General features: G+C 44.5%; 53 protein-coding genes (1 of these 53 cut by a window edge). 35 read left to right on the top strand and 18 right to left on the bottom strand.

Going from position 1 to position 57,671, the window contains the following annotated elements; all coding sequences use genetic code 11:
• From CXF86_RS10305 to rraA, 10 genes are all read right to left on the bottom strand, one after another.
• Positions 1-273, bottom strand: partial view of a TatD family hydrolase gene (locus CXF86_RS10305; RefSeq protein WP_101089795.1) — the 5' portion only. Its footprint begins 522 nt before the window's first position; the window shows 273 of its 795 coding nt (coding positions 1-273); the start codon lies at positions 271-273; its stop codon lies beyond the left edge, outside the window.
• A complete protein-coding gene (locus tag CXF86_RS10300; RefSeq protein ID WP_102038905.1) occupies positions 273-791 on the bottom strand; it encodes a hypothetical protein in 519 nt (172 codons plus the stop codon). The genes CXF86_RS10305 and CXF86_RS10300 overlap by 1 nt, the downstream gene beginning before the upstream one ends.
• A 383-nt stretch (positions 792-1,174) precedes the next feature.
• Entirely contained in the window at positions 1,175-1,939 is a 765-nt protein-coding gene (tatC, locus tag CXF86_RS10295; protein WP_101089797.1) for a twin-arginine translocase subunit TatC, read from the bottom strand.
• A gap of 3 nt (positions 1,940-1,942) precedes the next feature.
• A complete protein-coding gene (tatB, locus tag CXF86_RS10290) occupies positions 1,943-2,338 on the bottom strand; it encodes a Sec-independent protein translocase protein TatB (protein WP_102038904.1) in 396 nt (131 codons plus the stop codon).
• A 6-nt stretch (positions 2,339-2,344) separates the two neighbouring features.
• A complete protein-coding gene (gene tatA, locus CXF86_RS10285; RefSeq protein ID WP_101089799.1) occupies positions 2,345-2,602 on the bottom strand; it encodes a Sec-independent protein translocase subunit TatA in 258 nt (85 codons plus the stop codon).
• Between the two features lie 61 nt (positions 2,603-2,663).
• On the bottom strand, positions 2,664-4,313 hold the full coding sequence (gene ubiB / locus CXF86_RS10280; RefSeq protein WP_101089800.1) for a ubiquinone biosynthesis regulatory protein kinase UbiB: 1,650 nt from the start codon (positions 4,311-4,313) through the stop codon (positions 2,664-2,666).
• A complete protein-coding gene (locus CXF86_RS10275; RefSeq protein ID WP_102038903.1) occupies positions 4,310-4,933 on the bottom strand; it encodes a ubiquinone biosynthesis accessory factor UbiJ in 624 nt (207 codons plus the stop codon). The genes ubiB and CXF86_RS10275 overlap by 4 nt, the downstream gene beginning before the upstream one ends.
• Before the next feature lie 11 nt (positions 4,934-4,944).
• The gene (gene ubiE, locus CXF86_RS10270; RefSeq protein ID WP_101089802.1) at positions 4,945-5,700 is read right to left on the bottom strand and encodes a bifunctional demethylmenaquinone methyltransferase/2-methoxy-6-polyprenyl-1,4-benzoquinol methylase UbiE; all 756 of its coding nucleotides are present in this window, start codon (positions 5,698-5,700) and stop codon (positions 4,945-4,947) included.
• Between the two features lie 374 nt (positions 5,701-6,074).
• Positions 6,075-7,109 (bottom strand): formimidoylglutamase, encoded by a 1,035-nt coding sequence (locus CXF86_RS10265; protein WP_102038902.1) that lies wholly within the window; start codon positions 7,107-7,109, stop codon positions 6,075-6,077.
• Between the two features lie 156 nt (positions 7,110-7,265).
• Positions 7,266-7,751 carry a ribonuclease E activity regulator RraA gene (gene rraA / locus CXF86_RS10260; RefSeq protein WP_101089804.1) on the bottom strand — a complete coding sequence of 162 codons (486 nt, stop codon included), beginning with the start codon at positions 7,749-7,751 and terminating at the stop codon, positions 7,266-7,268.
• A 335-nt stretch (positions 7,752-8,086) separates the two neighbouring features.
• Between rraA and CXF86_RS10255 the strand changes: the two genes are divergently transcribed.
• The 4 genes from CXF86_RS10255 to CXF86_RS10240 all read left to right on the top strand — a co-directional run bounded on the left by CXF86_RS10255 (position 8,087) and on the right by CXF86_RS10240 (position 10,967).
• Positions 8,087-8,338 (top strand): YgjV family protein, encoded by a 252-nt coding sequence (locus CXF86_RS10255; RefSeq protein WP_101089805.1) that lies wholly within the window; start codon positions 8,087-8,089, stop codon positions 8,336-8,338.
• 227 nt (positions 8,339-8,565) lie between these two features.
• The gene (locus tag CXF86_RS10250; protein WP_102038901.1) at positions 8,566-9,078 is read left to right on the top strand and encodes a phosphatase PAP2 family protein; all 513 of its coding nucleotides are present in this window, start codon (positions 8,566-8,568) and stop codon (positions 9,076-9,078) included.
• 9 nt (positions 9,079-9,087) lie between these two features.
• A complete protein-coding gene (locus CXF86_RS10245; RefSeq protein WP_101089807.1) occupies positions 9,088-10,143 on the top strand; it encodes an MJ1255/VC2487 family glycosyltransferase in 1,056 nt (351 codons plus the stop codon).
• 152 nt (positions 10,144-10,295) lie between these two features.
• Complete coding sequence (locus tag CXF86_RS10240) at positions 10,296-10,967, top strand: Crp/Fnr family transcriptional regulator (RefSeq protein WP_101089808.1); 672 nt, start codon at positions 10,296-10,298, stop codon at positions 10,965-10,967.
• 50 nt (positions 10,968-11,017) lie between these two features.
• Here CXF86_RS10240 and tsgA read toward each other — a convergent pair whose 3' ends face one another.
• The 8 genes from tsgA to priA form a co-directional block, all read right to left on the bottom strand.
• On the bottom strand, positions 11,018-12,187 hold the full coding sequence (gene tsgA / locus CXF86_RS10235; RefSeq protein WP_102038900.1) for an MFS transporter TsgA: 1,170 nt from the start codon (positions 12,185-12,187) through the stop codon (positions 11,018-11,020).
• A gap of 78 nt (positions 12,188-12,265) precedes the next feature.
• The gene (deoD, locus tag CXF86_RS10230) at positions 12,266-12,970 is read right to left on the bottom strand and encodes a purine-nucleoside phosphorylase (RefSeq protein ID WP_102038899.1); all 705 of its coding nucleotides are present in this window, start codon (positions 12,968-12,970) and stop codon (positions 12,266-12,268) included.
• Positions 12,971-13,189: 219 nt separating this feature from the next.
• Positions 13,190-13,582 (bottom strand): gamma-butyrobetaine hydroxylase family protein, encoded by a 393-nt coding sequence (locus CXF86_RS10225; protein ID WP_101089811.1) that lies wholly within the window; start codon positions 13,580-13,582, stop codon positions 13,190-13,192.
• 105 nt (positions 13,583-13,687) lie between these two features.
• The gene (gene hslU, locus CXF86_RS10220; protein WP_101089812.1) at positions 13,688-15,013 is read right to left on the bottom strand and encodes an ATP-dependent protease ATPase subunit HslU; all 1,326 of its coding nucleotides are present in this window, start codon (positions 15,011-15,013) and stop codon (positions 13,688-13,690) included.
• A gap of 50 nt (positions 15,014-15,063) precedes the next feature.
• On the bottom strand, positions 15,064-15,588 hold the full coding sequence (hslV, locus tag CXF86_RS10215; RefSeq protein ID WP_101089813.1) for an ATP-dependent protease subunit HslV: 525 nt from the start codon (positions 15,586-15,588) through the stop codon (positions 15,064-15,066).
• Positions 15,589-16,384: 796 nt separating this feature from the next.
• Positions 16,385-16,954 carry an SPOR domain-containing protein gene (locus tag CXF86_RS10210; RefSeq protein WP_102038898.1) on the bottom strand — a complete coding sequence of 190 codons (570 nt, stop codon included), beginning with the start codon at positions 16,952-16,954 and terminating at the stop codon, positions 16,385-16,387.
• 10 nt (positions 16,955-16,964) lie between these two features.
• Entirely contained in the window at positions 16,965-18,710 is a 1,746-nt protein-coding gene (gene argS / locus CXF86_RS10205) for an arginine--tRNA ligase (RefSeq protein ID WP_101089815.1), read from the bottom strand.
• A gap of 124 nt (positions 18,711-18,834) precedes the next feature.
• Positions 18,835-21,030 carry a primosomal protein N' gene (gene priA, locus CXF86_RS10200; RefSeq protein WP_102038897.1) on the bottom strand — a complete coding sequence of 732 codons (2,196 nt, stop codon included), beginning with the start codon at positions 21,028-21,030 and terminating at the stop codon, positions 18,835-18,837.
• 100 nt (positions 21,031-21,130) lie between these two features.
• On the opposite strand from priA, the gene CXF86_RS10195 reads away from it, so the two are divergent.
• From CXF86_RS10195 to tldD, 31 genes are all read left to right on the top strand, one after another.
• Positions 21,131-21,856 (top strand): FimV/HubP family polar landmark protein, encoded by a 726-nt coding sequence (locus CXF86_RS10195; protein WP_102038927.1) that lies wholly within the window; start codon positions 21,131-21,133, stop codon positions 21,854-21,856.
• A 183-nt stretch (positions 21,857-22,039) separates the two neighbouring features.
• Entirely contained in the window at positions 22,040-22,252 is a 213-nt protein-coding gene (gene rpmE, locus CXF86_RS10190) for a 50S ribosomal protein L31 (protein WP_101089817.1), read from the top strand.
• A gap of 117 nt (positions 22,253-22,369) precedes the next feature.
• The gene (locus CXF86_RS10185; RefSeq protein WP_102038896.1) at positions 22,370-23,149 is read left to right on the top strand and encodes a thermonuclease family protein; all 780 of its coding nucleotides are present in this window, start codon (positions 22,370-22,372) and stop codon (positions 23,147-23,149) included.
• Positions 23,150-23,343: 194 nt separating this feature from the next.
• The gene (locus tag CXF86_RS10180) at positions 23,344-24,594 is read left to right on the top strand and encodes a malic enzyme-like NAD(P)-binding protein (protein WP_101089819.1); all 1,251 of its coding nucleotides are present in this window, start codon (positions 23,344-23,346) and stop codon (positions 24,592-24,594) included.
• Between the two features lie 426 nt (positions 24,595-25,020).
• Positions 25,021-26,937, top strand: coding sequence for an RNase E specificity factor CsrD (gene csrD / locus CXF86_RS10175; RefSeq protein WP_101089820.1), 1,917 nt, complete (start codon positions 25,021-25,023; stop codon positions 26,935-26,937).
• A gap of 223 nt (positions 26,938-27,160) precedes the next feature.
• Positions 27,161-28,042 carry a type IV pilus biogenesis protein PilM gene (locus tag CXF86_RS10170; protein ID WP_102038895.1) on the top strand — a complete coding sequence of 294 codons (882 nt, stop codon included), beginning with the start codon at positions 27,161-27,163 and terminating at the stop codon, positions 28,040-28,042.
• Positions 28,039-28,653, top strand: a complete 615-nt coding sequence (locus tag CXF86_RS10165; protein ID WP_102038894.1) for a PilN domain-containing protein — start codon at positions 28,039-28,041, stop codon at positions 28,651-28,653. The genes CXF86_RS10170 and CXF86_RS10165 overlap by 4 nt, the downstream gene beginning before the upstream one ends.
• Positions 28,650-29,306: an MSHA biogenesis protein MshJ gene (locus CXF86_RS10160; protein WP_102038893.1), complete on the top strand. Its 657-nt coding sequence runs from the start codon at positions 28,650-28,652 to the stop codon at positions 29,304-29,306. The genes CXF86_RS10165 and CXF86_RS10160 overlap by 4 nt, the downstream gene beginning before the upstream one ends.
• Positions 29,287-29,622: an MSHA biogenesis protein MshK gene (locus CXF86_RS10155; protein ID WP_308303180.1), complete on the top strand. Its 336-nt coding sequence runs from the start codon at positions 29,287-29,289 to the stop codon at positions 29,620-29,622. Before CXF86_RS10160 ends, CXF86_RS10155 begins: the two co-directional genes overlap by 20 nt.
• Before the next feature lie 4 nt (positions 29,623-29,626).
• Positions 29,627-31,303 carry a pilus (MSHA type) biogenesis protein MshL gene (mshL, locus tag CXF86_RS10150; RefSeq protein ID WP_101089824.1) on the top strand — a complete coding sequence of 559 codons (1,677 nt, stop codon included), beginning with the start codon at positions 29,627-29,629 and terminating at the stop codon, positions 31,301-31,303.
• Positions 31,304-31,305: 2 nt separating this feature from the next.
• Entirely contained in the window at positions 31,306-32,214 is a 909-nt protein-coding gene (locus CXF86_RS10145) for an ExeA family protein (RefSeq protein WP_102038892.1), read from the top strand.
• The gene (locus CXF86_RS10140) at positions 32,211-33,419 is read left to right on the top strand and encodes a tetratricopeptide repeat protein (RefSeq protein WP_102038891.1); all 1,209 of its coding nucleotides are present in this window, start codon (positions 32,211-32,213) and stop codon (positions 33,417-33,419) included. Before CXF86_RS10145 ends, CXF86_RS10140 begins: the two co-directional genes overlap by 4 nt.
• Entirely contained in the window at positions 33,416-35,152 is a 1,737-nt protein-coding gene (locus tag CXF86_RS10135) for a GspE/PulE family protein (protein ID WP_101089827.1), read from the top strand. The genes CXF86_RS10140 and CXF86_RS10135 overlap by 4 nt, the downstream gene beginning before the upstream one ends.
• The gene (locus CXF86_RS10130) at positions 35,152-36,372 is read left to right on the top strand and encodes a type II secretion system F family protein (RefSeq protein ID WP_102038890.1); all 1,221 of its coding nucleotides are present in this window, start codon (positions 35,152-35,154) and stop codon (positions 36,370-36,372) included. The genes CXF86_RS10135 and CXF86_RS10130 overlap by 1 nt, the downstream gene beginning before the upstream one ends.
• 21 nt (positions 36,373-36,393) lie before the next feature.
• The gene (locus CXF86_RS10125; RefSeq protein WP_257985324.1) at positions 36,394-36,885 is read left to right on the top strand and encodes a hypothetical protein; all 492 of its coding nucleotides are present in this window, start codon (positions 36,394-36,396) and stop codon (positions 36,883-36,885) included.
• Positions 36,886-36,955: 70 nt separating this feature from the next.
• Positions 36,956-37,579 (top strand): prepilin-type N-terminal cleavage/methylation domain-containing protein, encoded by a 624-nt coding sequence (locus CXF86_RS10120; protein WP_180961046.1) that lies wholly within the window; start codon positions 36,956-36,958, stop codon positions 37,577-37,579.
• Between the two features lie 74 nt (positions 37,580-37,653).
• Positions 37,654-38,178, top strand: a complete 525-nt coding sequence (locus tag CXF86_RS10115) for a type II secretion system protein (RefSeq protein ID WP_102038923.1) — start codon at positions 37,654-37,656, stop codon at positions 38,176-38,178.
• An 11-nt stretch (positions 38,179-38,189) separates the two neighbouring features.
• Complete coding sequence (locus tag CXF86_RS10110; protein ID WP_102038889.1) at positions 38,190-38,711, top strand: type II secretion system protein; 522 nt, start codon at positions 38,190-38,192, stop codon at positions 38,709-38,711.
• A 298-nt stretch (positions 38,712-39,009) separates the two neighbouring features.
• Positions 39,010-39,477: a pilus assembly FimT family protein gene (locus tag CXF86_RS10105; protein WP_101089830.1), complete on the top strand. Its 468-nt coding sequence runs from the start codon at positions 39,010-39,012 to the stop codon at positions 39,475-39,477.
• Positions 39,467-40,081, top strand: a complete 615-nt coding sequence (locus CXF86_RS10100) for a type IV pilus modification PilV family protein (RefSeq protein WP_102038888.1) — start codon at positions 39,467-39,469, stop codon at positions 40,079-40,081. Before CXF86_RS10105 ends, CXF86_RS10100 begins: the two co-directional genes overlap by 11 nt.
• Positions 40,081-40,959, top strand: a complete 879-nt coding sequence (locus tag CXF86_RS10095; protein WP_102038887.1) for a PilW family protein — start codon at positions 40,081-40,083, stop codon at positions 40,957-40,959. The genes CXF86_RS10100 and CXF86_RS10095 overlap by 1 nt, the downstream gene beginning before the upstream one ends.
• Positions 40,949-41,467, top strand: a complete 519-nt coding sequence (locus tag CXF86_RS10090) for an MSHA biogenesis protein MshP (RefSeq protein WP_102038886.1) — start codon at positions 40,949-40,951, stop codon at positions 41,465-41,467. Before CXF86_RS10095 ends, CXF86_RS10090 begins: the two co-directional genes overlap by 11 nt.
• Positions 41,460-46,064 (top strand): DUF6701 domain-containing protein, encoded by a 4,605-nt coding sequence (locus CXF86_RS10085; RefSeq protein WP_102038885.1) that lies wholly within the window; start codon positions 41,460-41,462, stop codon positions 46,062-46,064. Before CXF86_RS10090 ends, CXF86_RS10085 begins: the two co-directional genes overlap by 8 nt.
• A gap of 173 nt (positions 46,065-46,237) precedes the next feature.
• A complete protein-coding gene (locus CXF86_RS10080) occupies positions 46,238-47,287 on the top strand; it encodes a rod shape-determining protein (protein WP_101089835.1) in 1,050 nt (349 codons plus the stop codon).
• A gap of 39 nt (positions 47,288-47,326) precedes the next feature.
• On the top strand, positions 47,327-48,214 hold the full coding sequence (gene mreC / locus CXF86_RS10075; protein ID WP_101089836.1) for a rod shape-determining protein MreC: 888 nt from the start codon (positions 47,327-47,329) through the stop codon (positions 48,212-48,214).
• A complete protein-coding gene (gene mreD / locus CXF86_RS10070; RefSeq protein ID WP_101089837.1) occupies positions 48,211-48,699 on the top strand; it encodes a rod shape-determining protein MreD in 489 nt (162 codons plus the stop codon). The genes mreC and mreD overlap by 4 nt, the downstream gene beginning before the upstream one ends.
• A gap of 87 nt (positions 48,700-48,786) precedes the next feature.
• Positions 48,787-49,383 carry a Maf family protein gene (locus CXF86_RS10065; protein WP_101089838.1) on the top strand — a complete coding sequence of 199 codons (597 nt, stop codon included), beginning with the start codon at positions 48,787-48,789 and terminating at the stop codon, positions 49,381-49,383.
• Between the two features lie 133 nt (positions 49,384-49,516).
• A complete protein-coding gene (gene rng, locus CXF86_RS10060) occupies positions 49,517-50,983 on the top strand; it encodes a ribonuclease G (RefSeq protein WP_374702335.1) in 1,467 nt (488 codons plus the stop codon).
• Positions 50,983-55,224 carry a YhdP family protein gene (locus tag CXF86_RS10055; protein WP_257985323.1) on the top strand — a complete coding sequence of 1,414 codons (4,242 nt, stop codon included), beginning with the start codon at positions 50,983-50,985 and terminating at the stop codon, positions 55,222-55,224. The genes rng and CXF86_RS10055 overlap by 1 nt, the downstream gene beginning before the upstream one ends.
• A complete protein-coding gene (locus tag CXF86_RS10050) occupies positions 55,148-55,981 on the top strand; it encodes a carbon-nitrogen hydrolase family protein (RefSeq protein WP_101089841.1) in 834 nt (277 codons plus the stop codon). The genes CXF86_RS10055 and CXF86_RS10050 overlap by 77 nt, the downstream gene beginning before the upstream one ends.
• Before the next feature lie 146 nt (positions 55,982-56,127).
• Entirely contained in the window at positions 56,128-57,576 is a 1,449-nt protein-coding gene (gene tldD / locus CXF86_RS10045) for a metalloprotease TldD (protein WP_102038883.1), read from the top strand.
• Positions 57,577-57,671: the final 95 nt, after the last annotated feature.

Genomic DNA, 57,671 nt, shown 5'->3' with positions numbered 1-57,671 from the left:
AACGACACATTGAGATAAGCTTAGTTGCTTAATGCGATGACAGCTTTGGGACGTCCATTCACTCGCATGATGCGGATGAACACCTGCTGTGCTATAGAGCGTTCCTGAAAATGAATTGCATAGCGCAATCGCTTGCTCACTCTCTTCAATGTGGCTGCCGACAACAACCATAGAGGAGACGCCAACATGATTAGCGGCTGCTACAACCTCGTGAAGATCTTTTTCTAAGCTGCTGCCAATGAGATTGACAGCAATGTCCATAAACTGCGGCATTATTTAAGACGTTTAACCCGAATGGTGGTGTTACGATCTTTTGTGCCTAACATAAAAGATCCAAGGGCTGCTTTCTCAATATAGACTTGTTGTTCTGGCTTGAGTTTGAAAGAGCGTGAATCAGTTTGTTTCCAAACTTGACCGTTATCAAATTGAATTTTAAGCGCGCCATATGGATCTTTGGTGACTTTATCCACGGTTAGATTGATGACCACAACCTCTTGCCCCGCTTTGTCATTCTTGATATTGCCAAACTCTTCAATAACGTTTTTTTGTGCATTTGCGGTACTGGTGACAACGGTTGCTGAGGCGGCGACGGCAATTGTTTCTGGTGCCGAACTAACACTGGTGACGCTGTTTGTTACTAATGACGCGGAGAGGTTGTCGTAACAGACAAGACGATCCAGTTTGTCTGGTACCGCAGCACATTGTGATAGCTGAGTTTCAACAGAGGCATTTGCAAATGTCGATAACAAAATAGAGGCTGTTGTCAGTAATAACAGATACGGCTTAATCATTAAAATTTCCTTTTTATTATTAGAAAGCAGGCTACGGGACGATTTTATACCAATTCCGTTATATATGTAATCAATTCAGAGCCTCAATGTTAAGGCCATTAAGGTATGTCAAAGAAGCTAAGGTCTATTGCTTTTGTGATTCAATATACCTACAGAGTTACCAGTGAGAATGTTAGCTATTAGAGGGTAGGGCTTATACCTGTTGCATTAAAAGTTTGAACATTCAGCGGGAATTCAAAGCCCTGTAGGCGAGATTAGGAATTGAAGCTAATAGTTATTCTCGGCTCTGGCATCGTAACCTAATGGTTTTTCAGTGCAAAAAAAAGGTACTGCCTTCATCAACTGAATAGCAATACCTTTTATCTCTATCAACAAATGTTTAGTTACTTTTGTTCACTCTCTTCAGACGTATCTTCATCTTCATCGTCTTCAGATTCATCTTTACTATAAAAGCGTGCTGCGATGAGTCCACCTTCAAACAAGATGAGCATTGGAATCGCGAGCATAGTTTGCGAAATAATGTCGGGAGGTGTTAAAAACATTCCCACAATAAATGCACCAACCACTATGTATGGACGTTTCTTTTTCAGCTCTTCAGGTGAGGTGACACCCGCCCAGCACAAAAGAACGACTGCTACAGGTATTTCAAACGCTAAGCCAAAGGCAAAAAACAGCTTGAGAATAAAACTCAAATAGCTACTGATATCGGTCGCAACTTCTACACCTTCAGGTGCTGCAGACGCAAAAAAACCAAATACCACAGGGAATACTACGTAATAAGCAAATGCAATACCGAGGTAGAACAGCAAGGTACTACTGGTAAGCAGCGGCACCACTAAGCGCTTTTCATGCTTATAAAGCCCTGGTGCAACAAATGACCATACTTGAAACAGAACATAAGGTATGGCAATAAAAAATGACAGTACCAATGTTAGTTTGAATGGTGCAAAAAAGGGTGCGGCAACATCCGTTGCAATCATGCTGCTCGAGTCGGGCAGAGCTTGCATCAATGGTATCGCCATATAATGGTAAATATCATTGGCCCAATAGACCAAACAGATAAACACCAAGAGAACACTCGCTATTGCTCGAAGCAGCTTATTACGCATCTCAAGCAAATGGCTTATTAACGGCTTTTGTTGTGACATGGACTACCCGTTAGGTTTGTCTGACTTAGCACTATCTGTTGAAGATGTCTCAATAGTAGGGGCGTCCTTGGCTGGCGTTTCTTTTGCCAAAGGAACATCTTCTACTTGATAGGGACGATTAACAGATTGCGCTGCTTGTTTTAATTGATCGATTGAATCCTGTAACTCAGGCGCAAGGTTTTTTAAGCCTTGGCTTTCTGCTTTTTTCAAATCAGTATGCAATTGCTCGATTTTAAGCTCTTGTTCTAATTCGTCTTTAACTGAGTTAGCCATTTTTTTCATGGCGCGGATCCAGCCTGAGATTGAGCGCACGGCGACAGGAAGTCTTTCAGGGCCAAGTACAACTAGCCCTAAGACTCCAATCAACAGCAACTCCATAAAGCCGATACCGTCGAACATAGTCGATTACGCCTGTTCTTTGTCCTTAGATTCAGCCTTTTTTTCGGCTGTCTCAGTGCCCTGAACTGTTTTTTCAGCTGCACTGTCTTCTAGCGCTGTTTTTTCTTCTAGCGCTTTTTTATCTTCTTCAGAAGACATGGCGTTTTTGAAGCCTTTAACAGCACCGCCTAAATCGCCGCCTAGAGAACGTAATTTCTTTGTTCCAAACAATAATACGACAATCAATGCAACGATAAGAAGTTGCCAAATACTAATGCCACCCATGAATGAATCCTCTTAATTTAGATATTGAATCTATTATGAACCTTTGGTTATTTAGGTCTAGCTAAAGTTTACGGATCTTTGGTCTAGATCGCCATCCGAGCAGCCACAATGTGGCGCCTAGGCCGATACTGCCGTAAGACGCCCATAGTGTAGCGTCTTGATTGAACAAAATAGTGCCACAGATCACTAAAATAGCGGCGGTGATCAAAAAATAGTTACTTTTATGTGCTTTTTGCTGATGTTTTAGATATCGATCGAGTAATTTGTTTTGTGTCTTTGCTAGGTTGCGACCCATTTTTAAATTATCGTAAATGAGCTCTGGCAGCTCTGGCAGGTGTTCTGCCCAATAAGGCAGTTGCTGCTTAATTTTGCTTGCCATGGCTTTAGGGCCTACTTGTTCGGCCATCCAGTCTTCAAGAAAAGGTTTAGCGGTTTGCCATAAATCTAATTGTGGGTATAGCTGACGCCCTAAACCTTCAATATAGAGTAAGGTTTTCTCTAACAATACCAGCTGAGGCTGGACAACCATGTCGAACCGACGCGCAGTTCGAAATAGCTCAAGTAAAACGTGACCAAATGAAATTTCATCTAATGGTTTATTAAACATGGGCTCACAAACAACTTTAACCGCTTGTTCAAATGCACTGATATCGGTATCGGGTGATACCCAACCGGATTCAATATAAAGCTGAGCAATGCGGTGATAATCACGATTGAAGAAGGCGAGAAAGTTTTCTGCTAAATAGCGTTTATCTTCATCGGTCAGTGTGCCCATGATGCCGCAATCTAAACCGATGTAAAAGGGATCATCTGGGTGTTCACGGCTGACAAAAATATTGCCGGGATGCATATCTGCGTGGAAAAAATTATCACGAAATACTTGAGTGAAAAATAGTTCTACACCGCGTTCAGCAAGCAGCTTTAGATTGGTACCTTGCGCTATAAGTGCCGCTTTATCTGATACAGGTACACCGTCAATACGCTCCATTACAATCAGTCGGGTAAAACAAAGCTCTTCATACATAAAAGGGATATAAAGCGAATTTGAACCCAAGAAATTATTACGTAACTTAATCGCACTAAGGGCTTCAAGTTTTAAATTGAGCTCACCCTCAATGGTGGTGCGATAATCCTCGACAACTTCGGCTGGACGTAAGCGATTGTTTGCCCCTAGCAGTAACTCTAAAAAGCCCGCAGTCTGCGACATTAGCTGAATGTCGGCATGAACTTTTTGTTCTACATCTGGGCGCAGTACCTTTAATACCACTCTAGCGCCGTTAGACTTTAGCGTCGCGGTATGCACTTGTGAGATAGAGGCTGATGCAAGCGGCGTGTCTTCGAAGTCATCAAAGTAATTTTCGATGGGGGCTTTAAGTTCGGACTCAATAGAGGCGCGAGCAATCGCGGAATCAAAGGGAGGCACTCTGTCTTGCAACATCGCCAGCTCTTCAGCCCATTCATCACTGAGTAGATCGCGTCGGGTTGAGAGCATTTGGCCAAACTTAATATAGACAGGGCCAAGCTCTTGCATCGCCAGTTTTAAGCGTTCACCGCCGATTTTATCTTTGTGTTGGTTTCTGAGCCAGAAGAGACAACCTCTTAATAGCTTGAAGTACCAAGGCGTTAACTTTGAGGGAATTAAATCATCTAATCCGTAATGCAACGCGGTGCGGATGACTTGATAAGCGCGCCTGATACTTGTTACTGTCATGGTTTAACTCTTGCCCTATTTAGTAATTGCTCTATCCGTGCTTCCAAAGCGTCGACGTCGACGGCGATATCTTCGATGGTATCACTTAAGTGAATATATTCGAGTTTATGCGGTGCAAGTCGATACTCTTCGGTCGTTAACTGACCTAAGTGGGAACGTGTTTTGAGCCATATTTGGGTGATACCTTGTTTTGCTCGCTTAACCGTTTGGCAAACAAAGTGAGTTGGAATATCACCGATATAACGAGATAGTGGCTCGTAAAAATCGAATTCAACACTTTGAATATAGTGGCTAAAAGCTTGCAATAAACCGAGGTCGCCTTCGAGGCTAAGCTTATCTTGTTTGATCAATTCAGTGAGGTTTGCACCTTCAGTGAGTTGATATAAAGTGGTGATATCGGCATTAACTTGAGTGGTAACCTCACCTTCGTATTGGCTGTAAACTTGGATCTCTTTAGCAAACAAGAGAAAAAGTGGCCAATTAAGCTGAGTAAGTTGAATGCAAAGAACTTTGCCATGCAGACTACGCAGGGTCGCGTAGTCTTCAGGCGATTGGGCGATTAGCTTGTTTAAGCTAACCTCAATCGCCGCACATGTAAGCAGTGACATGTCACGAGACATAGTGAGTCCAATCAGAATTTGTAACCTTTATGCAAGGCCACAATACCGTCAGTCATATTGGTATAGTTCACTTGCTCAAAACCAGCATCTACCATCATTTGTTTCAATGTTTCTTGATCTGGGTGCATGCGAATAGATTCAGCAAGATACGCGTAACTCTCAGCGTCTTGTGTAATTAACGCGCCCATTTTAGGCATCACTTTAAAGCTGTATAGATCATATAATTTACGCATCACGTTGTGCTTAGGCTTAGAAAACTCAAGCACTAATAATTTTCCGCCGGGTTTCAATACTCTTAGCATTGAAGCGATAGCGGCATCTTTATCGGTGACGTTACGTAGACCAAAGGCGATGGTAATAATATCGAAATGATTGTCTGGAAACGGCAGTGATTCAGCGTTAGCTTGCACATAGTTCACATTGCCCACAATGCCTTTGTCTCTTAACTTTTCGCGGCCAACCTTTAACATTGAGTCGTTAATATCGGCTAAAGTAACTTGGCCTTTTTCACCTACAATACGAGAAAACTTAGCGGTTAAATCACCAGTACCGCCAGCTAAATCAAGAACCTTCATGCCTGGACGTGCACCAGCACTTTCGATAGTGAAACGTTTCCACATGCGGTGGATACCGAAAGACATGACGTCATTCATGATGTCGTATTTAGCGGCGACAGAATGGAATACGCCAGCGACCATCTCGGCCTTTTGCTCAGCTTCAACCGTTTTGTAACCGAAGTGAGTGTTCTTTGGAGTGTCCTCTGACATCTATCTATTCCTATACGTTAACAATTGAATTATCGCGATTGTAAGTCATCAAGCCAGATTGCTGAATCTTTCATCCATCACTATGTGATGTATGTTATCTATCAGTCGCTGGAGTTCGTAAAAATGAGCGATGACACAGGGTTTCGCAAAATTGACTGCGCATTACACCATAATCCTAGCCAATGTTGAATCGTTATTATACCAATTGTAATGAGTATCTGTTCATTCAGTACTTTGCAGCTCACGCGCTCACTCATTCCACTTCTGTATTGCATCGGCTCACAAGGGAATAACCATTCTTTCGTCAATGCGCCTTGAATTGAAAAGATTGAGCGCTTCTGAATTGACTACATATTTAATGCAATTGGTATTTACTACAATGCATTAATACGTCCGTTGATATAGCTATAGATCAACTCGCCAATACTTTGTCCTGTTTCACGGTAGCCGGCATCGACGCCTGCAACATGGCAACTTGGAGCCGCTTCGGCTAAATGTAAATAGGCACAAGGGCAATGCTTAGCAACATAGCTGACGTAGTGTAATGCATCGAGCAAAGGCACTCCTGCTGCGGTTGAAGCGCTGCTCGGCATGTTCGTTATGGCATCTAAATCGAGCTCAACCGCCACCGGTAGCGAGCTGTTATTGAGCTCTTTGGTAATGGATTTCAACGCGGTTTCTAAGCTTAGTTCTCGACGCACCCAAATTTGCTGAAAAGTATGCCAGTGGCCACCAAATGCTTTGAGTTGTTCTAATGTTGCTTCGCTGTTTTTTAGCTCATGCAGTCCAAGTACATGATAAATACCCAGTGCACCAGAAGCGGCAGCATAACTAAATCCGTTACCACTGTGGCGACCTTCTTTTGGCCTAAAATCTGAATGAGGGTCTAGATTCACGGCGGCAATTGGGCGCTTATGGCTTGCTTTTGCGGCCATCAGTAAACCGTAGGCATTGTTGTGCCCACCGCCAATAACAATGGGTTCTAACCCTGCTTGCATGACCCGAGATAACACCTCAATCACTCTTAAATCTAATTGCTCTACATTGTGGCGCAGTTGCTCTGCGGTACTGCTGCCAGGCAGCTGTAAATCAGTGGTTTTTATTTGACCTAAGACTAAGCATTGGTCGCCCGATAAATAGCGGTTGGATTGAAAATTGAGAAACTGTGTCATTGCGCTGTCAAAAGCGTCTGTTGAGCCACCTCGGCCCAGGTTTGCACGGGGACCAATATCTTCGCCAATACCAATAATTGCAAAACGGGCACCCCCAGTCTTGGCTTGTGCCAGTATTGTTGAGAGATTATCCGTTGCCGTAGGAATGTGTACTCGTTGTCCGAGTTTGGTTTCGCCAGCTCTCGGCGCGAATAAGCTCTCAAGCTTAATGGTGGTAAAAGGGTTGAGATACTGCATTGAGTTATTCTTATATTTTAGTGCTCATTACCGACAGTGTAAGCCCTTGGGTTAACACCGCAAGCCTTGCTGAACAATCAGCCACAAAAAAGCCAGCACTTCGGCTGGCTTAGTTGGTTAGATTAAATCGAGATTTAATCCAAATGTGTTATTTGATTAATCAATGTCGAGCGGTTCAGGTGATAAAATCATGCCAGTGTTATCGGCATAAACATGGTCACCGGGTAAAAAGCTCACGCCGCCAAAATTGACTGGAACTTCAAGCTCACCAATGGCATGGCTATCGGCGCCAACGGGAATAGAGGCTAACGCTTGTATGCCAATGTCTAAATCTTCTAATGCATCAACATCACGAATTGAACCATAGATGATGATCCCTTCCCAATTATTGTCCACAGCCACCTGGGCAATCGTTGAGTCGAGTAGGGCGCGACGCAGTGAACCACCGCCGTCAACGAGCAATACTTTGCCTTCACCATCTTCCTGTAGAGCATCGATGATGAGGCCATTATCTTCGAAACATTTGATGGTGCTAATCGAGCCACCAAAAGAGTTACTACCACCGTAATTACTGAACATGGGTTCGACAACATCAACTACATCGATATAAGTGTCACAAAGTTCTGAGGTGTTGTATTCCATAAGAACGCTCCTGGTAGATAGGCGTAGCTCAGTAATTTGAGCAAAAGAGTAATTTAACCAGTATATAAGGGATTGTTGAAAAGAAAAGTCTTATCAATCACGCAATTGCCGATAAACGCATCACTCAGCTATGTTGTGGTAATATTTCGACATCTAGGTTACTAATTCAGCAAAAATATGACATAGGTCATTATATAACGTTTTTTTATTACCAAGATGGTGTATTTTTGTTAGCATAAGTGTAGACATATTAACTTAACTTAATTTTTGAGTCGCTTTAGGGGCACGGATCCCCCGGTTAGCTTAGGGACGGCAGAGGGCCTAAAAGGTGCCTTATGGAAGCTATTAATACTATTGAAATCATCGGTTATGCTGCGTCAATTATGGTCGCGATTTCGCTAATGATGAAAGACATTACCTGGTTGAGATGTTTGAACTTTACCGGTTGTTCACTGTTTGTTATTTATGGAGCGTCAATTGAAGCATGGCCTGTTGCGGGTATGAATGCCTTTGTTGCATGTATTAATATTTACCACTTGCTAAAGATTTACCGTAATCGCAATAATGTTGAGCTTGCTACTGATTAATGAGTAGATATACCTAAGCGACTTGGGTATTTCACGCTGGCCTGATTATCTACGGATAATTAGGTTAGCAAATCTCTTTCCTCTCTTATTTTTTCATCTCTCCTCGATAATCATCCAACACGATAACGTCTACTTTTACACAGTGTCATAAAACTTTAGGGTCGCTGTCACCTTCACGTCATGGATTTTTCATAGCTTGCTATTAAATAATGATTTTGGAGTTTGCAATGATCACCTCAATATCAAGACTAGATCGCAGTGGCTATCAATTTGTGGTTAAGCAAGGCCAGCAGCATGGTTTACAACCGTTGGCTTTATCACTTTCGGCCTCAGGTAACGGACCTGTATACCTATACATGGTGGTGCTGTTTTTACTGCTAGATAGTAATGGCGAGTCACTGCTTAATACGCTATTAGCTTCATATTTGGTTGAGTTGCCGCTTTATTTTCTGCTTAAAAATATGATCCGTAGACAGCGTCCTTGCGATGCGCTTGCTGATGGCATTGCCCGTTTTGAACCCGCTGACAAATTTAGTTTGCCCTCGGGTCACACCGCTGCTGCATTCGTGATGGCCACAAGCATCTACTTTATCTATCCACAACTGTTTTATATTGCCACGTGCTGGGCAATAGGCATTGGTCTGTCGCGCATTATTTTAGGGGTTCACTATCCGCTGGATATTATCGCCGGTGCCTTACTCGGTATCGCTTCTGTTGTGCTTAGTCTGCAAATTATTTAGGAGAGCGCATTGAAGATCCTCTATGGAGTACAAGGCACTGGAAATGGCCATTTAAGTCGGGCAAGAGTGATGGCTAAAGCGATGCATAAGCAAGGAGTCGACGTAGACTTTTTCTTTTCCGGCCGCTCTTCGGAGCAATTTTTTGATATGCAGTGCTTTGGGCAATATCGGGTGCAATCAGGCCTGACGTTTGCGACTAAAGATGGTCGCGTGAATGTGGGGCAAACCGCTAAGATGAACGCGTGGTTTGGATTCGTTAAAGATGTCAAAAACCTAGATTTAAGCGGCTATGATCTGGTCCTCAATGATTTTGAGCCCGTATCCGCTTGGGCAGCTAAAAATCAAGGTGTGCCGTCCATTGGTATCAGCCATCAAGCCGCGCTTAATTTCTCGGTGCCTAAAGTGGGTGACAGTTGGTTTAACGAAACGATGTTGAACTACTTTGCACCAGTGGATATAGCGTTAGGCTGCCATTGGCATCACTTTGGCTTCCCCATTTTGCCACCTTTTGTCGAGGTTGATAAAGTTGAGAAAGAGTTAGCGCATCAAGTATTAGTCTATCTGCCTTTTGAGTCCCCAGATGCAATTGTAGACTTCTTGGCACCTTTTACTGATTACACCTTTTTGGTGTACCACGCAGGGATAACTCATCAGTCAATGCCGTCACATATTAAATGGCATGGTTTTGACCGCGATGGTTTTAAAGCGGCAATGGCAAGCTGTGGTGGTGTGATTGGCAATGCGGGTTTCGAGCTTGCCAGTGAAGCGTTAACCTTGGGTAAAAAACTGCTGATCAAGCCATTGTTAGGCCAATTTGAACAGTTATCTAATGTCGCTGCACTTGAACTACTGGGGGCCGCTGAGTGCATGAAAACATGTTTAGAACCTGATGCACTGCGGCGTTGGTTAAAGTCACCGACGCCCGAATCTATAGACTATCCTCAAGTGGCAGATGAGTTAGTCAGCTGGTTACTTAAGGGCGATTGGAATCAGCCTGAGGAGTTATGCCAGTCACTTTGGTCGCAAGTCAATTTACCTCAGAGCTGGCAAAAAAAGAGCCCTTAAAACTAATGGTTACTACTGGGATTTAGTATGTCACTAATATAAAGAGACAATGCTGCCGCTGTACATACCTAGGCGTGCGCTATTACTACTGACTTTTAAAGAGGTATAATGCTTAAGTCTTTCGCCTAACATAAATCCATATCGGCAATACTATGCAGCTAAAACCACTCGAGAAAGGGCGTTTTCATTCATTATGGCATCAAGAACATGATGCCATTGAGCAGACTATGCGTGAGTGCATTACCGAAACGAAAACGGTGACTGCACAACATCGACTAATGGAGCAAGGCCAGAAGGTTAACGACCTCATACTGGTGCCACATGGCCGTATCTCAATGGGTTATACCGCTCGAAATGGCCGTAGCTTTCAGTTGGGAACCATGACTTGCGATTCTCAGCTGTTTGGGGAGATGGAGTTTTTTACTCACTACTTGTGCCAGTTAGATATTATTGCCGAAGAGCCATTAGAAATCTCAATTATTAATGGCGATAAGTTACAACAGGCTTTATTAAAAACGCCTCAGTTTGCACTGTTTTTTGCCAGTGCTATCGCCATAGACTATCAAGATACTGTGGATATTTTCACCCGCCGCATGTTATACCCCATCGCTTATAATATTGCTTACGACCTCTATCATCAGTATTTAAAAGATCAGCCTGTAGAGGGCTTCACTAAGTGCTATTTAGAAGCTGAACGCTTTGCGACAACCGATAGAGTTTATCGCCGTGCAGTTAAAAAGTTGGAAGATTTAGCCTTGATTAAGCGAGATAAAGAGGGGCTGATAATTTGTGATTTAGCCGGCCTAAAAGCCTTTATCGAATAGTCCCAAACCTTAGTCTTAAGGCTTGGGACCGATAAGGTGTTAATGGTTAATTATGCAACTTGCGCAGTATGGCCGATTTTTTGGCGCATAGAGAGCACTAGCATGACGATGATTAATCCATAGATCACTGGTATGGCATACATAACGGTTTGTAAGCCAATAATGCTTTCAAATAGTGAGCTAATTGCAGGGCTGAACATTGCGCCCGCACTACCACTAATCAAAATGTAAGAGACGTTCCGGCTACTGGCATTTTTGACAAATGACACACCGTAAGCAATAAAGGCGTTATAAAGCGCGGCACAAGCAAAGCCATAACCATAGGTTAGGTAACCAATCCACGCTAAATTATCTGTAGTTACAATCAAACTGGTGATGATAAAAGCCAGTGAAATCATCCCCATAATGAAGTACTGAATCTTAACTCTTGATACAATCACCGTCGACACTAGCGCACCAATTAGCGCGGCAGACCAGTACTGAGTGATAATATTACCCGCTTCCTCGAATGGAATATCGAACTTGGTTTTAACGAACATCGGTGCCCAAGTTAGGAAGGTATAGAGTGCTAGCATGCCAAGGAATAAACCCAGTCCGCCACTAATGATGCCTAAGTTCCACTCAGACTCATCTTTACCATTTTCTGCTGATGTTTGGTTTTCAACAAGTTCAAAGTTGGTCGCAAGTGCAATGGCTGCCGTCGCTAATGCAACGATACCCACGGCCAGATAGCTGAAGCTCCAAGATAGTGCATGGCTTAATGCATAAGTGGTAATGAGTGGGAATACAACGCCCGCTACGTTAAAGGTGGCATCTTGTACCACGAGCATGGTGCTTTGGATTTTATCTTTCCATACCGATACTACGATAGTACCTGCGATACAAAGGCCAACACCGCCACAAAGCCCGATAATCGTCATTGCGATCATCACAACAGTGAGTGAACCGGTGAAGTGTAATGCTGCTGCACTGAGTGCTATGCTCACGTAGCTAATAAGTGTCATGCGTTTTACACCGATTTTTTCAATTAAGAAAAAAGCAGCAATAGTACCCGCGAGGGCTCCGCCATTAAGCAGTGAGAATATTGAGGCGACTTCATTGACGTTAGCTGAAAACTTCTCAGCTATAGGTTCAATCAGCATGCCGAACTGGGTCGCAAAGCCTGCCATCACAAAGTTGGCTAAAAAGCTGAGCAAGGTTAAGGATATTTTATTTTTCATCATTAGTTCCTAGTATCACTATATCAAGCGTTAAAGTTAAGCCGCGCAAAGGGATGCTTCGAGCGGCTTAATAAAGCGTTACTGACAGGCTGTTTCTAATGCCAGCTCTATCATCTGATTAAAGGTTAACTGGCGAGCCTCTGCACTGGTCTCTTCGCCCGTTAAGCAATGGTCTGAAACGGTAAGAATCGCGAGTGATTCGAAACCTTTGTGATGCGCTAGGCCATATAAGCCAGCGACTTCCATATCAACACCTAATACACCAAAGCGTTCTAATGCTGGGATCATATCTTCATCTGGATCGTAGTACATGTCACCACTGAACACATTACCCACTTTAACGTTGATCTGCTTCTGTTGAGCGATGGTGTAGGCTTTGTGCAGCAGCTCGAATGTGGCAGAGGTCGCCATTTGATAACCACTACTACGCTTGGCATTAGTGGGTGAATCAGTACCTGCAGCTTGCGCTAGGATGACGTCGTTGATCTTGACGTTATGTTGGGTTGCACCAAGGCTACCGACGCGGATGATACGTTTCACATTAAAATCAGTGACTAGTTCATGGGCGTATAACACCATAGAGGGAATACCCATACCATGGCCCATAACAGAAATACGTTGGCCTTTATAAAAACCGGTATAGCCAAACATATTGCGGATATTGGTCACTTCCACCGCATCATCTAAAAAGTTTTCAGCGATATACTTAGCGCGAAGTGGGTCGCCAGGCATGATGATGGTTTCGGCAAAATCACCGGCTTTACCATTAATATGTGCAGTCATGAGTAATCCTCTATTTTGATTACTCTCGATAGTAATTGTCTGTTTATAATCCGTGGAGGACATAAGTCCGCATAGGGGGATTAATACACAGGATCTACTGTTTGATCACAAAAAATGACGCTTATCTGCGTCATTTTGTGATGGAGTGTTTTTTTGCTACTACTTGGAGTGTGACGTCGGTCGCCTTTTTTGGGCGGAGCATTTCGAATAAACACTCTGTTACTTGTGGTATTTCACTGCCATATCGATAAGCGGTTCGCGGCTGGCTTTTGCTGCTCGTAATCGCGCTAAGTATTTTTCCCATAAGTCGACTTGATGAGTGGCTAAGTCATAAAGCACCTTCCATGAGAAGAGCCCTGTATCGTGGCCATCATCAAAGATGATTTTAACGGCATAATTGCCGACAGGCTCAATGGCAGAGATATTGACCATTTTCTTGTGGGTAACCAGTACTGGATTGCCATGACCGTGTACTTCTGCTGATGGAGAGTAAACCCTTAGCATTTCGCAGCTCAGCTGATGAATGTCGCCATTATCAAAGTGCACCTCTAGCTGGCGAGATTTACGCTTAAGCTTTAAGGATTCAACATTAGGGGTGTTATCTTGAGTCATAAGTCTACCAATGATTAAAAGTCTCGGTTCATAAAATAGAATAGCGGTTAAGCACAGAACTGTCCTTAACCGCCATCACTAAATTAGCGTTTGGTTACTGCAAGATTAGAGAATAAAGCGACTCAAATCTTCATCTTGGACCAAGTTATCGAGATGTGCGCTCACATAATCGGCATCGATTAGTGTTACAGAACCTGATTTGTCAGACGCTTCGTAAGATAACTCTTCCATCAAACGCTCCATCACAGTATGCAGACGACGGGCACCAATGTTTTCTGTGCGCTCGTTGACTTGCCATGCGGCTTCAGCAATAGAGTCGATGCCCGATTCGGTAAACTCAACTTTAACGCCTTCAGTCCCCATAAGGGCAACATATTGCTCAGTTAGCGATGCGAACGGCTCAGTCAAAATACGTTTAAAATCACCTGCTGATAGCGCATCAAGTTCGACTCTAATCGGCAAGCGGCCTTGCAGCTCAGGGATCAGATCTGACGGCTTACACATCTGGAATGCACCCGATGCAATAAACAGAATGTGATCTGTTTTGACCATACCGTGTTTAGTATTAACCGTGCAACCTTCAACTAAAGGAAGCAGATCACGCTGCACACCTTCACGAGAAACGTCTGGGCCTGAAGAGTCACCGCGCTTACAAATTTTATCAATCTCGTCCAAGAAAACGATACCGTGCTGCTCAACCAATTCGATCGCTTGCTCTTTCAGATCATCAGGATTAACGAGTTTGGCCGCTTCCTCTTCTATAAGCAGTTTATAGGCTTCTTTAATCGGCATTTTACGGCGCTTGCTCGCACCGGGTCCCATGTTCTGGAACATGCTTTGTAGCTGGTTGGTCATCTCTTCCATGCCTGGAGGCGACATGATTTCAATACCGGCTTGTGGCGCAGAGACGTCAATTTCAATCTCTTTATCGTCTAACTGGCCTTCACGTAGTTTTTTACGAAAAACTTGGCGAGTGCTATTGTCGCTAGGTTTTTCGCTGTCCCAATCTTCTTTTGGTTTAGGCAATAGGGCATCAAGAATGCGCTCTTCAGCGGCTTCTTCGGCTCTAAATTTACACTTAGCCATCTGCTCTTCACGTGTCAGCTTAATGGCTGAATCGGTAAGGTCGCGAATAATCTGGTCAACTTCTTTACCGACATAACCCACTTCAGTGAACTTAGTGGCTTCCACTTTGATGAACGGTGCTTTTGCAAGGCGTGCTAAACGGCGGGCAATTTCAGTTTTACCCACACCTGTTGGGCCAATCATTAGAATGTTTTTAGGTGTGACTTCTTGACGAAGGTCAGCATCCAGTTGCATACGGCGCCAGCGATTACGTAGCGCGATTGCGACTGAGCGTTTGGCCTTTTGCTGACCAATAATGTGACTATCTAGTTCGTGAACAATTTCACGCGGTGTCATTTCAGACATATTTTTTCCTCATGCTTAAGCATCAGTCTTGGGTATAAACGAAAGTTCGTTTAGTACTTTAACTCTTCGATGGTCTTAAATTGGTTGGTGAAAACACAGATGCCGCCGGCAATTGTTAATGACTTTTCTGCAATTTCTAAGGCGCTAAGATCGGTGTTTTCAAGCAATGCTATGGCTGCTGATTGGGCAAAGTTGCCACCAGAACCTATAGCAATTAAGTCATTTTCTGGCTGAATAACATCACCGTTACCGGTAATGATCAATGACGATTCACCATCAGCGACAGCTAACAGTGCTTCTAGTTTGCGTAGCACCTTGTCTGAACGCCAGTCTTTGGCCATTTCAACGGCTGCGCGCATAAGATGGCCTTGATGCATTTCGAGTTTGGCTTCGAAGCGCTCGAATAATGTAAATGCATCTGCTGTACCGCCAGCAAAGCCTGCCAATACCTTATTGTGGTATAGACGACGAACTTTTCTAGCGTTGCTTTTCATCACGGTATTACCAAGAGAAACTTGGCCATCACCGGCGATAACCACTTGGTTATTTCGGCGTACTGATACGATAGTGGTCACGATAAATCCTCTTCTCTAGCCAGCGACAATGTGCCTGCTGGTTGGTGATAATAGAGATATGGGGGGGAGTTGAGTAAATATCAAGGGGGGAACTTGGATTGCTAGCCTGACTCAGCTAGGGTCTGCTTATTTGCTGGTCATGGCCGGTCTATGAGTGGTTATCTGATTGCTATTGAAAGCTTCGGTCTTACGGCCGAGATAAGTCGTGGTGCTTCGCCCACATATAAATTGAGATAATCAAACTTCGCTTGATAAAGGCCGTGGGATTCCATCCCACACTCGGCCAAAAGGGGATCAACAGCAATATCCCCTCTTGGATCGCCCCTGCCGCCCGGACGTAGTTGCCTTCCTCATACTTCAACAAAAATTGTCTAACGGCTCAGATGGTACATCCATGTACCTCCGAGCCTGAACCATCATCCATGATGGTTCCACGGCATTAATGTCTACGTATTTCGGCAACTTCGATGGGGAATGGGTGTTATCAATGAGTTCAAGGAGATGGTGGTCATAGTGTTTTCAATTTAAAAACTAAAATGCTGAGAATTGCGCTTTTCTAACCCAGTGTAAATACGGCTGAGGCCTTCGGAAACAGGCCTGTTTTGTTCCATCTCTGGAGATCAAATTTGCTTGCGGCGTACTTCAGTAGTGTCTGCTGATACGCTGACCGCAGGTCATTGGAAGCAAATATCCAATAGCGTAATAAAAAACAATTAAATGACGTATAGGCTTTTAGTTAAAGCAATAAAAAAGCGCTACATGAGTAGCGCTTTAAGATTAGATACTGAGGCGGGATTTAACTTTCCCAAAACCAGATTTGGCAGCCGTTAGTGCCAGAGTTTTGCAGTACATGGCGCTGTCTTTCAGCATCACGTTTCTTGTCGTAAGGCCCTAGAACGACCTTATACCACATTCCACTAGTGCCTTTAACTTTACGCACTTGCGCTTCCAACCCTTGGAACGCAATGGTTGCCTTAAGCGAATTTGCTTGAGATTCCTTTCTAAATGAACCGCATTGCATCTGGTAAGGACGCTTAGGCTTAGTGGAAGTTGCAGGCAGGTCCACTTCGACCTTTTTATTTTCCAGCTCCTTAAGATAGGTCCACTCTTCTTTTGGGGCTGGCGGTAGCGCATTAGGATCTTTTTTAACACTGGCTTTCTTTGGTTCTTCAACCACAACCGGTGTTGTTACGACTTCATCTTCACTGCTTAATAACCATAATACATAACCAAACCCAGTTAGACCTGCGAGCGTTATTAATAGCAGTAAAACAGGGAAACGCTTGGGGGCATTTCCCTTTGAACCACGCTTTTTAGTACTGCCTTTGCGCGTGGGTTTACGGTTTGCGTAGTCACGACTCGTCATAGGGTTATGATTACATCCGCTCTAAAGTGTCTAGTCCTAGCAAGTTCAGCCCTTGCTTAAGTGTTTTCGCTGTTAGCTTAGCCAATAATAAGCGGCTCTTCTTCTGTGCTTCGTTATCGGCAGCCAGTACTGGGCATGCTTCATAAAAGCTAGAGAATGCACCGGCAAGTTCAAATAGGTAAGCACATAGTGCATGTGGTTGACCTTTATTGACGACGCGGTTCATCACTTCACCGAACTGAGCTAACTTAGTGCCAAGATCTTTCTCTCTCTCGTGTTCAAGTACGATGGTAGCACCACTCAAATCAACGTCTTGTGCACGGTTGAAGATACCCACAACACGAGTGTACGCATAGAGTAGGTAAGGTGCGGTGTTACCTTCAAAACTCAGCATCTGCTCAAAGCTGAAGATATAATCGCTAGTACGGTTCTTAGATAAATCAGCATATTTAACGGAAGCAATACCGACGACGCGAGCGATTTCAGTCAGCTCTGCTTCATCCATATCAGGATTTTTACTGCGCACTAAATCAAGAGCACGAATGTCAGCTTCTTTAAGCAGATCAATAAGCTTAACCACACCACCAGAGCGTGTCTTAAAGGGACGACCATCAGCACCATTCATGGTGCCAAAGCCCATATGTTCGAAGCTCATCTCTTCGCGAACAAAATTGGCTGTTTTAGCAAGCTTAAACACTTGTTGGAAGTGTAAGGCTTGGCGCAGATCGACAAAATAAAGTGCTCTATCTGCTTTTAGCACATTCGAGCGATAGCGCATTGCTGCCATATCGCTGGTCGCGTATAGGTAGCCGCCGTCTGCTTTTTGAATAATAACAGGGAGTGGCTCACCCTCTTTGTTTTTAAACTCTTGTTGGAACACCACTTTAGCGCCATTACTTTCTGACAATAAGCCCAGCGTATCAAGATCGGCAACGACTTGCTCTAAGTCAGCGTTATATGAGCTTTCACCGCGAACATCTGCACGGGTTAAGCTAACGCCTAAACGTTCATAAATTTCGTGGCAGTGACTCAAGGAAATGTCATTAAATTCACGCCATAATTTATTGCAGTACTCGTCACCTGATTGTAATGCAACGACCAGTTTACGGGCACGGTTGGCGAAATCTTCAGACTCATCGAAGCGGACTTTAGCGGCACGGTAGAAGTTTTCAAGATCTGAAAGCTCCATTTGTGCTTGTTCACCATTTGCAGCACGTAACTCTTCCATGTACGCAAGCAACATGCCGAACTGAGTTCCCCAGTCACCGACGTGGTTCTGGCGAATAACCTTGTGACCCATAAACTCAAGTGAGCGTGCGACGCTGTCACCGATGATGGTCGATCTTAGGTGGCCAACATGCATCTCTTTCGCAAGGTTAGGTGACGAGTAGTCAACGACAACCGTTTGCGACTCAGGCAACGTTAGGCCCAAGTGGTCGCTGTTAAGTGCGTCCATCAGTTGATTGGCGAGCGCATTGTCATCGATAAAAAAGTTGATAAATCCTGGTCCTGCAATCTCAACCTTTTCGACATGGCTAGATTCAGGCAGATTATCAATGATGAGTTGAGCTATCTCACGTGGATTCTTGCGCGCTGCTTTTGTTAGCATCATCGCCAAGTTGGTAGCAAAATCACCGTGGCTCTTATCTTTGGTTCGGTCCACTTGAATGCGAGCTTCAAAATCAGCAGGAACAACACCTTGTTGTTTAAGGGCATTTAACGATTCAGCGAGTAAAGATTGAGTATGTGATTTCATTGGCGTTTAATCGGCACTTACAAAAAGAAAAAGTAATAGGGGTAACCGACTATTTTAGCCGCTTGTGGTACCCAATTACTATCCTCTAGCGAACTTTTTCTACTTTAGTGACGATTAAATCGATTTAAAGCAGATCTTGTGGATCGCGATCGAGACTCCAACGGCATTTTTTAGCCAGAGGTAACTGTTCAATTTGTGGTAGTGCTTGTTCAAATGCTTGTTGTAATTGATTGCGGTTTTTAGTTTGGAAGAGTAGCTGGCGACGATATTTACCGGCCTTTCTATCCAGCGGGGCAGGCATAGGCCCAATCACTTCACACTCTTCGTTTTGTGGCAGCAGCGCGCCTATTTGACTCAGCAGTGCATCGGCGTCCGCAGCCAAGTGAGCTTCTGCGCGAATGAGGATCATATGCCAAGCGGGCGGGAGTAATGCTTGTTTGCGCTCATTGAGCTGATTGCGAGCAAACTCACCGTAGCCTTTATGCATGAGTTCTCGAAGCATGGTGTTGTCGCTTTGATGGGTTTGTAATAATACCGTTCCAGGTTTGCTCGCACGACCAGCACGACCTGAGACTTGAGTGTAAAGCTGGCCGAAACGTTCCGGTGCTCTAAAGTCAGCGCTAAAGAGCGCGCCGTCGACATCCAAAAGCCCGACCAAGGTCACGTCAGGAAAGTGATGGCCTTTTGCTAGCATTTGGGTGCCGACTAAAATTTTGTATTCGCCTTTATGTATCGCATTGAGATGGGCCTCTAACGATCCCTTATTGCGTGTGGTGTCGCGATCGATACGCACAACTGGGTGGTTGGGAAACTCTTTCTCAAGGAAGCTGGCGAGTTGCTCGGTACCCACACCTTGGCCAGCAAGCATGGTGCTACCACATTGATGGCACTGCTTGGGGATCGCATATTGATTACTGCAGTGATGGCAGCGGATCTCACCTAAGGCTTGATGCACAGTAAAGAAGGCATCACAGCGATCGCATTCATGTAGATGTCCACATTCATGGCAGATTAACGCGGGAGCAAAGCCCCGTCGGTTGAGAAATAAAATGACTTGGTTGCCAGCATCAAGGTGGATGCGCATTTCATTCAACAATGCATGCGACATACCGGTGCGCAGTGGCTGATTACGAATGTCGACAATGCCTTGGCGCACTTTTTCTGCATTGCCTGCACGTTGACCTAGCTGCAAATGCTCATATCGACCACTGAGTGCATTTTGCAAGGTTTCCAGTGACGGTGTTGCTGTGCCTAAAAGAACTGGAATATCTTCTAGATGCCCGCGCATGACGGCAAGATCACGTGCGTGATAACCCACACCTTCTTGTTGCTTAAAACTTGAGTCGTGCTCTTCGTCTAAAATGATCACCCCAGGATAAGCCATCGGCGTAAATAACGCCGAACGCGTGCCGATAATAATGGCTGCTTCGCCCGTTTTGGCGTGGCGCCATGCATCTAATCGTTGATTGTCAGTCAAACCTGAATGAATGACCGACACTTTGACATTAAAGCGGTGTCTGAATCGGCTGATGGTTTGGGGGGTTAAGCCTATTTCCGGAACGAGGACGAGCGCTTGCTTGCCCTGCTTTAATATTGTTTCTAATAAAGCCAAGTAAACTTCGGTTTTCCCCGAGCCCGTAACGCCTTCGAGTAAAGTGCAGTGATAGCCCGATTGCAGCGTGAGTGTTGCGACGGCAATGGCTTGTTCTGGGTTGAGTCTATGCGGCTCTTCAGTCATTTCAAGCTGGGTTCGCCAGCTGAGATCAACGGACACAACACGTGAGTTCTTCGTTATCCAGCCTTTATCATCGAGCGCTTTTAGAGCAGCTTTACTGAGTTCTAATGCGGCGATTTCGTGCTGTTCGAGATCACGTTCAGCTAAGGCGTTAAACAGTTTGCGTTGCGCGGGTGCACGGTTGAGTTGATTAACATCTGCAGCGCGTCCCGCATCCGTTAAAGTCCAATAGGACGCCGTCGCCGCTTTCGACTCCGCCCCTTTTCTCAGTGCAACGGGTATCGCTTGTGATAGCATTTGTCCTAAGCTACAGAAGTAATATCTTGCAGCCCAAGCCGTTAATTTATACAGTGAATCAGGTAATAATGGTGCATCGTCTAAAATGCTAACAATTGGCTTTATTTGCTTAGGCGTTAAATTACAAGTATCCGTTATGGCTGTAATAAGGCCAATAAGCTGCTGTCGACCAAATGGCACTTGTACTCGCATGCCTTTTTGAGGAACGATGTTGATATGCTCAGGAACTTGGTAACTAAAGGTTTGCCGCATTGGAACGGGCAGGGCGACCTCAACAAACAAAGGCATAAAACTCTATTTCAATAGGAGATAAGCCTGTAGTGTACCGAGGCGAGTCTTGGAGAGCCAGTCAGATTTAACTTATTATGATGCGCTAGAAAAGGAAACGATGAAAAGAATAATAATATTAGCATTAACGACGTTAGCGCTGTTTAGCACAGCGGTTACAGCTGAAGTTTCTCATGTCAGCATAAATGAAAGGTTATTTGAGCTGGGAGAGTACCCAAAACTTAAAGTGAATATCATTTCAAGCCATAAGAACCCCAATAAGGTGCAGTTCTTTTTACGGCAATCGACCGGAGAAGAGCGCCTTGTGAGTTCACCGTTGAGTCATTTCCTAGTGTTAGTTACCGGGGTTGACGATGTTGTCGATAGTGAAGCGGTGTTGGTGGTGAAAGAGCATCGAATAAACCGCTGGCGAGAAGTCACGGTCCTTAATTTATTCAGTGATAACCCTGTCGAGAATGTGCCGCATACGGCATACACTCCATCGCCAGCTAAGGTCAATGAGAAAGCAAACGGTGCTGTGAAAACGATTTCAAATTCGTTAACGACCAGCACGGCGCCTATCGGGGTTAAACTCGAAGAAAATTGTACTGTAGACTTTAATGGTAGCGAAACACTCTGGCGTATTGGTTTACGTCAATCTAAAGTGTGGGGAGTCAACACTTATGGTGCAATACTTGCCATTTATGAGGCGAATCCGCGTGCTTTTAATAAAAACAAAATCAATGGTTTAAAGGCTGATGCGTTATTGAAGTGTCCTTCTGTAGCAATATTAGATAAATATACTGATGCCAAGGCTGCCGAAAAATTATTTGATTCGATGTACTAGGGATTGCAGCAACTTAGGGTAGGATAGCGCGCTCACTGATTCTATTTATGGTGATTCATGACGGGTAGCTGGATCTATTGCTTAAATGCTGTATAATCCTGCGCCCTAAACTATTATTAACTGCATGTGGTGTCCGACTTCGGGTTGGAAGAGCGACATGGCCTTAACCTTGAGGTAATTCCAATGAAAGCAGGTATTCATCCTGATTATGCAGAAATCACTGCAACTTGTACTTGTGGTAACGTTATCAAAATTAACTCTACTATCGGTAAAGACTTACATTTAGACGTTTGTGGTGCATGTCACCCATTCTACACTGGTACCCAGAAAGTTACGGATACTGGCGGACGTATCGATAAGTTCAACAAGCGCTTTGGTGCACTTGGCAAGAAGTAATTACTTCTGCAATGAATTTAAAAAAGGCGCCTTCTGGCGCCTTTTTGCTATTCTGAGGTTGAGCTTTTTTATCTTTCTTACCGATATATGTCTATTTGACGACTCAACAGGATCCTAATGGACTTTAAAACATCACTCTGCGCCTTATTATTAGTTTTGAGTCTTCCGCCAGTGCACGCCAGCCAATGTGTGCCGACTAGCTTTGATGAAACCGTGGTGCTTGATTACGTCAATGACGGCGACACTATTACCCTAAAAGATGGTCGACGGGTGCGGCTCATCGGTGTTGATACTCCTGAAATTGATTTCCAGTTTAAAGATCTTTCAGACCCATACGCCGCCGAGGCTAAATCATTCCTACAAAGTACAATCAAACCAGGACAATCGCTTAAGCTTGTTTTTGGGCAGCAAAAACTGGATCCATACGGCCGTACACTTGCTTATGTGTATACCGCAGCAGGTGAACATCTGCAGGAGTTGCTACTCAGTAACGGCTTTGCTAAAGCCAAGGTGTTTCAAAATGACTTTTTTTGGCAATGTTTAGCGGACATTGAAGATGATGCGCGGACAAATCAACGAGGTTTATGGCAGCATCTTGACTACCAAGCTAAGTCACCTGCACACCTTTCAAGAAGCGATAGCAACCAATGGCGAGAGGTCAGAGGGGTGGTGACGGGCTATGAAAGAAAAGGTCAGGATTTAGCGCTGTTAATCGATGATAAGTTGGTTTTGATGATATCTAAGCAAGATATCAGTAAGTTTAATAACATATTGAATCTTAATCTGCTGCAAAGCCAGGTAATAGTGCGCGGTAAGGTGTACTTTTCTTACAGTAAATGGCGCATAAATGGCACTCATCCATCACAGATAACCGTCGAAAAAGACAGTTTGGAATAATATATAGCGATAAAGTTAAAATTTTAAAAGATCTTATTTGAAATGCTCCTATATTCGAGTATCTTAGCGGCTATCAGCTTACGTTTATTGTTTAGGTAATACACGATACCGACCTCAACCTAAACAGCTTCAATAACCGTTTAGCTGTCGACCTTTCGCTTTGGATAACATTAGTCGCACTCAGGATTAGAAAAATGGCAGATCTTCGTCAACAAGCCCTCGATTATCATGAATTACCCGTACCAGGTAAAACAGCAGTTTGCCTAACAAAACCCGCAGAAACGAGCATGGACCTTGCACTGGCGTATAGCCCAGGTGTGGCTGAACCAGTGCGTGAAATAGCGGCAAACCCTGAAAATGCATATCGCTATACCGGTAAAGGCAACACAGTTGCAGTTATTTCTAATGGCACCGCCATTCTAGGTTTAGGTAATTTAGGCCCGTTGGCATCTAAGCCTGTGATGGAAGGCAAAGCGTTATTGTTTAAGCATTTTGCCAATATTGATGCGACTGATATCGAAGTAAAACACAGAACTTCAGAAGAGTTTATTAATATAGTTGAAGCGATTGCCGATACATTCGGTGGTATTAACCTTGAAGATATTAAAGCGCCAGAGTGTTTTGAGATAGAAAAAGCCTTGATTGAGCGTTGTAATGTGCCTGTTTTTCATGACGACCAACACGGTACTGCGATTGTGACTACCGCAGGCATGATCAATGCGTTAGAGATCCAAGGTAAGTCGATGGAAAAAGCTGTATTTGTTTGTATGGGAGCTGGCGCTGCTGCCATCGCTTGTATGACAATGATGGTTAATTGTGGTGCTCAACGCGAAAATATCTACATGTTAGATAGAAAAGGTGTAATCCACACTCGTCGCGAAGACATTAACGAATATAAAGCCTTATTTGCAAATAATACGGATAAGCGCACGCTACAAGATGTTATCAAGGGTGCAGATGCTTTCTTAGGTTTATCTGGCCCAGATGTGCTTGGCGCTGAAGATGTAGCCTTGATGGCTGAAAACCCGGTGATTTTTGCTTGTTCAAACCCAGATCCTGAAATTAGACCCGAAATCGCCCATGAAACCCGTAAAGACTTAATTATGGGAACGGGTCGCAGTGACTATCCAAACCAGGTTAACAACGTATTGTGTTTTCCATTCATTTTCCGTGGTGCATTAGATGTGCGCGCATCGAAGATTAATGACGAAATGAAAATTGCTGCCGTGCATGCTATTGCAAGCTTAGCTAAAGAAGCCGTGCCAGCATCAGTGCTTGCTGCATATCCAGATGTTAGCTCTCTGGAATTTGGTGCCGAGTACGTTATTCCTAAACCAATGGATCCGCGCTTATTACCGAATGTTGCTAAAGCGGTAGCCCTTGCTGCCATCGAGTCGGGTGTGGCTCATATTACGACGTTACCTATCGGTTATATGGAGTCGTAATCACTGATTTGCGAGTGAATAAGAAAAGGGGCTTAGGCCCCTTTTTTGTTTTCTGTCGTTTTTATTTTGCCTTTTATCACCTGCTGTTTAATAATCCTCAAATAAGCCGCTGTTTGCGGGATAATTCTTCTACATCAAAATAAGATCCTGCAGGAAGCGGACATATACCCATCTTGCCTGAATATGCAGGATTCAGTGGGAGTTTAATGGACTTTAATCAAGGCATTGATTGCCACTAATGGTCGTTCCCTTAGTAAAATCAATAACACGGAGTAAAGCCCATTAAAACCCATCGCAGAAGGCGTTGTGCAAGCTCACTTCGTTGTTGCACTAACTTAAAAGGGAATAACCATTTCTATGTTAACGCGCCTAGAATTGAACTGGCACAATGCCTCTGAAACGAGCATCTTCAAGTAGGATGGGTATATGATACTCACTCGGATTCTTACTAAGAAACTCACTAGCTTTTGGCTGATGTCGTTAGTTGGTGTCGCCTTTATCTGTTTTTTAACCGCTATGTTCAGTTTCGTGCAGCTGACCTATGCGTTTCAACAGCAAAAAGTGTCAGAACTAGAGGGCATGTTACAACAGCAGTTTGCCGTCACTGTGGCACCAGAAGAGAAGTGGCAGCTTAATAATTGGTTGCCACCATTGCTACATGCCTACCAAGCGCAATCATTTGTGCTGACTAAAGGTAATGTCACTCTATTTGAATATAAGGCGCTAAAGCCTCAACCTGGTGGTGTGCAATACAGCAGTCAGCTTGAAAATGGCCTAATGATGGAACTGGCATTACCACAGCCGTTTAATAAGCATGAAGTCAGTGCTTATGAATGGATGATTCTGTTGGTGGGTTGTCTCGCTGTCATGCTGTTTGTTCGATTTGGCTTTCGATGGTTTTCGGACCAACTTAATGGCATCGAAGATCTCACGCAACGGGCAAACCTCATCTTAACGGGTAAGCGCGATAAAGCATTGGCAGAAAAGGGGCATGGAAGGCCTCGGATGATTAACCGCGCCATGACGCAGCTACTGCTTGAACTGCATGATGCCCATAAAGAGCGGGCGAGGTTTGATCAATTTATACGTTCCAACACTTTTCTTGATGCCGAAACGGGTGTTGGCAACCGTTTGTTCCTAAAAAACCGTTTGGATGCACTGAGTAATAGTGCAGGCATGATGACACCCGGTGTGTTGTATCTGTTTGAGATGGAAGACCTAGATCTATTAAACCGAGAAATTGGTGAGCAAGAGGTCAATGAAATACTGTCACAAATCATCGCCACTATTAATCAAATTTTAGCGAGCAAAGCTAACATCATTTTCTCGCGCCGCTCCTATAATCAGTTCGCGGTGGTGGTGCCACAAATTTCACAAAAAGAAGCGGATCAAGTTGCGGCGAAGTTGTTACGGGTGAGTTTGAGCCAGATTGATAGCTTGCTCGATACACCTGATGATTTTCTGCATCTAGGTGGGGCCTATTTTAAAGTCGGTGATGACAAAGATGCTTTAGTGGAAGAGGCGGAGCTCGCTTTGCGCTCGGCTCAGTTTCAAGGCGGTAGTAGCTGGTTTATGTATGACAAGGGCGCTGTTGATGGTGATTTGTCTAAAGGCTCTGTGCGTTGGCGTAGCTTTTTGGAGAACGTGCTCGTTAGCAAGCGAGTCTTTTTATTCTCGCAGCCCGTTGTTGATAGTGATTTAACTGCGCATCATCAAGAAGTGTCCTGTCGACTGCGAGATACTCAAGGCAATTTGGTCCGAGCTACCCTTTTCCTCCCCATGGCAATTAAGTGCGGCCTCATCCCTCAAATAGAAAGGCAGGTTATCGAGATGGTGCTGTTTGATGTGTTGCCAAAACAAAATGATACTAGCCTTAAGTTCAGTATTAACCTGAGTTTAGATACATTAACCAGCCGAGCATTCGTGCGCTGGTTAAAAACCACATTGTTGGAATATCGGCACTTAGTCCCGCGGATCATTTTTGAGATAAATGAAGATATTCTAGTGCATCATCAAGATGTACTGACTGAGCCGCTTGATATGATCAGTAAAATGGGGGCGGGGATCTGTGTCGACAGAGTGGGGCAACAAGTTGTGAGTACCGAGTATTTACAACGTTATCCTATCTCGTTAATTAAACTGCACCGTTCTATCGTCAGTCAAATCCACCTGCGAGCGGAGAACCAACTTTTTATCCGCAGTTTAATTGCTGGTCTGTATCGTACCGATGTGCAAGTTTGCGCTGAAGGTGTTGAAGTTTTTGAAGAGTGGCAGACGTTACAAATTTTAGGCGTGAGTGCGGGTCAAGGTAGCTTTTTTAGTGAGCCAATAGAAGAAGTATAACTCGTTCCCATCGTCGGCAAGCGATAAGATGTAATGGCTTTATAGATGTTTTTCTATAATATTCAAATATTAGTCGTTACAATGAGTGACATAAGAAGACTCTCTTTCCTTTTAACCTAAATTAGATCAGTATTATCATCATCTAATTCACAAGTGGTTATCAGAAAACTCGATCATATGAACATTTACGAGTAAGAACTAACAGTAATTAAGGCATGGATGAATGGAAGCTAGCTTGCTAAGTAAACTCCAATTTTGGCGGAAACTCGCTCCAACATCACAGTTGGGGCTATATGTGTGTGCCGATAAAATATTTGTATATCAAGCAGCAACTGAAGAGTCTGTCGCCAATTTTTCTACTTTCAACTTTAAAAAACTGGATTGGGTAGATGCCTTTGAGCAGATCGTCAAGACGCTCGGCATTGCAAAAATTCAAATCGTTTTATCTGCTGAGTTTTATCAAGTCATACAGGTCGATAAACCCAATGTAGAGGCAGACGAGATGACTGCTGCGCTGCTATGGTCGGTTAAAGATCTTGTTAGCCAAGCGGTAACCGACATCCATTTAGATTACTTCGAATCCTCTAAGCAGACGACCAATAAAGTCAGCGTCGTCGTCGCAGAGAAAAAACAGCTCACCAGTATACTGCTCGCAGCGAGAGCTGCGGGTATGGAAACGTGTGGCGTCACCATTGAAGAGATGGCAATTACCCATTTGTTTAGTGATAGCCAAGCAAGACTATTACTCAGCCATCGCGCTGGCGGTGAGCTTTTACTTGCCGTCGTAAAGGATGGCGAATTATTCATGCAGCGTCGAGTGAGAGGCTTTTTACAGCTTGATAGTGTTGCCGCTGAAGATCTCGCTTTTGGTCTTGCTGACAACTTGAGTTTAGAGATCCAACGTTCAATGGACTTTTTTGAAAGCCAGTTACGTGAAGCCCCCGTGGTATCGATTGACTTATTGATGCTGGGCGCCCGTGACAAGTTGGCTGCGTTAGTGAGTGAAAACTTCAATCAAAGTGTGACACCGTATCAAGCTGAGTCGGTAGAGGCGGTTTTTTCGCAAATGGCATTAGCTGAGTTTTCACAAGGTGATTCAATATGAAATTAAGGGTTAACCTCTACTCAGAATCTTTGTTCCCTGCTGAAGTACGTTTATCTTTTTTAAGATTGAACCAAGTGTTGGTGGGCTTAGTGTTAATTTTATTATTAAGCAGTGCTCTCGCATATGGATTCGTGTCGAGTCTGGCGTCTGATAAAGATGAGTTACAACAAGCTAAGGCCACTTTAGATGAACGCAAATCGGAACTCGAAGATGAGCTCGCCAAGAGGCAGCCAAGTGCGTCTTTGGTGGCTGAGGTCGAATTAAAAGCGCAACAGTTAGAGCTCAAGCAGATGTTAATCGGTAAGTTGAGTCAACAAGAAGCGCTTACAAGCTTTGGTTACTCGCCGTTAATGACTGATTTAGCCAGTGTGGCAGATCGTAGTATTTGGCTGAATCGGATTCAGGTTAACGAGAATCGCTATATCTTCGAAGGCTACACCTCTAGCCCACAAAGCGTGCCTAATTGGATTGATAGACTCAAAACCACGACTACATTGAAAGGCCACGCATTTGCATCGATGACAATGAGCTTAGGTGAAGATAAACCGCTCGCATTCAAATTAACCAGTGATGCCGATACTGAATCCAAGGCCGCGGAGGGTAGAAAATGAAGCAGCGCTGGTATGATCTAGCCACCAAATTCGATGTGCTAAGCCAACGAGAAAGAGTGTTAGTTGCAGCAGCTGTGCTTATCGTTGCAGGGTTGATTCTTTATCTGCCGTTGGAGTCATTGTTAACCCAACATACTCAGTTAAGTCAGCAGGTTACCTCTTTAAAGAATGATAATGATATTTCAGAGCAGCAGATTGCGCTCTATGAGCAAAGCTTGGCGACCGATCCAGACACCGAATATCGCCAGCGCTTAGCCAACATTATTCAGCAGACTAAGCAGATAGATGAAGAACTGTCTTTCCAAATGGTTGATATGGTGCCAGCAGATCATATGCCAACCTTACTTGCAGGGCTACTTTCAAATATAAAAGGCATTAAATTGAACGCCTTTACCTCAATCGCCCCTACGCCATTATTGGAAGTCGGCGAAGAGAAGAAAATGAACTTGTATAGCCATGGGATCCGGCTGGAGTTTACTGGCGATTATTTTTCGGTATTACGCTTTGTTGAAGCCGTGGAGAGCATGCCAAATAAACTTTACTGGCGTAGCATGGATTATAAAGTGGATGCCTATCCTAAAGCTGCAATCACGTTAGAGCTTTATACCCTAAGCATAAATAAGGACTTTATTAGTGTTGCTAAAACAAATTAGTCGCTTAGCACTGCTCATCGTTGCTGGCAGTTTTTGCGCAAACTTAAGCGCGGCCAGCTTGCGGGATCCAACGTTACCGGGTGCTGGTGCAAGCATGACCAATACCGCCACCGTATCAGTAAATAAAGCATTGGTGCTGAATAGTATTTTAATTAAACAAAGCGGTTCTTTTGCAGTGATTAACAATCAAATATTTAAGCAGGGCCAGCGAGTACAAGGTGTAAAAATCGTGCATATTGACAAGGATACAGTGTCATTAGCCGATGGCCGTAAACTGACAATGTTTAAAGCAATATTAGAGATTAAGGGACACTAAACAGATGCGCTCAACACTATATATAACCCCTTTGCTGACATTGTTACTGGTGGCCTGCCAAACGGTTGATAGGCCAAACCCAGTAGCGTCTAAGCAAGCGTTAGCGGATTCTATCGCGATCGCTGAAACGGCCACTTTAGCGCCGCCTCCTGCAATATTGCCAGAGGAAGTGCAAAGAGAACTAGCGTCAGACAGTTTACTTGCTGGTTTTACCCCAGCCAAAAGAGCTGAGCGTCGTTTTGATGTTTCTGCTCATGAAGTTGACGCTAAAGTATTTTTCCCTAGTTTAGTGCAGGGGACGTCATTAAGTGTTGCAGTACATCCAGATGTCTCTGGACACATTTCGCTTTCATTAAAAGGGGTTACCCTTCAGGAAACGCTGCAGGTTGTTGAAGATATTTATGGCTATGAAGTGAGTCGAGAAGGGCGCATTTTACGTATTTATCCTGCCGGTATGCGTACCGAAACCTTTTCACTCAATTACCTCTACATGCAGCGCGAAGGCTTATCGTTAACCTCGGTTAATTCTGGGCGTATATCAGATGATAACAACAGCTCCAGTGGCGGTAATAGTAGCGATAGCGGTAATAGTAATTCGAATAACAGCTCCAATAGTGATTCTAATTCAAACAGTAGCAACAGTAGCAGCGAGCAAACCAACGGCACTTTTATCCGTTCAAAAACCAAGTCTGATTTTTGGGGCGAGTTAAAAGAAACATTAGTCTCCATTGTGGGTGAAAGTGGTGGTGGGCGCCAAGTGGTGGTTACACCACAAGCTGGACTCGTCACTGTCCGTGCCTACCCTAATGAAATTAGACAGGTGCGTAATTTTATTAAAACGGCAGAAAGCCACTTGCAACGTCAAGTCATCATCGAAGCGAAAATACTTGAGGTGACATTATCTGATGGCTATCAGCAAGGGATCCATTGGGAAAGCGTATTAGGGCATGCTGGTAGCACCGATATCTCCTTTGGCACTAGCCCGTCAACAGGCTTAAGTGACAAGATCACCAGTGCGTTAGGCGGGGTGACCTCTATTAAGCTTAAAGGGTCTGACTTTAGCACCATGATTAGCTTACTTGATACGCAGGGTGATGTTGACGTGCTATCGAGCCCGCGCGTGACGGCGTCGAATAACCAAAAAGCCGTGATTAAAGTGGGTACCGACGAATATTTTGTCACCGATGTTTCTTCAACGACGATTGCTGGCACCACGCCAGTGACCAGTCCCGAAGTTGAACTGACGCCATTTTTCTCCGGTATTGCACTTGATGTTACTCCGCAAATTGATGCCGAAGGCAATGTGTTATTACATATCCACCCATCGGTGATTAAGATTAAAGAGCAGACTAAAACGATTAAGATCTCCGATAGCACTTTGGAACTGCCTTTGGCGCAAAGTGAAATCCGCGAGTCAGACACTGTTATCCGAGCAGCAAGTGGCGACGTGGTTGTTATTGGTGGCTTGATGAAAAGTGAAAACATAGAGATCGTTTCTAAGGTGCCATTACTGGGAGATATTCCCTTTATCGGTGAGGCATTTACTAACCGTGCTAACTCTACCGTAAAAACAGAATTGGTTATCTTACTGAAGCCTATCGTTGTGGGTGCTGACACTTGGGAGAGTGAACTTAAACGCTCTCAAGCGCTACTCGACCGTTGGTATCCAGAGGGGGAGTAGGTTTGTATCTGCAGCATTTTCGGTTAACTGAAACGCCATTTTCACTGACACCGAATACGGAGTTCTTTTTTGGCTTAGCACCGCACGTAGAAGCCATGCAAGTGCTACAAACTGCGTTACAAACAGGTGAAGGTTTTATCAAGGTTACCGGCGAAGTCGGTACTGGAAAAACCTTGATTTGTAGAAAACTAATGAATGAGCTGCCAGAGCGTTTTCATTGTGCTTATTTACCTAATCCGTATCTTACGCCTGCCGAACTTCGGTGGGCGGTGGCGATGGAACTGGGCCTTAAACACTCTAGCCAGATTGATCAACAACAGCTGACGGGGTTAATTCAGCAACAGTTAATGGCGTTAAGCGCACATGGTCATTCGATTATTTTAGTCTTGGATGAAGCACAAGCTTTACCTGACGATAGTTTAGAGGCGTTACGGTTATTCACTAACCTAGAAACAGAGAGCCGCAAATTATTGCAAGTGGTGTTGTTTGCCCAACCAGAGCTCGATGAGCGTCTTGCCATGAGTAAATTTAGGCAGTTGAGGCAAAGAATCACCTTCAGTTATTGCCTTCGAGCCCTCACATTAGATGAGTCTGCCGCATATATTCAGCATCGCTTAAAAGTGGCTGGCAGTATAGGTGACGAGTTATTTACCGACGTGGATGCTAAGCGTCTAGCCAAAGCGGCGCGGGGGATCCCGCGTTTGATTAATATTTTGTCTCATAAGGCACTGTTAGTTTGTTTTGGCGAAGGGGCGAGCAAAATTTCGAAGCAACATGTTGAGGCTGCTATCGCAGACACAGAAGATGCGTCCCTTAGCCGACATTTATGGTTACGCAGGACATTGGCTGCGGGGGTATTAATCAGCATGGTATTTGCGGTTTTATATTGGTTTAAGGGAGGTGTTGTATGAGCGTAATCAATAAAATGCTCAAAGATTTAGACAAACGACAACAGCCTCACGGTATTGAGATCATGGCAAAACCACAAAATGCGCTGTTACCTCAACGTCAATCTAAGCTCCCCTTAGTTGTTACCAGCTTACTGTCGTTACTTATCGGCGGTTTCATTGTCTTTTTTGTTATTGAGCCGAGTAACCCTAGCGCAATTGGTAATGTGGTGGCTGCTGAGCAAAGCGAATTAACGTCCGATCATATTGCTGGCGCGCTATCCGATAGCGACAACATGGTGTCAGCAACAACGCAAAGCCTGGCAGTTGATACTCAAGAACCTTTAACCGATAAAGAGACTTTAACACCTGGTCCTGCTACTCGCACCGTCAATGTTAGCAGCATTCAACCAACTGCAAAGCCTGAATTAGTGCAGCCAGCGGTTAACACGGCGAAAGCGATAGCAGAGGTTACTGATGAAAATACAGCCATAAGTAATCCTGAAGCTCAAATGACAGCTGCCAGTGCGAGTCCAACCAGTCAACCGCTGAGACAGCAAGCAAGTTCTATGAGTATTGAGCCCACTAAGCGAGCGACTCGAACTTCTTATACCAGCAGTAATATGGCGATAAAGGAGGTCAAGTTGACCTCCGAGCAGTTGGCACAAAAGCAGATGATATTAGCGAATGACGCCCAGCAGCAGGGGCTACATAGCGATGCGCTCACTTACTACAAAGCTGCTTTGTCTTATAACCCCGCTTTACATCAAGCGAGGAGGCAAGCCGCGGCACTTTATTATGGGCAAAACAAGTTGTCGGAATCGGCTCAGCTATTAAAGCAAGGGCAACTATTATTTCCAGACGAATATGAATATTCACTGCTGTTAGCCCGTGTACTGCAGGCCGCGGGGCAAAATAAGCAAGCCTTGAACAGTTTGAATCTGATCCCTGATACTAGCGCATTAGCGGTAAAAAAATGGCATCAGCAAAGTGATTTAGCCCAGAAAGAACAAAACTTCCCCGTTGCAGAGCAGAGCTTTAGGCAACTTGCCAAAAATGAGCCTAGCCAAGGGCGATGGTGGATGGGATTGGGTTACGCACTTGATGCTCAAAAAAACTATACAGAGGCTAAAAATGCCTACAACCAAGCTTTGGCCCAAGGGAATCTCTCTTCTCAAGCGCAAGCCTATGTTGATAATCGATTGGTGCAGTTAGGAGCATTCCAGTGAAGCCTAAGTTAAAAATGCGTTTAGGTGATCTTCTCGTTCAAGAGCACATTATTACCGACGAACAACTCGGCCAAGCGCTTAGTGAACAGCGTACCAGCGGGAAAAAACTCGGGCGTACATTAATTGATCTTTCATCGATCACTGAAGAGCAGCTGCTACAGTTTTTATCTCATCAGCTCAATATTCCTTTTTTAGATATCAGTAAACGTTCAATTGCTGCTGCAGTTGTTGGACTACTACCAGAAGTGCAAGCGCGTCGTTATCGCGCCTTAGTGGTGGAAGATAATGGGGATTCGGTGTTGGTGGCGATGAGCGACCCTGCCGATCTACAAGCCATGGATACACTTGAGGGCTTACTTGTCCCCAAGCGTATTTCCATTGCGGTGGTGACCGAAAGGCAACTGCTTGATGCTTTCGATAACCTTTATCGTCGTACGGACGAAATCGCGCAAATAGCGGGTAAGCTCGAAGAAGAGTATTCCGCTGACGATCTGTTCGATCTCGCCAGCCTAACGGACGGCGACAGTGATAATGAAACCACCGTTGTTAAGTTATTACAGTCAATATTTGAAGATGCAGTGCAGATGCGCGCATCAGATATCCATATTGAACCGGGTGAGAATGCATTAAGGATCCGTCAACGTATTGATGGACAACTGCATGAAAATATACTGCCTGAAGTCAATATAGCGGCAGCCCTAGTGCTGCGATTGAAACTGATGGCTGGACTCGATATTTCTGAAAAGCGTCTGCCACAAGATGGTCGTTTTCACATGGAGATCAAGGGCCATAAGATAGACGTGCGTATGTCTACTATGCCTATTTACCATGGTGAGTCCGTAGTAATGCGTCTTCTCGATCAATCGGCAGGTTTGCTGACATTAAATGAAACGGGTATGCCACCTGAAATGCTGGCGCGTATTCGCCGGCAGATTAAGCGTCCTCATGGCATGCTTTTGGTCACAGGGCCAACGGGTAGCGGTAAAACCACTACCTTGTATGGCGTACTCAGTGAGCTTAATACCGCTGACAGAAAAATTATCACCGTAGAAGATCCTGTCGAGTACCAACTACCGCGTATTAACCAGGTGCAAGTGAATCACAAGATTGGCCTCGACTTTTCTAATGTATTAAGAACAACCTTGCGCCAAGATCCCGATATCATCATGGTCGGTGAGATGCGAGATCAGGAGACCGTAGAGATTGGTCTACGTGGTGCTCTTACTGGTCACTTTGTACTGTCAACGTTACACACTAACGATGCTGTCACCAGTGCGTTAAGACTGTTAGACATGGGCGCGGCGGCTTACTTAGTCGCAAGTGCCTTAAGAGTGATTATTGCGCAGCGTCTGGTACGTCGAGTGTGTCAAAACTGTGCTATTCCTTATACGTTAACCGCACAAGATAAAGTATGGCTAACAACCGTCAGTAAAATTGACATCTCAAAGGCGACCTTTAGAGTTGGAACCGGCTGTCAAAGCTGTAACGGTAGCGGTTATCGCGGCCGTATCGGTGTGTTTGAAATCCTAGAGTTAGACGAGCCAATGGTCGAAGCTATGCGTTCAGGTAATCCGCAGGAGTTTACGAATGCGGCCTATAACAGTCCTAACTTTACCCCGTTAGCCGAGTCAGCTTTAGAGTATTTAGCACAAGGCATGACGACTATTGAAGAGGTCGCCAAGCTGGTTGAAGATGTCAGTGATGATACGCTCAATGTGAGTGAGGGTTCATAATGCCGACATATCAGTATCGCGGACGCAGTGCGCTAGGAGAGCAAGTGACTGGGCAACTAGACGCTAGCTCAGAAAGTGCCGCGGCCGACCAGCTGATGTCTCGTGGTGTTATTCCGCTTGAGCTATCGCCTGCAAAAGAGGTGAAAGAGTTTACTCTTAAATCGCTTTTCAAAGGCAAAGTGGCGCTGGATGAACTGCAAATTTTTACCCGTCAGATGTATTCGTTAACCCGTTCAGGCATTCCAATGTTAAGAGCGATAGCGGGCCTTTCCGAGACCACGCATTCACAACGGATGAAAGATGCACTGAATAATATCTCAGAGCAGCTCACTTCAGGCAGACCCCTTTCATCGGCGATGAACCAACACCCTGATGTATTTGATGCACTCTTTGTATCGATGATCCACGTGGGTGAAAATACCGGTAAGTTAGAAGATGCGTTTATTCAGCTATCAGGATACATAGAGCGTGAACAAGAGACGCGGCGACGAATTAAAGCAGCCATGCGCTACCCTATATTTGTACTTATTGCTATCTCGATAGCGATGGTCATTCTCAATATTATGGTTATTCCAAAGTTTGCTGAAATGTTCTCTCGTTTTGGTGCAGATCTGCCTTGGGCAACTAAGCTGCTGATCAATACATCGAGCCTGTTTGTCAATTATTGGCCAGCGATGATCGTGTTCTTAATTGCATCCTTTATCGGTATTCGCTACTGGCATAATAGCGAAAAAGGCGAACGACAATGGGATCGTTGGAAACTCAACATTCCCGCGGTGGGCAGTATTATTGAGCGTTCAACACTGTCTCGCTATTGCCGCAGTTTTTCGATGATGCTGAGTGCGGGTGTACCAATGACACAAGCTTTAAGCCTAGTGGCCGATGCTGTTGATAATGCCTATATGCACGACAGCATTGTCGGCATGCGCCGTGGTATCGAATCTGGTGACTCTATGCTTAGAGTGCACAATAATAGTCAATTATTCACCCCGTTAGTGCTACAGATGGTCGCTGTTGGTGAAGAGACAGGCCAAATCGATCAGCTACTTAACGATGCCGCAGACTTCTATGAAGGTGAAGTGGATTACGACCTTAAAAACCTAACGGCAAAATTAGAACCGATATTAATCGGTTTTGTTGCTTGTATCGTATTGGTGCTCGCGCTGGGTATTTATCTACCAATGTGGGACATGTTGAATGTCGTTAAAGGCAATAACTGATGTCTCAACAGAGTGCCGCAAGTGCTTAGTCAACAAAAGTCTGATATTGAACTGTTAACGCTTTTTAGGAAGATATTTGCGTTAGTTATACTATTGTTAGTGTTGTCTTATTTAGCTTTTAGTCATTTTGATAGCATCAAACAGGTGGGTCAACAGAGTATTAAAACCGAGCATAATCGGTTGCTTAATATATTGGGGGTTATTCGCTCCCAATGGTTAATCAAAGGTAGGCCTGAGCAGCTTAAGCTGGACTGGCGCAGTCATTTAGACGGTGAGATTGAATCAATAAGTTATGTTTCTATGGCTGTTGGGGGCTGGCCATTACCCGACGAGACAAGTGTTGCTGGCTGTCGTGATTTAATTGAGGAGTTGTTGGGGGAGAGTTACACGCAACAAATTGTCACTAAGTTCAATTCAAATACGGGTGTGTGCCGATATATTGGCATTTCCGGGGGCAGTATTAGCTACCAAACAACCTCTGGGCGGGTCATTTTTTTGACAGGGGACAGGTAAGCAGTGAAATTACCTGTTTTCTATTTTTAACAAACTGATAGAATAAGCTTATAAAATAATGGGGATTAAAATGATTAGACAGTATCAAAAGGGTTTTTCCCTTATAGAATTAGTGATTGTTATCGTGATTTTGGGTTTGCTGGCAGCAACAGCGATACCACGTTTCCTTAACGTTACCGAAGATGCCGAAGACGCCAGTGTTGATGGCGTTTCTGGTGGTTTGGCTACAGCAGTGAGCTTTGTACGTTCACAGTGGGAAGTTGATGGACGTAATAACCCGAATGTAGTACTCGATGGGGCGACAATTTCTCTAGATGATAGTTTTGGTTTCCCGACTGGAAGTACAAATGTTGATGCAGCAGCTATGACTGATCTTACGTGTCAAGAGGTTTTTGATAACGTGCTGCAAAATGCTCCACGTAATGTTTTATTTAACGAAGATGCTAAAAGCCAAAGGTATGTTGTTAGGGTAGAAAGTGGCAAGGGTGGTAACGGTTCTGGAACTGCTATTAACTTAGATGGAAAATCGGTTGGTGGCATTGATTTATGTGTTTATTATTTAGTTGAATCTTTAACATTAAATCAAAATAGTGGTATAGCAACTCCAGCACCAACACGCGTAACAGGGGCTAAGACCAAAGGTGTAACTTACAACCCTGGTAACGGTCAGGTTCAAAGCTTTATAACTAAATAATTTGTAGCTGATGATGGATTAAAATTAGAGTCAATCATCAGCTGTAACTCGTATTTTGAGGAATTGATATGAATATGCAAAAGCAAAGTGGTTTTACCCTAATTGAATTAGTGGTCGTTATTATTATTCTAGGTATTTTGGCTGTGACAGCAGCGCCTAAGTTTATCAACTTACAGACAGATGCAAGAGCATCAACTGTAAATGGTGTTAAAGGCGCGCTTCAAAGTGCTAATGCTCTGGTTTATTCAAAAGCTGCTTTGAAAGGATTAGAGAAAGCTAAAGGTCAGAGTGTATTGGTTGCAACCGGAGTTTCTGTTACGACAGACTATGGTTATCTTGATAGCGCAACGAGTACCGCTGTTGTTATTACTAACCTTGAAAAAGCAATGGAAATGGATTTTCAGACACTAGCTACAAACAAGATTACAGTGACAGATGATTGGGGCCTTTTATATACCAGTGAAACAGCTTTTAGTATTGTACCTAAAGGAAAGAAGGCTGAGGATGAATGTCGCTTAGATTATACAACGTCAACTCAAGCGTCTGATACAGCTCCTATTGTTCTACCTGAATACACTGTAGTCGTTACTGACTGTTAATGAGAAATAAAATGCAAAAACAAAATGGTTTTACGCTAATTGAATTAGTGGTCGTTATTATTATCTTGGGTATCTTAGCGGTGACCGCAGCGCCTAAATTTATTAATTTGCAAGGTGACGCTCGAGCTTCGTCATTGAAAGGTATGAAAGCTGCAGTTCAAGGTTCAAACTCTCTTGTTTATTCAAAAGCTGCTATTGCAGGTGAAGAACAGAAAGCCTTTAATGCAACTACTCCACCAGCAGTAACTATTAATACTGGTGTTACAGCAGTGACGCAGTATGGATATATGCAGGCTACTAAAGCTGAACTAGAAAAAGCATTAGATGTAACTTTTGATGCTGGCGCTGATGGTAAGCCAACATCTTCAGCAGGTACTGCAGACTGGATTATTAAAGAAATAACCGGTACTCCTAAGAAGGTTGAGATTTGGCAGCGTGATGCACCAGCAGCTTGTAAGCTGACATATACTGAGGCAACAAGCACTACTGTTGCTCCGAGTTTTCTTGCACTACCAACGGCGTCAGACTGCTAACGCTATGTTTAGTTTAAAAGGCCTGCTTAGCAGGCCTTTTTTGTAACTAATGCCGTTATAAAAGATGATTTATTTGCCATAATTATTAAACTGTTAGAAAATCTGGGCTATAGGTAGCAGGTCAGGCTAAGATGGTGAAAAGCCGGAAAAGCCGGAAAAGCCGGAAAAGCCGGAAAAGCCGGAAAAGCCGGAAAAGCCGGAAAAGCCGGAAAAGCCGGAAAAGCTAAAGCAAATCTAGATTCGGGCTTTAACCGCCAATACATTTTTCATGACACCACAGCATCAATCGGGATTGATAATGCATACAGCGTACCGACGCAGAGGCTTTACGTTAGTTGAGCTCGTGACTACCATTATTCTTATTGCCATTCTTTCGGTGGTGGTCATTCCACGTCTGTTTACGACTTCAAGTTACAGTGCCTTTACACTGCGTGAAGAGTTTATTGCTGAGCTGCGTAAAGTGCAGATTATGGCGATGAATAATCAAGATCGTTGCTATCGCTTATCGGTGACACCCACCCAATATCAAGTATCCCGATACTCTGGTGCTTGTAGCGGCACGCCAGTGCGGACTGATGTTGCGCAAGCCTTTCAAGGCGGCGCTGCATTGTTACTTGGCGTAAAAACCAGCTTTAAGGTTGAATTTAATAGCCAAGGTGTACCGATCGTTGACGGCAGTCGCTGCTCTGGTCAATGCATTACGGTTAAAGCCGACGAGACCCAATGGATTGCTATTGAATCGGAGGGCTATATTCATGCGGGTTAACTCATTGTTTGAGAAACGCTTGCGACAAAACTCTAGTTTAGTAAATCGCAATGGTTTGCAAATAAATAAGGGCTTCACGCTCATTGAGTTAGTTGTGGGTATGGTGGTGATCAGTATTGCCTTTGTGATGATGAGTACCATGTTATTTCCACAAGCCGAAAGAGCTGCGGATAATTTGCATAGAGTGCGCTCGGCAGAGTTGGCGCATTCGATATTAAATGAGATCTGGGGCAAGCGCTACGATCAAAATACTAACTCCAACGGTGGTGTCCCTGCTTGCGACGCAGTTGCTAAACCGTTGCTAGGTTTACCGGCTGGAGTGGCTTGTACTGCGAAAGATAAACTTGGACCGGATGAAGTAGCTACAGGTGTCACTGAAAGCCGTAACAACTATAACGATGTTGATGATTATATGGGGCTGAACATTAACAGCAATATGCTTAATAGCAGCGATACCTATGCTAGCCGATATATCAATTATGCATTAACGGTTAAGGTCGAATACAACGACGCAGCTAGCTTAAACAGTAAATTGGTCACGGTAAACGTCACTACTCCGAGCGGTGAAGTGATCACTTACAATGCGATTAGGAGGAACTATTAATGCAGCGGCCGTTAATATTCTCACTGAGGCATAAAGGGATTTCGAATGCTAAGCGCCAAGGATTCACCTTAGTTGAATTGGTAACTGTCATTATCATTCTTGGAATTCTGGTGCTGGGAGTCAGCAGTTTTCTCATTTTTGGCACCCGTATATTTATTGATTCAACCTCAGTAGAGCAGGTAATGAGTCAAAGTCGTTTTGCGATAGAGCGAATGACGCGTGATATCCGTAATGCAGCCCCTAACAGTATCCGAGTTCGCAATAGTAACGACGATTGGCAATGTATTGAGATGATGCCGATTACATCTAGTGCATCCTACATCACAGCACCAATAGCGCCTTTTCCTGCGTCAAATACTGCAACGGTAATGCAAGCGAGTAGCACAGCGCCATTAACTAAAAAGCAGTTTTTGCTTATTTATCCATTAAAGCCCGCTGATGTTTATACATCGGTGACCAGTACCTCTGGAAAGTTGTTCGAGATAAAAGAGGTAACCAATAGCGCTACGACTAACGCGAGTAAAATTGAATTTGAAAGAAATATTCAATTTAATGGTATGTCGCCTCGACAACGTTACTTTGGTGTTAGTGATGCAGTAAGTTACTGCTTTGAAAAAGTGACCAATGAATTGAGCGTACTTAAGCGTTACTCTGGTTATGACTTTAATAACCCAGCCACGCAGCCAGGCCCAGCAAATATGGATACTGGCGTGTTGATGGCGGAAAATGTGGTTAATACCACGGCTTTAAATAACCCGATGGCTTATACCCCAGGTACATTACAGAATAATGCTATGGTGCATCTCAACCCCTTGTTTGATTTTCAGGGGCAATCTTTACAGTATCATCATCAAGTGCAGGTGATAAATGTCCCATAAATACAGCCGTTTTATCATTAGCAGCCAAGATACTATCGGTCACTCTAAACAGGGTGGTAGTGCACTTATTATTGGTGTCTTCATCATCACTGTGATGTTTTTGCTTGCAGCGACCTTAATTAATGTACTGAACGATGCAGATCAGCAGATCAGTCTTGAGGTCTGGGGCACTCGGGCATTTGCGGCGGCTAACAGCGGCGCCGATCGCGCGTTAGCCGAACTGTTTCCTGTTGATCAAGTGGGCGTTGGTGCTTGTAACGCAAATACTACTTGGAACATAGAAGCGGAAACTATTCCTAATACCACAACTAAGCTCGTAGGTTTTCATGGCTGCTCAGTAGTCATTAGTTGTAATGCTATTTCCACTACCACTCTGCCGATTAATATGACTCAATATTTGATTACCAGCACAGCCACCTGCAGTACCGGACAATGCGATTCCGGCACCAATAGCGATGCCAGTTGCATCCGCGTCAACCGCACCGTGGAGGTAGAAGCACGTGATTAGACGAACTGTTTTTTCGCCGTTATTTGGCGTTAGTGTGCTTATACTAGGCGTTATTTTTGCATCCCCGCATGTTAAAGCTGCTGATTGGGGAGCAACGTTTATTGAAGGGATTAACTCTACGGATGAAAATGGAACAATAGTATTTGAATCTTCAGCAAACTTATTTTACAGCCCGCAAAATGGTCAATTGCCCTCTAAGTCAGTTACCGATAATGGGAAATCTTGTTTTCCTAGTGGGGTGATGAATAACAGCATGAAGTGTAAAAAATCGAACAATACGCTTGCTGAAATTCCTGATGAAATAATTGATTTTGGACAATGCGAATCTAGTAGTAGTGATGATAGAGCTACAGAATGGGACAAGAAAGCCATTGATATTGAAGCTGGAGAGTATGGTGATGTAACACTTGATGGTGGGCCGGATCGTTGGGTTAATTTTACGACGACTGACGGTGTCTATAAGCTAAAAAGTTTGAAGGCATCTAGCGGTAATCTTGTGCTATCTTCTGGTCAGTACTGGGTTGGCGAACTAGTGATTAATAATCAGGTCAATATTATCTACCCAACTGATGGTACCGTTAGTTTTTTTATTGGGGAAGATTTTAATATTATTAATAAAATGGTTCCGGATGATCCCAATGAATTACTTATCTATGGTTATAAGAATGTCGATGTCGGTAATGTGGACGTTAATGCGTATATTGTTGCTGAAAATAATCTTAAAGTTGTTGGTGATGTGAAGGGAGGAATTGCAGCAAATAAGGAAATTTATTTAGTAGGTGGTTCTAGTGTTACGTTTACTGATCAAAGTGAAGAAATTGATGTGGTTCCAAACTGTGATACTAGCCCACCACAACCACTGAACTTCCAATTTGGTAAAGCGACTTCGGGGACTGTTACATTCGAGGCTCCATTCGAAGATGGCGTAACGCCGATTATTTTCTTGATGCCTACTATCTCAACTAACAATCCAGATAGTAATGATGGTCCGGCATCAGTGTTTCCAGCAAATATTACTAATACCGGATTCAGCTGGAGTAAAACGGAACCAGAAAGCAGAGATAATCGTTATAAAGAATCCTTACCGATGTCTGAAGTGCATTGGATAGCAGTCACCCCCGGTGAGCATACCTTGTCTGATGGTACTAAATTAGTGGCGCAAGTCGTTAATCAAAATATGGCCTTTGGTGTTAATAGTAACCCTTATACCGACATACCTCTTGATTCTGCTCTCGATGTTGTGTTGCATCAAAAACAAACTTCTATAAATAATTGCTGGCTGACGACGACATCTGAGTTTGACAATTCAGGAGCTCGGATATCTATGGAAGCCTCTGAGGTTCGGTCGGGGACTAGGTGTCAACCTGGGAATATTAATACACTACAAAATGAGAGGGTCGGCTATCTGGCTACTGAGTCAGGTACAGGTACTTTTAATTTAGATGGTGATGAAATTACCTATCAATTTGGTCATGATTATCAAACACTATCGGGAAATTTATCAGCTCAATGTGGCCGCGAGAGTGTATTAACTGGCTTCAGCAATGTACCGACTTTAGTGGCAGGTAAAAATTCCAGAAGAGGTCCTGATGGTGGTTGGCTAAGGCGCTGTAAACTGACCAATAATAGAGTGAGTATGGTGACTGACGAGGATACTTATAAGGACACCGATAGAAACCATACTTATGAGAAATATAGCTTTGTTGCGTTAGAGAAAAAAGAGAAGATATTAACTTGTTTTAATGATGACTTTTCTCAGGGCAATTTAACCGATGACTGGGTAGTTGCGCGCAGCAGTGGTAATTTTACCCCTTCTATTGTGGCTGGCCGTTTAAGACAGACACAAAAAGTGAGTAATCAATCCACGTCGACGACGTATCAGAGGTTGTTTCAGGCGGCAGATAACTTAGTGACAATCGAGTTTGATCATTACGCTTATGGTGGTAGCGGTGCCGATGGCATTGCAGTTGTATTGTCTGATGCAAGCATGACCCCACAGCCTGGAGCGTTTGGTGGACCATTAGGTTACGGGTTTAAACCTGGCATAAATGGTTTTGCTGGTGGTTGGTTAGGTGTAGGTATCGATGAGTTTGGTAATTTCTCAGGGGAGGGAGGAAGCCATAATGTTGGCCAGAGACGTCAAAGTGTTGCTGTTCGTGGCTCCGGCTCAGGTACCTCGGGTTATCGATATTTAAAGGGCGCGTGTAATAATGGCACGTCTAACATCAATGGAAGCTGTTTAAGTCCAAAGGTAGATGGCAATAATGGCAGCCCGACACATAGATATCGTATTACTGTTGATTCCAGAGTTTCAGGAAAATCTGTGGTCGAAGTTCAACGAAAAACCGGTAGTGGGTTTGTCTCTATCGTTCCGGCTTTTGATGCTGCGAGTGAAACTGATCAAGCTGTGATCCCTCAAGATTTCATTCTTTCATTAACGGGGTCTACCGGTGGGTCTAACAATATTCATGAAATTGATAATATTGAAATTTGTGCATTAGAGTCTAGTCCTGTTGGCGTGGTTATCGATCATTTTGAGTTTACTCATTCTGGTAGCGCGCTGACCTGTAGCCCTGAGAACGTGACGATTAAAGCGTGTGCCGATGCAAGTTGCAGTCAATTAATACCTGATCAAGTTACTGCGTCACTTAGCCCTGCGACTATTGCTGATGGCGGAGGCTGGAGTGGTAGTGGTGTGTCGGGTAATCAAGTGACTTTCAGTGGTGGAATCGCCCAGATCCAGCTAAGCAAAACCACGAAGGGTAATGTAACTCTGGGAGTCACGGGATCGAACCCTGGCGCAAAACCATTTAGCCAAACTCTTTGTCGTATAGGTACCTCCACACCCTCTACACAAAATTGTACATTAACTTATGCTGATAGCGGTTTTGTATTTGGAGATCTAAATACATCACCAAATAATGGCATTCCAGATGAATTTTCCAATAAGCCTTCGCTGAATATTTTAGTTAATGCAGTAAAGAAGGATGATGTGACCAAACAGTGTATTGCTGGGTTCGCAAACGAAACTAAGTCGGTCACTTTCTGGAGTCATTATACCGACCCAAATTCTGGAACTAAAAAGGTCAAGGTTAAGTCAGATACAACAGAGATTGATGCAGGTTTAAGCTCAACAACTGCTGTACCGTTAAATTTAACGTTTAATGCTCAAGGGCAAGCAATCATAGATGTAAACTATGCTGATGCCGGACAGATGACATTAAATGCCCGTTATACAGGGTCTGGTGATGACGCTGGATTAGTGATGAATGGAGCGGATACTTTTGTGCGTTACCCGAAAGGTCTATGCGTAGTACCTGAGACAACTTGTACAGCAGGAGATGCAAGTTGCCCGCGTTATAAAAAGGCAGGAGAGAGCTTTTCATTTGATGTGCAGGCCATGGCTTGGGAAAGTGATAATGATACTGATTTATGCAATAACTTATCTACGCCAAATTATGCTCATAATAACATTGAACTAAGCTTAAACCTCAAAGCTCCTTCTGATGGTGTAGATGCTGCTGTTATTGCTGACTACAACCATACCAGTTCATCAAATGGCATAAATACTCTCACTCGTGCCGTTTCTGAGGTTGGTGTATTTACCATCACGGCCAATCCTCCTTCGTTATATTTTGGAGACGATAGGCCTATTGAGTCGGGGACGAGCGATTTTATAGGACGCTTCTACCCCAATGATTTTGAAGTCTATGAACAAAGCATGATAGCGGCATGTGGTACTGGATCCAAAGCATTTAACTACATGGACGAACCTGTGCAGCTAATGATGAAAATTAGAGCAAGAAACCTAAGTGGAGCTACGACACAAAATTATTATGATGATTTTGCGTCAGGCACGGCCCTTTTAGTTGGCGAGAATAATAATGCAGGCGTTAATTATCAATCTCGATTTAGCGGATTAACAGGCTTGAGCTGGGATAAAGATGATCAAGGGGTGCAGGCTGTAAATAGTGATATTCAATTTACTCGTTTGATTAACAGTAATCTAGATGGTCCTTATGCCTCAATGGCGATAGGCTTATTAATGAGTGATAGTGATGGTGTACTGATAGCATCACCAGATATGAATGCGGGAACCACTGACAACTGTTCGACCTTAGACAGCTGTAACGCTAAACAAATTACAACCCAACATTATCGTCATGGACGTGTTGTGCTAGAAAATACCTATGGCCCAGAGGTTGATATCTTAAGGATGCCTGTGACGGCAGAGTATTGGGATAGCGCTAGATGGGCGGTCAATAACTTAGATATGTGTACTACTGTTACCGAGCCTGAGCTTCCAGTTACGGGAGTGGAATATACGCCTGCACTGAAAGGTACTCAGCAGGTGACTCGTACCAATGGAATTGGCACCCGCTTTGCGCAAGGACGATTCGAACTCCAGTGGCGATCTTTGATCGCGACCCCTAGTCGTTACCGTGGTCAGGTGACAGCGCCACTCGGGGTGCCTGATTGGCTGACATGGTATTGGAACTGGGATAATGATGGAGCTTTGTCTGATCCAAGAGCTAGCGCTTACTTTGGCACCTATAGAGGCCACGATCGCATCATATATTGGCGAGAAGTTAACTAAGCGTCATTAAGCCGTGAACAAGGCAAAATATTGACTCGCTCTTTAAGGCAGATATTGCAAAAAACTTTACTTCATTAGCAATTGTTAACGTCTGTGGCCTTGTGGAATTCAAGAAGCATGATAAAGTTACCTGATTTCTTTTTTCTTCGATTCCACTGAGACAGGCTGGTTACATGTTCAAGAAGCTACGCGGCATTTTTTCTAATGATCTTTCGATTGATTTGGGTACAGCTAACACGCTAATTTACGTCCGTGACGAAGGTATCGTTTTGAACGAACCTTCAGTGGTTGCCATCCGTGGAGAACGGTCTGGCTCAGGTCAGAAGTCGGTTGCGGCCGTCGGTACTGAAGCAAAGCAGATGCTCGGACGTACTCCTGGAAACATTCAAGCAATTCGTCCAATGAAAGATGGCGTTATCGCCGACTTTTATGTGACCGAAAAAATGCTACAGCATTTTATCAAGCAAGTGCATAACAACAGTGTATTCCGCCCAAGCCCTCGTGTTTTGGTTTGCGTACCCGTTGGTGCTACCCAAGTTGAGCGTCGCGCTATCCGCGAATCAGCCATGGGCGCAGGTGCACGCGAAGTTTATTTGATTGAAGAGCCAATGGCTGCGGCAATCGGTGCTGGTCTTCCAGTATCGGAAGCGACAGGGTCTATGGTTGTTGATATCGGTGGTGGTACAACTGAAGTTGCCATTATCTCGCTTAACGGTGTGGTTTATTCTTCATCTGTTCGTATCGGTGGCGACAAATTTGATGATGCTATCATCAATTATGTGCGTCGTAACTACGGCAGCCTCATTGGCGAAGCGACCGCTGAGCGTATTAAGCATACTATTGGTACTGCTTATCCTGGCGATGAAGTGTTAGAGATCGAAGTACGTGGTCGTAACCTTGCAGAAGGTGTTCCCCGCAGCTTTACACTCAACAGCAATGAAATTTTAGAAGCACTGCAAGAGCCATTATCTGGCATTGTCAGTGCTGTTATGGTCGCACTTGAACAGTCTCCACCAGAATTGGCCTCTGATATTTCAGAGCGCGGTATGGTGTTGACGGGTGGTGGTGCCCTTATCCGTGATTTGGATCGTCTCTTAATGCAAGAAACGGGCATTCCCGTGATGATTGCCGATGATCCACTGACCTGTGTGGCTCGTGGCGGTGGTAAAGCGCTCGAGATGATCGATATGCACGGCGGCGACCTATTCTCCGAAGAAAATTAAGACGGTTAAAAAGGGCGGTGATTACCGCCCTATTTTTTTATGAAGCCAATTTTTGTTCGTGGTATATCAAACCAATTCAGATTGACCCTAGCCGTCATCATGTCAGTGATTTTGCTTGTTGCAAATGACCGGCTTGAGCCTGTGCGCAACTCGCTGTCCTCCCTCTTAAGTCCACTGCAATATGTCGCTAATATCCCAGGGGTATTACTTGACGAATCCGCAGAAAATTTGGCCACACGTAATATGTTGGCTAAGCAAAATAAAGAGTTATTACGCTATCAGTTGTTAATGAGTGAACGCTTACAACGCTTTGAGCATCTGCGCCAAGAAAACGATCGTTTACGTGGCTTGTTAGGCTCTCCTGTTTATATGGACGCTAAAAAAGTCGTTGCCGAAGTGATGGAAGTTGCCAGCGATCCCTTTCATCAATATGTGGTGCTTAACCGCGGCTCACGTAACAGTGTTTATGTTGGCCAACCCGTTGTCGACGCACAAGGTGTGGTCGGGCAGGTTGTGCAGGTCAGTGAGCTAACAAGCCGAGTATTACTGCTGTCTGATGTCTCGCATGGGATCCCCGTTAGAATTACGCGCAACGATGTCAGAATGATGGCTATCGGCACGGGCTCTATAGATGAGCTAGAGCTGCGTCATGTGGCTAAAAGTACCGATGTACGCGCCGGCGATTTGTTAGTCTCTTCTGGATTGGGAAAACGTTTTCCCGAAGGTTACCCCGTTGCACGAGTGATGACTGTCGAGAAAGATGACGGTAAAAACTATGCCACTGTGATTGCACAGCCGTTGGCAGCCTTAGACAGAATACGTTACTTGCTATTAATTTGGCCTGATATTGAAGCCGATGACGCGGAACTGGTTGCACCAGAAGGTGTCGAAGAAGCGTTAAAAGCCAATAAGGAGGCCGCGCAATGAGTTTACATGTCGCCAATGGCCGTTGGGTTGTTTGGTTAAGTTTGCTGGTCGCGATGCTATTTCAAATTATGCCCCTGCCTGAATTAGTCGAAGCATGGCGGCCCGATTGGTTGCTACTGGTGATTATCTACTGGGCAATGGCGCTGCCACACAGGTACAACATATTAACGGCATGGGTGCTGGGTGTGATGCTGGATATATTGCTGGGGGCGACCTTAGGTATTAGAGCTTTTGCCATGTCGGTGGTGGTTTATGTGGTGGTATTACATTTTCAACGTCTACGTAACTTCCCTATGTGGCAACAAGCATTGCTGGTGGCAACACAGGTCGCGCTCTATAACTTAATTGTCTTTTGGGTGCAGTTTGTGACGGATACTGCGAACTTTGATATCACGCTGTTTTATCCCGCATTTTCAAGTTTGATCATGTGGCCCTGGATATTTTGGATCCTGCGTCGTGTCAGGCGTTTATATAAAGTCCGCTAGCCCATTGCCGTCGTGACTTAAGTTTATGATGTATTTCCATGTTAGCTCGGTCTCCCTTGATTAGCACCTCTGAATAGGTATTGTAGAATGAAGTTAGTACTCGCTTCCGCGTCGCCAAGACGCAAAGAATTATTAGCTCAATTAAGCTTTTTAAGCTCAGCTGAAGATGGCTCATTTGACTTCGATATATTGGCGACTGATATTGATGAGAGCCATCATGCTGGTGAGTCTGCTGCAACCTTTGTGGTGCGCTTAGCGAAAGAGAAGGCGATAGCGGGACTGAATTTATACGCTGCAGAAGGCAAGGCCGTTGTACTGGGCTCGGATACGATTGTGGTATTAGGCGATACTATTTTAGGTAAGCCGACAGACGAAGCAGATGCAAAGGCAATATTAACCCGCCTTGCAGGAAAGGCACATCAAGTGATGACGGCTGTCGCGGTCACCGATGGGGATAAAACCCTGACTAAGTTGGTGACCACTGGAGTACAGTTTTGTGCAATGACACAGTCTGATATTTTGGCTTATATTGCGACTGGAGAGCCCATGGATAAAGCCGGAGCTTATGGGATCCAAGGTTTAGGCGGCAGTTTTGTAGAAGCTATTGAGGGAAGTTATTCCGCAGTAGTCGGGTTACCTTTGGTAGAAACCCGTGCGTTGTTGTGTGAGATGAATATTTTATAACCCGATAATAAAAATCCAATTCTAGGTTGTAACATCGGTCACTAACGCCAAATCCTTTTTAAATTAGCTATTTCCCTAAGTGGGGTGAGTTGTGAATACAGGTCGAATCGTGCCAGGCAGAGTAAAGCGAAAAATAGGTTCTGAACTGCTAATCAATGTGACACCAACCGAAGCTAGAGTGGCATTGGTAGAACATGGTGTATTGCAAGAAGTACACATAGAGCGACGCATGAAGCGTGGTTTAGTGGGCAATATCTATAAAGGAAAAGTCAGCCGAGTGTTACCCGGTATGCAGGCAGCCTTTGTCGATATTGGCTTAGATAAGGCCGCCTTTTTACACGCCTCTGATATTGTGCCACACACCGAGTGTGTTGCTGATGTAGAGAAGGGCAACTTTGTTGTACGTGACATTGCTGAACTGGTGAGGCAAGGGCAAGATATCATGGTGCAGGTGGTTAAAGATCCGCTCGGCACCAAAGGCGCACGCTTAACTACTGATATTACGCTGCCTTCTCGTTACCTTGTTTTTATGCCGGGTTCGAGCCATGTCGGCGTATCGCAACGGATTGAAACTGAAGAGGTCCGTGCCAGACTTAAAAAAATTACTGAGCCTTTTGTCGATGATGATGGCGGGTTTATTATTCGCACCGCCGCTGAGAGTGCCGGTGAAGATGAACTGGTGCAAGACGCTGCTTTTTTACGCCGTGTATGGGCTAAGGTCAGCTTACGACGCAAGCGCAAAGGCGTATCTTTACTTTATCAAGATTTAGCGCTGCCGGTTAGAATCGTACGTGACTTTGTCGGTACAGAGCTTGACCAAATTCAAGTTGATTCCAAGCAAACCTATGACGAGTTACAGCAATTTGCGCAAGAGTTCATGCCCGAAATTGCCAATAAGCTAGAGCATTACAACGGTCCAGTGCCTATTTTTGACCTTTATGATGTCGAAAATGAAGTGCAACGTGCATTAGGGCGCAAGGTGGAACTTAAGTCGGGCGGCTATTTGATTATTGATCAAACCGAGGCCATGACCACGGTTGATATCAATACCGGTGCTTTTGTCGGCCATCGTAACCTTGAAGAAACCATCTTTAACACCAACCTTGAAGCGACTCAGGCGATAGCGCGGCAATTAAGGCTACGCAACCTAGGTGGCATTATCATTATCGACTTTATTGATATGTTAGAAGCCGAACATCAAAAACGTGTGCTTTCGGGTCTTCAGGGAGCATTAGCCGTTGATAGAGTAAAAACCAATTTCAGTGGTTTTTCTGGTCTTGGCTTAGTCGAAATGACACGTAAGCGTACTCGCGAAAGTTTAGAGCATGTTTTGTGTGGCGAATGTCCATCTTGTCTCGGTACCGGAAGTTTAAAGACCGTAGAAACGGTGTCATACGAAATGTTTAGAGAGATCATTCGTTTGAACAAAGGCTATGATGCCGATGAATTTTTAGTCTATTGCGCGCCAGCGGTTTACCACAGTCTTAAAAGTGACGAAAGCCACCTTCTGGCCGAGCTAGAAGTGTATATTGCTAAGCGTGTTCGTTTACAGAATGAACCTATGTACGCTCAGAATAAATTTGATGTGGTGATAATGTAGTGTCATCTAAGACTCGTAAATTTAATTTTCTTAGAGTGTGCCTGCAGTCTCTGGCTATTGTGATGGTGCTTTTTGCACTATTCGTAAGCTTGTTTCGAGGGCTGTTACCCCAGCTTGATCAAGTCAGATTAGAGCTAGTTGACTATATTCATAATAAGTATCAAGTCGAAGTGCAGGTGGGTCAATTACAAGCCGAATGGCAAGCATTTGGCCCTGCGCTCACCGTTAAGAACTTTGTGCTCCCTTCCCAAGAAAAGCTGCCTGTTACCCTGCTGTTTGAACAAGTGCATGTGAAATTTGATTTTTGGCAAACCTTGTTGACCGCAACACCGCAAATTGAAGATGTTATTTTTGATGGGGTAAACGTCGCGCTCGATCTCGACCGATTGGCATCGACTTCGACTTCAAACTCATCAAGTACAAAGATGAACACTGATTGGCTCTATCAGCTGATGTTAGAGCAATTAGAGCGATTTTCAATTACCAATGCCCGTATTCAGCTATTAAGCCAAAAACACCAATACCGCCCTATTTTCATTAAAGATATGCATTGGCGTAATACGGAAAAGCGTCACCGTGGTCAAGGTAAGTTGTTTTTAGATGAAGAAGCTTCAGATATAGAGCTGCTGGCATTAAGTGTTGATATCAAAGGCGACGGCCACAAACCTGAGTCATTAATAGGACAGTTTTATCTTGCGGCAGCGTCACTCGATATCGGCGAGTGGGCATCGCGCCAACCTAATCCATTTGATGCAAATAAAAAGCTGCAGCTCGAAGGCGTGGTTAATTTAGAGGCGTGGATAAGCTTTGCTAATCGTGAGATTAATGATGCCACAGTTGCGTTTAAACCTAGCTGGCTAGAGTGGTTTTTAAACGGAGAAGCGCAGAAGTTTTCAATTCAAGCGGGTGCAATGCGTTGGCATCCAGATACCAATGGTTGGTCTCTAAGCAGTCACGATCTGTCTTTTGCAACCAATGGCGAGCAATGGCCATCCCCTGTATTGAGTGCCAAGCAACATGGGGCTAGCATCGACGCTTATTTAAATACTTTGGATTTAGCCACGGTATTACCGCTACTGCCGCTGCTCCCCGGTATTGAGCTCGACACCTTACAGACTTGGCAGGCGTTAAGCCCTCAAGGAGAAATCACCAATACCCAGTTACAGTGGGATACCGACAAAAACCAGCCGCAACTTAGCGCTAACGCGCAGCAAATTAGCTGGCAAACGCACGGTGCTATCCCTGGGCTTTCGGCTATTGATGCTAAGGTCATCGTTACCGATAAAGAATTACAGTTTACGTTACCTGCACAGCAATATGTGGTCGATTTTGATGGTGGCTTTGAAGCGCCACTCGATCTTAAGGGCGATGCATTGACAGGACAGTTCGATTTCGCGACTTCAGCGCTATCATTACCTAAACTGCATTTTAGCAATGCCGATATTTCAGTTGATGCCGCCACTCGACTTGAGTTTTCTGGCGAGACTCATATGGCATTGTTAGCCAATCTTAATATTAATAACGTGGCAAATGCACATCGTTACTTCCCGCTTAAGGGAATGAGTGCTGGCCTGGTGGACTATTTAACCGGCGCATTAAAAGCAGGAAAAACAGATGATGCCGTCATCGTGTGGCAAGGGGCTTTTGAAGATTATCCCTATTCACAAAGTGCGGGTGTTTTTCAAGCGGGATTCACCTTAGCAGATGCTAATTTTAAATTTCAAGACACTTGGCCTGCAGTATCCAATTTAAACCTATCAGCACTGTTTGAGAATGCGGCTATGGATTTGTGGGTGAATAAAGGTCAGTTGATGGATGTTTCAGCGGATGGCGCCTATATTGGCATTCCCCTCATGAACCATGAAAGCATGCTCATCATTAAAGCTGACTTGGCGACCAAAGCCGAAGCGGCTAATGCGGTGATCCAGGCTTCTCCCTTGGCTGACTCCGTGGGCTCAACGCTTGATGTCGTACAAATATCAGGTGATATTACTGGGCAGATAGATCTGAGCATTCCGCTGTTTGATGGAGTGGATGAAATCATTCAGGGCACGGTTAATTTTGATAATACGCCAGTTTATATCAGTGAACCGGGTATTCAGCTAGATAATGTCAGCGGTCAAATTCAGTTTATTAATGATGTAGTGACGGGCAGTGACATTAATGCGCTGATGTACAGTCAGCCATTAACATTTAGCTTTGATACGGGGCGGATTAACAAAAACTATGCGGTGAATGTCGACTTGACGGGGCATTGGCTGCTAGATAACTTACCCAATGAACTCAATAACCCGTTAAGTGATTATTATAGCGGTGAACTTGATTGGACTGGCGGATTGATGCTGATATTCGACCCCTCTGGTTACCGTATTCAAGCACGGGTTGATAGCGATCTTCTTGGGACTGAACTGGCTCTGCCAGCCCCATTTACTAAGGCGTCGACCAAAACGGCAGAATTTACGGCAGAGCTTATTGGCGATAACAAGGAGTCCTCTCTGGGGATTAAGCTAGATAAGCAGTTAGAGTTTTGGGGTGGTTTTGATCTCGAGTCCGGTAATGGGCTCGCTCACTTTGATCTATTACTCGGTCGCTTATTTAAACCCGGCGACCAGTTACGTAAAACAAAAGGGCACCTACAGATAGATCTCGATAAAACCGAATTTTCACCTTGGTTACCCATCATTCAGAGCTTTACCGCTAAATCAGAAAAGACGCTAGAGTTAGATGTCGATACGGGAGTAGAGAGTGGGTCTCTTATGGCTACTGATCGTTTTTTCCCGCCTTTAGTGTCAATTGAAGCTAACTTTAATGATCTAGATTTGATGGGGCAACCATTGAATGACCTTCATTTCAATGCGGGGCCTACTGAATATTCATGGCGATTCGATGCCACTTCTGAGCAATTCGATGGTCGAATCGACTTTTATCCTGATTGGGTTAAGCAGGGGCTTAAAGTGGTGGCGAGCAAGTTGTATATGTCGCCAAAGGCGAAGACTGATGAAACCGCGCATTTCAAGTCCGATACTGTTTTGGCTAACTTACCGCCATTAGCGGTCGATGTGGATGACTTTAGATTGTTTGATAAATCGATGGGGCACCTCGTTTTACAAGCCAGCCCTAAAGATGATACTTATCAGATCCAAACCCTATCCTTAAGTTCGCCAGAGGTGCAGCTTAAAGGAAAAGGCACTTGGTCGATAGAAGATGGCCAGAGCCTGACCTCGTTTAATTTGACTCTAGATTCAACTAAGTTTGACTTCCTGTCGGCTAAATTGGGCATAGATCCAGGTCTTAAAGACGCACCAACATCGGTGGTCGGTGAAATTTCCTGGATCGGAGCGCCATACGCATTTTCGCTCGACACTCTTGATGGTGAAGTGAGGTTTGATTTAGGCAAAGGGCATTTGTCAGAGGTGAGTGACAAAGGGGCGCGGATATTCTCGTTATTTAGCCTTGATTCACTGCTGCGTAAATTGTCATTGGACTTCTCCGATGTATTTGGTAAAGGTCTGTATTTTGATTCGTTTGGCGGCACCTTGATGCTTGATAACGGGGTTGTTAAGACCACAGATACAGAGATGAAGGCTGTCGCAGGTAATATGCGAGTGCGTGGTTATACCGATTTAACCACTGAAAGTTTGAATTATGATATTCGCTTTGTGCCGCAATTAGCATCAAGTGTGCCGACGGTGATATTGCTCAGTACCGGCGGTTGGACATTAGGCTTGGGCGCTTTTGCACTGACGAAAGTACTTGAACCTGTTATTGAAGTGATATCCGAGATCCGTTTTAGGCTGACAGGCACCATGTCTGAGCCTAAACTTGAAGAGTTAGAGCGTAAGAGTAAAGAGATTGAGATCCCAGAATCGGTGCTGCCTAAAAAGGCCGTTGAACCTGCTGAGGGGAGTGGACAAGACAGCGCTTCAGAGAAGCAGCCTGAGGATGCTGTATCAATCCCTTCATCAAACTCAACGTCTAAAATTGTCCCAGCACAGGGGCAGGTATTAGAACCCATTTCAGATATAGCGTCAGCGAAAGTAGGGCTTAAAATGGAAGCTAACGGCGCTAGCGAAACGAGTCAGTCTGATAAGACAATTGAGCAATCCAATTTGAAAGAGAGTGGCCAAACAATGCCTGCTTTGAAATTGATACCGGGAGAGTCAGATGCAAGTAAGCCTACTGCAATGTCAGAGCAGCCGCAGCGTAATCGAGAATCTCGCATTTATCGAGTCGCAGCTTAAGCAATTACCTCGGCTGGATGATAATCAACAGCTAGTAGTATTGCCTGAGTGTTGCTTGTTATTTGGTGGACAAGAGAGCCAACAACTCGACTACGCAACAGACGAAATACACAGTCAACTTAAACAAGACTTAGCTGCGCTAGCAGATAAATATAGCGTAGTGTTAGTGGCCGGTAGTATTCCTATATTGGCAGAAGACGGTCGCATCTATAATCGTTGTTATGTGTTTGACACTGATGCAAGCGTATTGGGCTATTACGATAAGCTGCATCTATTCGATGTAGAAGTGTCGGATGGCACCAAGCAATATCGAGAGAGTGATGCATTCTGCCCCGGCAAACATATTACCGTGGTTGATACGCCCTTTGGTAAGCTTGGTTTGGCTATTTGCTACGATATTCGTTTTGCCGATTTATTCAGGGCGCTGCGTGAAGCAGGGGCTGAAATTATTGCACTGCCAGCGGCCTTTACTAAGGTTACCGGTGAGGCTCATTGGCAAGTTCTGCTGCAAGCTCGAGCTATTGAAACCCAATGCTTCGTGTTAGCGGCAGCACAATGGGGCATTCACAATAACGGCGGTCGTGAGACATGGGGCCAAAGTATGATTATCGGCCCTTGGGGAGATATTTTAGCCCAAAAGCCAACGGGTACCGGTTGGGTTAGCGCTCAGCTGAACATGCGAGACTTACATGCCGTGCGGGCAAAGATGCCAATAATAACGCATAACCGCTTTCAGTCGCCAACACTTAAGCAGTAATGCTAAGCGAGTCGTGGCAATCTAGGTTAACCTAGCGCTATGTTGGCATTATTCCTTAGCAACAAGCTAAAACACAAATCGTATAGAGATGCTTATCTATAAGGGTTTCTAGAACAGAACTATATTTGGTCGAAGAGAGAGAATTGATGTCATTTTTAACCCAAGTTGGACACAGCCTACTGCAAGATGGACTGGCGATAGATGATCTACAAAGCTATTTAAAGCGTATTCATGAGCATAAAATTGATTTTTCAGATCTGTATTTTCAAGGTAGCCGCCACGAGTCTTGGGTGTTGGAAGATGGCATCGTTAAAGACGGCAGTTTCCATATTGAACGTGGCGTGGGTGTTAGAGCGATAACCGGTGAAAAAACAGGTTTTGCTTATGCGGATGAAATTACCCCCGCAGCATTAGAAGCTGCCGCAACTGCCGCTCGCAGTATTGCAGTATCTGGCGGTAGCGGACGCGTTAACGCTTGGAAGCAACAGCATGATAAAGCGCTTTATATAAGTTCAGATCCCATTGCCGCCATGGAAGAGATTAAAAAAATAGCCTTACTTAAAGAAGCCGATGTCTATATTCGTAGTCTCGATAAACGAATTATTCAGGTAGTAGTGAGTCTGTCTGGAGTGCATGAAGAGATATTAGTTGCCGCAAGTGATGGCACTTTAGCGGCCGATATTAGACCGTTAGTTCGATTTAATTGCAGTGTTATTTTAGAAGAAAATGGCAAGCGAGAGCGCGGTGGTTCTGGTGGTGGCGGGCGTCATAGTTACGATGTGCTGTTAGCCAATGGTGATGATGGCTTACCATATTGCTTTGCTTTTGCGCGTGAAGCTGTACGCCAAGCATCAGTCAATATGCAAGCGGTCGATGCTCCAGCAGGTGAGATGCCGGTAGTGTTAGGCGCGGGCTGGCCTGGCGTATTGCTGCATGAAGCGGTCGGGCATGGCCTAGAAGGCGACTTTAACCGTAAGGGTAGTAGTGCATTTAGCGGCAAAATGGGTCAACAAGTGGCCTCTAAATTGGTCACAGTAGTCGACGATGGCACCATGGTCGATCGTCGTGGCTCGTTAAGCATTGATGATGAAGGTACACCGACTCAAAAAACAGTATTGATTGAAGACGGGATCTTAAAAGGCTATATGCAAGATAAGCTCAATGCTGGACTTATGGGGGAGCGCTCTACCGGTAATGGTCGCCGTGAGTCTTATGCTCATTTGCCGATGCCGCGTATGACAAATACCTATATGGAAGCGGGCGAGTCAGATCCTACAGAGATCATCAAATCAGTTAAGAACGGGATTTATGCGCCTAACTTTGGTGGTGGCCAAGTGGATATTACCTCCGGTAAGTTTGTGTTCTCTGCATCAGAAGCTTATTTAATTGAGAATGGCGAGATTACCCAGCCGATTAAGGGAGCAACCTTGATAGGCAATGGACCAGAGGCAATGAGCCAAATTTCGATGGTGGGTAATGACCTTGAACTCGATAAAGGTGTTGGTGTGTGTGGTAAAGATGGGCAAAGTGTACCTGTAGGTGTTGGTCAACCAACATTAAAATTGGACAAGTTGACAGTAGGCGGCACTGCGTAAAGGTTTACCCTAAAGTCGTTTAGGTCAAAATATCAAAGTAAACTAGGATTTAGCGGTAAGCTCATTACGCTAGATCCTAGCGAGCAGTGGTTAGC

Source organism: Shewanella sp. GutCb (assembly GCF_002836135.1).
Taxonomy (GTDB): domain Bacteria; phylum Pseudomonadota; class Gammaproteobacteria; order Enterobacterales; family Shewanellaceae; genus Shewanella.
This window is presented reverse-complemented; position numbering and strand designations above follow the sequence as displayed.

What these genes read in the sequence shown, in the direction of transcription:
- CXF86_RS10300 (WP_102038905.1), bottom strand. Translation starts at nt 791, where the DNA reads ATGATTAAGCCGTATCTGTTATTACTGACAACAGCCTCTATTTTGTTA.
- tatC (WP_101089797.1), bottom strand. Translation starts at nt 1,939, where the DNA reads ATGTCACAACAAAAGCCGTTAATAAGCCATTTGCTTGAGATGCGTAAT.
- tatB (WP_102038904.1), bottom strand. Translation starts at nt 2,338, where the DNA reads ATGTTCGACGGTATCGGCTTTATGGAGTTGCTGTTGATTGGAGTCTTA.
- tatA (WP_101089799.1), bottom strand. Translation starts at nt 2,602, where the DNA reads ATGGGTGGCATTAGTATTTGGCAACTTCTTATCGTTGCATTGATTGTC.
- ubiB (WP_101089800.1), bottom strand. Translation starts at nt 4,313, where the DNA reads ATGACAGTAACAAGTATCAGGCGCGCTTATCAAGTCATCCGCACCGCG.
- CXF86_RS10275 (WP_102038903.1), bottom strand. Translation starts at nt 4,933, where the DNA reads ATGTCTCGTGACATGTCACTGCTTACATGTGCGGCGATTGAGGTTAGC.
- ubiE (WP_101089802.1), bottom strand. Translation starts at nt 5,700, where the DNA reads ATGTCAGAGGACACTCCAAAGAACACTCACTTCGGTTACAAAACGGTT.
- CXF86_RS10265 (WP_102038902.1), bottom strand. Translation starts at nt 7,109, where the DNA reads ATGCAGTATCTCAACCCTTTTACCACCATTAAGCTTGAGAGCTTATTC.
- rraA (WP_101089804.1), bottom strand. Translation starts at nt 7,751, where the DNA reads ATGGAATACAACACCTCAGAACTTTGTGACACTTATATCGATGTAGTT.
- CXF86_RS10255 (WP_101089805.1), top strand. Translation starts at nt 8,087, where the DNA reads ATGGAAGCTATTAATACTATTGAAATCATCGGTTATGCTGCGTCAATT.
- CXF86_RS10250 (WP_102038901.1), top strand. Translation starts at nt 8,566, where the DNA reads ATGATCACCTCAATATCAAGACTAGATCGCAGTGGCTATCAATTTGTG.
- CXF86_RS10240 (WP_101089808.1), top strand. Translation starts at nt 10,296, where the DNA reads ATGCAGCTAAAACCACTCGAGAAAGGGCGTTTTCATTCATTATGGCAT.
- tsgA (WP_102038900.1), bottom strand. Translation starts at nt 12,187, where the DNA reads ATGAAAAATAAAATATCCTTAACCTTGCTCAGCTTTTTAGCCAACTTT.
- deoD (WP_102038899.1), bottom strand. Translation starts at nt 12,970, where the DNA reads ATGACTGCACATATTAATGGTAAAGCCGGTGATTTTGCCGAAACCATC.
- CXF86_RS10225 (WP_101089811.1), bottom strand. Translation starts at nt 13,582, where the DNA reads ATGACTCAAGATAACACCCCTAATGTTGAATCCTTAAAGCTTAAGCGT.
- hslU (WP_101089812.1), bottom strand. Translation starts at nt 15,013, where the DNA reads ATGTCTGAAATGACACCGCGTGAAATTGTTCACGAACTAGATAGTCAC.
- CXF86_RS10210 (WP_102038898.1), bottom strand. Translation starts at nt 16,954, where the DNA reads ATGACGAGTCGTGACTACGCAAACCGTAAACCCACGCGCAAAGGCAGT.
- argS (WP_101089815.1), bottom strand. Translation starts at nt 18,710, where the DNA reads ATGAAATCACATACTCAATCTTTACTCGCTGAATCGTTAAATGCCCTT.
- priA (WP_102038897.1), bottom strand. Translation starts at nt 21,030, where the DNA reads ATGCCTTTGTTTGTTGAGGTCGCCCTGCCCGTTCCAATGCGGCAAACC.
- CXF86_RS10195 (WP_102038927.1), top strand. Translation starts at nt 21,131, where the DNA reads ATGAAAAGAATAATAATATTAGCATTAACGACGTTAGCGCTGTTTAGC.
- rpmE (WP_101089817.1), top strand. Translation starts at nt 22,040, where the DNA reads ATGAAAGCAGGTATTCATCCTGATTATGCAGAAATCACTGCAACTTGT.
- CXF86_RS10185 (WP_102038896.1), top strand. Translation starts at nt 22,370, where the DNA reads ATGGACTTTAAAACATCACTCTGCGCCTTATTATTAGTTTTGAGTCTT.
- CXF86_RS10180 (WP_101089819.1), top strand. Translation starts at nt 23,344, where the DNA reads ATGGCAGATCTTCGTCAACAAGCCCTCGATTATCATGAATTACCCGTA.
- csrD (WP_101089820.1), top strand. Translation starts at nt 25,021, where the DNA reads ATGATACTCACTCGGATTCTTACTAAGAAACTCACTAGCTTTTGGCTG.
- CXF86_RS10170 (WP_102038895.1), top strand. Translation starts at nt 27,161, where the DNA reads ATGGAAGCTAGCTTGCTAAGTAAACTCCAATTTTGGCGGAAACTCGCT.
- CXF86_RS10165 (WP_102038894.1), top strand. Translation starts at nt 28,039, where the DNA reads ATGAAATTAAGGGTTAACCTCTACTCAGAATCTTTGTTCCCTGCTGAA.
- CXF86_RS10160 (WP_102038893.1), top strand. Translation starts at nt 28,650, where the DNA reads ATGAAGCAGCGCTGGTATGATCTAGCCACCAAATTCGATGTGCTAAGC.
- mshL (WP_101089824.1), top strand. Translation starts at nt 29,627, where the DNA reads ATGCGCTCAACACTATATATAACCCCTTTGCTGACATTGTTACTGGTG.
- CXF86_RS10140 (WP_102038891.1), top strand. Translation starts at nt 32,211, where the DNA reads ATGAGCGTAATCAATAAAATGCTCAAAGATTTAGACAAACGACAACAG.
- CXF86_RS10130 (WP_102038890.1), top strand. Translation starts at nt 35,152, where the DNA reads ATGCCGACATATCAGTATCGCGGACGCAGTGCGCTAGGAGAGCAAGTG.
- CXF86_RS10120 (WP_180961046.1), top strand. Translation starts at nt 36,956, where the DNA reads ATGATTAGACAGTATCAAAAGGGTTTTTCCCTTATAGAATTAGTGATT.
- CXF86_RS10115 (WP_102038923.1), top strand. Translation starts at nt 37,654, where the DNA reads ATGCAAAAGCAAAGTGGTTTTACCCTAATTGAATTAGTGGTCGTTATT.
- CXF86_RS10110 (WP_102038889.1), top strand. Translation starts at nt 38,190, where the DNA reads ATGCAAAAACAAAATGGTTTTACGCTAATTGAATTAGTGGTCGTTATT.
- CXF86_RS10105 (WP_101089830.1), top strand. Translation starts at nt 39,010, where the DNA reads ATGCATACAGCGTACCGACGCAGAGGCTTTACGTTAGTTGAGCTCGTG.
- CXF86_RS10100 (WP_102038888.1), top strand. Translation starts at nt 39,467, where the DNA reads ATGCGGGTTAACTCATTGTTTGAGAAACGCTTGCGACAAAACTCTAGT.
- CXF86_RS10095 (WP_102038887.1), top strand. Translation starts at nt 40,081, where the DNA reads ATGCAGCGGCCGTTAATATTCTCACTGAGGCATAAAGGGATTTCGAAT.
- CXF86_RS10090 (WP_102038886.1), top strand. Translation starts at nt 40,949, where the DNA reads ATGTCCCATAAATACAGCCGTTTTATCATTAGCAGCCAAGATACTATC.
- CXF86_RS10080 (WP_101089835.1), top strand. Translation starts at nt 46,238, where the DNA reads ATGTTCAAGAAGCTACGCGGCATTTTTTCTAATGATCTTTCGATTGAT.
- mreC (WP_101089836.1), top strand. Translation starts at nt 47,327, where the DNA reads ATGAAGCCAATTTTTGTTCGTGGTATATCAAACCAATTCAGATTGACC.
- mreD (WP_101089837.1), top strand. Translation starts at nt 48,211, where the DNA reads ATGAGTTTACATGTCGCCAATGGCCGTTGGGTTGTTTGGTTAAGTTTG.
- CXF86_RS10065 (WP_101089838.1), top strand. Translation starts at nt 48,787, where the DNA reads ATGAAGTTAGTACTCGCTTCCGCGTCGCCAAGACGCAAAGAATTATTA.
- CXF86_RS10050 (WP_101089841.1), top strand. Translation starts at nt 55,148, where the DNA reads ATGCAAGTAAGCCTACTGCAATGTCAGAGCAGCCGCAGCGTAATCGAG.
- tldD (WP_102038883.1), top strand. Translation starts at nt 56,128, where the DNA reads ATGTCATTTTTAACCCAAGTTGGACACAGCCTACTGCAAGATGGACTG.